This window comes from Candidatus Bathyarchaeia archaeon (genome assembly GCA_038883335.1).
Classification (GTDB): Archaea; Thermoproteota; Bathyarchaeia; order Hecatellales; family Hecatellaceae; genus JAVZMI01.
The window spans coordinates 113,291-169,906 of sequence record JAVZMI010000002.1; the positions used below are offsets into that span (position 1 = coordinate 113,291).

Annotated in this window: 60 protein-coding genes (1 of these 60 running past the window's edge); 27 read left to right on the forward strand and 33 right to left on the reverse strand. The window is 48.9% G+C overall.

Features of this window, described 5'->3' with window-relative positions; all coding sequences use genetic code 11:
* Nucleotides 1-306: the 3' end of a radical SAM protein gene (locus QXJ75_01770; GenBank protein ID MEM3736807.1), read on the forward strand. The gene continues 1,113 nt to the left of window position 1, outside the view; only the last 306 of its 1,419 coding nucleotides appear in the window; its start codon lies beyond the left edge, outside the window; its stop codon occupies nucleotides 304-306.
* A 123-nt stretch (nucleotides 307-429) separates the two neighbouring features.
* On the opposite strand, the gene QXJ75_01775 is transcribed toward QXJ75_01770, so the two are convergent.
* From QXJ75_01775 to QXJ75_01805, 7 genes are all read right to left on the reverse strand, one after another.
* Nucleotides 430-1,203, reverse strand: a complete 774-nt coding sequence (locus QXJ75_01775) for a DUF2110 family protein (protein ID MEM3736808.1) — start codon at nucleotides 1,201-1,203, stop codon at nucleotides 430-432.
* Nucleotides 1,200-1,736, reverse strand: a complete 537-nt coding sequence (locus tag QXJ75_01780) for an HDIG domain-containing protein (GenBank protein ID MEM3736809.1) — start codon at nucleotides 1,734-1,736, stop codon at nucleotides 1,200-1,202. The genes QXJ75_01775 and QXJ75_01780 overlap by 4 nt, the downstream gene beginning before the upstream one ends.
* Nucleotides 1,723-2,226: a transcription factor gene (locus tag QXJ75_01785; protein MEM3736810.1), complete on the reverse strand. Its 504-nt coding sequence runs from the start codon at nucleotides 2,224-2,226 to the stop codon at nucleotides 1,723-1,725. Before QXJ75_01785 ends, QXJ75_01780 begins: the two co-directional genes overlap by 14 nt.
* 9 nt (nucleotides 2,227-2,235) lie before the next feature.
* The gene (locus tag QXJ75_01790; GenBank protein MEM3736811.1) at nucleotides 2,236-2,793 is read right to left on the reverse strand and encodes a tRNA (cytidine(56)-2'-O)-methyltransferase; all 558 of its coding nucleotides are present in this window, start codon (nucleotides 2,791-2,793) and stop codon (nucleotides 2,236-2,238) included.
* Entirely contained in the window at nucleotides 2,774-4,033 is a 1,260-nt protein-coding gene (gene hflX, locus QXJ75_01795; GenBank protein ID MEM3736812.1) for a GTPase HflX, read from the reverse strand. The genes QXJ75_01790 and hflX overlap by 20 nt, the downstream gene beginning before the upstream one ends.
* A gap of 16 nt (nucleotides 4,034-4,049) precedes the next feature.
* Nucleotides 4,050-4,556: a multiprotein bridging factor aMBF1 gene (locus QXJ75_01800; GenBank protein ID MEM3736813.1), complete on the reverse strand. Its 507-nt coding sequence runs from the start codon at nucleotides 4,554-4,556 to the stop codon at nucleotides 4,050-4,052.
* A 151-nt stretch (nucleotides 4,557-4,707) separates the two neighbouring features.
* The gene (locus tag QXJ75_01805; protein MEM3736814.1) at nucleotides 4,708-5,253 is read right to left on the reverse strand and encodes a PUA domain-containing protein; all 546 of its coding nucleotides are present in this window, start codon (nucleotides 5,251-5,253) and stop codon (nucleotides 4,708-4,710) included.
* A gap of 125 nt (nucleotides 5,254-5,378) precedes the next feature.
* On the opposite strand from QXJ75_01805, the gene QXJ75_01810 reads away from it, so the two are divergent.
* Nucleotides 5,379-5,750 carry a nascent polypeptide-associated complex protein gene (locus QXJ75_01810; protein MEM3736815.1) on the forward strand — a complete coding sequence of 124 codons (372 nt, stop codon included), beginning with the start codon at nucleotides 5,379-5,381 and terminating at the stop codon, nucleotides 5,748-5,750.
* Here the strand turns inward: QXJ75_01810 and QXJ75_01815 are convergent.
* The gene (locus tag QXJ75_01815; protein MEM3736816.1) at nucleotides 5,727-6,401 is read right to left on the reverse strand and encodes a V-type ATP synthase subunit D; all 675 of its coding nucleotides are present in this window, start codon (nucleotides 6,399-6,401) and stop codon (nucleotides 5,727-5,729) included. The two genes, QXJ75_01810 and QXJ75_01815, sit on opposite strands and share 24 nt — an antisense overlap.
* A 34-nt stretch (nucleotides 6,402-6,435) precedes the next feature.
* A complete protein-coding gene (locus tag QXJ75_01820) occupies nucleotides 6,436-6,894 on the reverse strand; it encodes an SWIM zinc finger family protein (GenBank protein MEM3736817.1) in 459 nt (152 codons plus the stop codon).
* A 59-nt stretch (nucleotides 6,895-6,953) separates the two neighbouring features.
* Here QXJ75_01820 and QXJ75_01825 point away from each other — a divergent pair, with 59 nt between their 5' ends.
* The 4 genes from QXJ75_01825 (at nucleotide 6,954) to sepF (ending at nucleotide 10,358) form a co-directional block, all read left to right on the forward strand.
* A complete protein-coding gene (locus QXJ75_01825; protein ID MEM3736818.1) occupies nucleotides 6,954-7,787 on the forward strand; it encodes a metallophosphoesterase in 834 nt (277 codons plus the stop codon).
* A 215-nt stretch (nucleotides 7,788-8,002) separates the two neighbouring features.
* Nucleotides 8,003-8,851 (forward strand): AAA family ATPase, encoded by an 849-nt coding sequence (locus QXJ75_01830; protein ID MEM3736819.1) that lies wholly within the window; start codon nucleotides 8,003-8,005, stop codon nucleotides 8,849-8,851.
* 90 nt (nucleotides 8,852-8,941) lie between these two features.
* Nucleotides 8,942-9,844, forward strand: a complete 903-nt coding sequence (gene fhcD, locus QXJ75_01835; GenBank protein MEM3736820.1) for a formylmethanofuran--tetrahydromethanopterin N-formyltransferase — start codon at nucleotides 8,942-8,944, stop codon at nucleotides 9,842-9,844.
* 151 nt (nucleotides 9,845-9,995) lie between these two features.
* Nucleotides 9,996-10,358, forward strand: a complete 363-nt coding sequence (gene sepF, locus QXJ75_01840; GenBank protein ID MEM3736821.1) for a cell division protein SepF — start codon at nucleotides 9,996-9,998, stop codon at nucleotides 10,356-10,358.
* Between the two features lie 28 nt (nucleotides 10,359-10,386).
* On the opposite strand, the gene QXJ75_01845 is transcribed toward sepF, so the two are convergent.
* Nucleotides 10,387-12,300, reverse strand: coding sequence for a beta-CASP ribonuclease aCPSF1 (locus tag QXJ75_01845; GenBank protein MEM3736822.1), 1,914 nt, complete (start codon nucleotides 12,298-12,300; stop codon nucleotides 10,387-10,389).
* Nucleotides 12,301-12,328: 28 nt separating this feature from the next.
* Entirely contained in the window at nucleotides 12,329-12,973 is a 645-nt protein-coding gene (psmB, locus tag QXJ75_01850; GenBank protein ID MEM3736823.1) for an archaeal proteasome endopeptidase complex subunit beta, read from the reverse strand.
* Between the two features lie 86 nt (nucleotides 12,974-13,059).
* On the opposite strand from psmB, the gene QXJ75_01855 reads away from it, so the two are divergent.
* Nucleotides 13,060-13,542, forward strand: a complete 483-nt coding sequence (locus tag QXJ75_01855; protein MEM3736824.1) for a UPF0179 family protein — start codon at nucleotides 13,060-13,062, stop codon at nucleotides 13,540-13,542.
* Here QXJ75_01855 and QXJ75_01860 read toward each other — a convergent pair.
* Nucleotides 13,484-14,227, reverse strand: coding sequence for an FKBP-type peptidyl-prolyl cis-trans isomerase (locus QXJ75_01860; protein MEM3736825.1), 744 nt, complete (start codon nucleotides 14,225-14,227; stop codon nucleotides 13,484-13,486). The two genes, QXJ75_01855 and QXJ75_01860, sit on opposite strands and share 59 nt — an antisense overlap.
* A gap of 456 nt (nucleotides 14,228-14,683) precedes the next feature.
* Between QXJ75_01860 and QXJ75_01865 the strand changes: the two genes are divergently transcribed.
* A complete protein-coding gene (locus tag QXJ75_01865; GenBank protein MEM3736826.1) occupies nucleotides 14,684-15,109 on the forward strand; it encodes a CBS domain-containing protein in 426 nt (141 codons plus the stop codon).
* Here QXJ75_01865 and QXJ75_01870 read toward each other — a convergent pair.
* Entirely contained in the window at nucleotides 15,078-15,770 is a 693-nt protein-coding gene (locus QXJ75_01870) for a metallophosphoesterase (GenBank protein MEM3736827.1), read from the reverse strand. The two genes, QXJ75_01865 and QXJ75_01870, sit on opposite strands and share 32 nt — an antisense overlap.
* A gap of 111 nt (nucleotides 15,771-15,881) precedes the next feature.
* On the opposite strand from QXJ75_01870, the gene QXJ75_01875 reads away from it, so the two are divergent.
* From QXJ75_01875 to coaBC, 6 genes are read left to right on the forward strand one after another with little or no spacing between them, the layout of a single operon-like run.
* A complete protein-coding gene (locus tag QXJ75_01875) occupies nucleotides 15,882-16,784 on the forward strand; it encodes a hypothetical protein (protein ID MEM3736828.1) in 903 nt (300 codons plus the stop codon).
* Nucleotide 16,785: 1 nt separating this feature from the next.
* Nucleotides 16,786-17,568: a phosphopantothenate/pantothenate synthetase gene (locus QXJ75_01880; GenBank protein MEM3736829.1), complete on the forward strand. Its 783-nt coding sequence runs from the start codon at nucleotides 16,786-16,788 to the stop codon at nucleotides 17,566-17,568.
* Nucleotides 17,569-17,603: 35 nt separating this feature from the next.
* On the forward strand, nucleotides 17,604-18,764 hold the full coding sequence (gene mfnA / locus QXJ75_01885; protein MEM3736830.1) for a tyrosine decarboxylase MfnA: 1,161 nt from the start codon (nucleotides 17,604-17,606) through the stop codon (nucleotides 18,762-18,764).
* Nucleotides 18,754-20,055 (forward strand): 3-hexulose-6-phosphate synthase, encoded by a 1,302-nt coding sequence (hxlA, locus tag QXJ75_01890; GenBank protein ID MEM3736831.1) that lies wholly within the window; start codon nucleotides 18,754-18,756, stop codon nucleotides 20,053-20,055. The genes mfnA and hxlA overlap by 11 nt, the downstream gene beginning before the upstream one ends.
* 6 nt (nucleotides 20,056-20,061) lie before the next feature.
* Nucleotides 20,062-21,000: a 2-dehydropantoate 2-reductase gene (locus QXJ75_01895; GenBank protein MEM3736832.1), complete on the forward strand. Its 939-nt coding sequence runs from the start codon at nucleotides 20,062-20,064 to the stop codon at nucleotides 20,998-21,000.
* A gap of 4 nt (nucleotides 21,001-21,004) precedes the next feature.
* Nucleotides 21,005-22,249 (forward strand): bifunctional phosphopantothenoylcysteine decarboxylase/phosphopantothenate--cysteine ligase CoaBC, encoded by a 1,245-nt coding sequence (coaBC, locus tag QXJ75_01900; protein MEM3736833.1) that lies wholly within the window; start codon nucleotides 21,005-21,007, stop codon nucleotides 22,247-22,249.
* On the opposite strand, the gene QXJ75_01905 is transcribed toward coaBC, so the two are convergent.
* Nucleotides 22,223-23,389 carry an alanine--glyoxylate aminotransferase family protein gene (locus QXJ75_01905; GenBank protein MEM3736834.1) on the reverse strand — a complete coding sequence of 389 codons (1,167 nt, stop codon included), beginning with the start codon at nucleotides 23,387-23,389 and terminating at the stop codon, nucleotides 22,223-22,225. The two genes, coaBC and QXJ75_01905, sit on opposite strands and share 27 nt — an antisense overlap.
* Before the next feature lie 63 nt (nucleotides 23,390-23,452).
* Here QXJ75_01905 and QXJ75_01910 point away from each other — a divergent pair, with 63 nt between their 5' ends.
* On the forward strand, nucleotides 23,453-24,256 hold the full coding sequence (locus QXJ75_01910) for an SAM-dependent chlorinase/fluorinase (protein MEM3736835.1): 804 nt from the start codon (nucleotides 23,453-23,455) through the stop codon (nucleotides 24,254-24,256).
* Here QXJ75_01910 and QXJ75_01915 read toward each other — a convergent pair.
* Nucleotides 24,253-24,786 carry a nicotinamide-nucleotide adenylyltransferase gene (locus QXJ75_01915; protein MEM3736836.1) on the reverse strand — a complete coding sequence of 178 codons (534 nt, stop codon included), beginning with the start codon at nucleotides 24,784-24,786 and terminating at the stop codon, nucleotides 24,253-24,255. The genes QXJ75_01910 and QXJ75_01915 overlap by 4 nt on opposite strands.
* A gap of 309 nt (nucleotides 24,787-25,095) precedes the next feature.
* Nucleotides 25,096-25,557 carry a YbhB/YbcL family Raf kinase inhibitor-like protein gene (locus QXJ75_01920; protein ID MEM3736837.1) on the reverse strand — a complete coding sequence of 154 codons (462 nt, stop codon included), beginning with the start codon at nucleotides 25,555-25,557 and terminating at the stop codon, nucleotides 25,096-25,098.
* A 440-nt stretch (nucleotides 25,558-25,997) separates the two neighbouring features.
* Here QXJ75_01920 and QXJ75_01925 point away from each other — a divergent pair, with 440 nt between their 5' ends.
* The 9 genes from QXJ75_01925 (at nucleotide 25,998) to QXJ75_01965 (ending at nucleotide 34,012) form a co-directional block, all read left to right on the forward strand.
* Nucleotides 25,998-26,969, forward strand: coding sequence for a GHMP kinase (locus QXJ75_01925; GenBank protein MEM3736838.1), 972 nt, complete (start codon nucleotides 25,998-26,000; stop codon nucleotides 26,967-26,969).
* Nucleotides 26,970-26,982: 13 nt separating this feature from the next.
* Complete coding sequence (locus tag QXJ75_01930; protein ID MEM3736839.1) at nucleotides 26,983-28,152, forward strand: DUF1464 family protein; 1,170 nt, start codon at nucleotides 26,983-26,985, stop codon at nucleotides 28,150-28,152.
* Between the two features lie 210 nt (nucleotides 28,153-28,362).
* Nucleotides 28,363-29,697, forward strand: coding sequence for a signal recognition particle protein Srp54 (locus tag QXJ75_01935; protein MEM3736840.1), 1,335 nt, complete (start codon nucleotides 28,363-28,365; stop codon nucleotides 29,695-29,697).
* A gap of 188 nt (nucleotides 29,698-29,885) precedes the next feature.
* Nucleotides 29,886-31,217 carry a tRNA pseudouridine(54/55) synthase Pus10 gene (locus QXJ75_01940; protein MEM3736841.1) on the forward strand — a complete coding sequence of 444 codons (1,332 nt, stop codon included), beginning with the start codon at nucleotides 29,886-29,888 and terminating at the stop codon, nucleotides 31,215-31,217.
* Nucleotides 31,214-31,498: a 50S ribosomal protein L21e gene (locus QXJ75_01945; protein MEM3736842.1), complete on the forward strand. Its 285-nt coding sequence runs from the start codon at nucleotides 31,214-31,216 to the stop codon at nucleotides 31,496-31,498. The genes QXJ75_01940 and QXJ75_01945 overlap by 4 nt, the downstream gene beginning before the upstream one ends.
* Before the next feature lie 29 nt (nucleotides 31,499-31,527).
* Nucleotides 31,528-31,845: a hypothetical protein gene (locus QXJ75_01950; protein MEM3736843.1), complete on the forward strand. Its 318-nt coding sequence runs from the start codon at nucleotides 31,528-31,530 to the stop codon at nucleotides 31,843-31,845.
* Nucleotides 31,846-31,956: 111 nt separating this feature from the next.
* The gene (locus QXJ75_01955; GenBank protein ID MEM3736844.1) at nucleotides 31,957-32,514 is read left to right on the forward strand and encodes a DUF655 domain-containing protein; all 558 of its coding nucleotides are present in this window, start codon (nucleotides 31,957-31,959) and stop codon (nucleotides 32,512-32,514) included.
* 42 nt (nucleotides 32,515-32,556) lie between these two features.
* Entirely contained in the window at nucleotides 32,557-33,387 is an 831-nt protein-coding gene (gene rsmA / locus QXJ75_01960; protein ID MEM3736845.1) for a 16S rRNA (adenine(1518)-N(6)/adenine(1519)-N(6))-dimethyltransferase RsmA, read from the forward strand.
* The gene (locus QXJ75_01965; GenBank protein MEM3736846.1) at nucleotides 33,359-34,012 is read left to right on the forward strand and encodes a class I SAM-dependent methyltransferase; all 654 of its coding nucleotides are present in this window, start codon (nucleotides 33,359-33,361) and stop codon (nucleotides 34,010-34,012) included. Before rsmA ends, QXJ75_01965 begins: the two co-directional genes overlap by 29 nt.
* Here QXJ75_01965 and QXJ75_01970 read toward each other — a convergent pair.
* The 3 genes from QXJ75_01970 to QXJ75_01980 all read right to left on the reverse strand — a co-directional run bounded on the left by QXJ75_01970 (nucleotide 33,968) and on the right by QXJ75_01980 (nucleotide 37,084).
* Nucleotides 33,968-34,564 (reverse strand): PAC2 family protein, encoded by a 597-nt coding sequence (locus QXJ75_01970; protein ID MEM3736847.1) that lies wholly within the window; start codon nucleotides 34,562-34,564, stop codon nucleotides 33,968-33,970. The two genes, QXJ75_01965 and QXJ75_01970, sit on opposite strands and share 45 nt — an antisense overlap.
* 110 nt (nucleotides 34,565-34,674) lie before the next feature.
* The gene (locus QXJ75_01975) at nucleotides 34,675-35,460 is read right to left on the reverse strand and encodes a proteasome assembly chaperone family protein (GenBank protein ID MEM3736848.1); all 786 of its coding nucleotides are present in this window, start codon (nucleotides 35,458-35,460) and stop codon (nucleotides 34,675-34,677) included.
* Between the two features lie 142 nt (nucleotides 35,461-35,602).
* Nucleotides 35,603-37,084, reverse strand: coding sequence for an RtcB family protein (locus QXJ75_01980; GenBank protein MEM3736849.1), 1,482 nt, complete (start codon nucleotides 37,082-37,084; stop codon nucleotides 35,603-35,605).
* A 178-nt stretch (nucleotides 37,085-37,262) separates the two neighbouring features.
* On the opposite strand from QXJ75_01980, the gene QXJ75_01985 reads away from it, so the two are divergent.
* Nucleotides 37,263-37,715, forward strand: a complete 453-nt coding sequence (locus QXJ75_01985) for an NUDIX hydrolase (protein ID MEM3736850.1) — start codon at nucleotides 37,263-37,265, stop codon at nucleotides 37,713-37,715.
* Nucleotides 37,716-37,802: 87 nt separating this feature from the next.
* Here QXJ75_01985 and QXJ75_01990 read toward each other — a convergent pair whose 3' ends face one another.
* Genes QXJ75_01990 through QXJ75_02000 form a run of 3 tightly spaced genes read right to left on the reverse strand, consistent with a single transcriptional unit; the run spans nucleotide 37,803 to nucleotide 39,508 of the window.
* Nucleotides 37,803-38,225: a DUF131 domain-containing protein gene (locus QXJ75_01990; GenBank protein ID MEM3736851.1), complete on the reverse strand. Its 423-nt coding sequence runs from the start codon at nucleotides 38,223-38,225 to the stop codon at nucleotides 37,803-37,805.
* A gap of 11 nt (nucleotides 38,226-38,236) precedes the next feature.
* Nucleotides 38,237-38,515: a DUF131 domain-containing protein gene (locus QXJ75_01995; GenBank protein ID MEM3736852.1), complete on the reverse strand. Its 279-nt coding sequence runs from the start codon at nucleotides 38,513-38,515 to the stop codon at nucleotides 38,237-38,239.
* Between the two features lie 51 nt (nucleotides 38,516-38,566).
* Complete coding sequence (locus tag QXJ75_02000) at nucleotides 38,567-39,508, reverse strand: FAD-dependent oxidoreductase (protein ID MEM3736853.1); 942 nt, start codon at nucleotides 39,506-39,508, stop codon at nucleotides 38,567-38,569.
* A gap of 223 nt (nucleotides 39,509-39,731) precedes the next feature.
* Here QXJ75_02000 and QXJ75_02005 point away from each other — a divergent pair, with 223 nt between their 5' ends.
* Nucleotides 39,732-40,715, forward strand: a complete 984-nt coding sequence (locus tag QXJ75_02005; protein MEM3736854.1) for an ornithine cyclodeaminase family protein — start codon at nucleotides 39,732-39,734, stop codon at nucleotides 40,713-40,715.
* Here the strand turns inward: QXJ75_02005 and QXJ75_02010 are convergent.
* From QXJ75_02010 to QXJ75_02050, 9 genes are all read right to left on the reverse strand, one after another.
* Nucleotides 40,695-41,264: a YkgJ family cysteine cluster protein gene (locus QXJ75_02010; GenBank protein ID MEM3736855.1), complete on the reverse strand. Its 570-nt coding sequence runs from the start codon at nucleotides 41,262-41,264 to the stop codon at nucleotides 40,695-40,697. The two genes, QXJ75_02005 and QXJ75_02010, sit on opposite strands and share 21 nt — an antisense overlap.
* 121 nt (nucleotides 41,265-41,385) lie before the next feature.
* Nucleotides 41,386-41,544 carry a hypothetical protein gene (locus QXJ75_02015; protein ID MEM3736856.1) on the reverse strand — a complete coding sequence of 53 codons (159 nt, stop codon included), beginning with the start codon at nucleotides 41,542-41,544 and terminating at the stop codon, nucleotides 41,386-41,388.
* A gap of 44 nt (nucleotides 41,545-41,588) precedes the next feature.
* Nucleotides 41,589-42,851, reverse strand: coding sequence for a hypothetical protein (locus tag QXJ75_02020; GenBank protein ID MEM3736857.1), 1,263 nt, complete (start codon nucleotides 42,849-42,851; stop codon nucleotides 41,589-41,591).
* Between the two features lie 184 nt (nucleotides 42,852-43,035).
* Complete coding sequence (locus QXJ75_02025; protein ID MEM3736858.1) at nucleotides 43,036-43,905, reverse strand: MG2 domain-containing protein; 870 nt, start codon at nucleotides 43,903-43,905, stop codon at nucleotides 43,036-43,038.
* A 51-nt stretch (nucleotides 43,906-43,956) separates the two neighbouring features.
* A complete protein-coding gene (locus QXJ75_02030) occupies nucleotides 43,957-47,475 on the reverse strand; it encodes a hypothetical protein (GenBank protein ID MEM3736859.1) in 3,519 nt (1,172 codons plus the stop codon).
* Nucleotides 47,476-47,640: 165 nt separating this feature from the next.
* Nucleotides 47,641-48,732, reverse strand: a complete 1,092-nt coding sequence (locus QXJ75_02035) for a hypothetical protein (protein MEM3736860.1) — start codon at nucleotides 48,730-48,732, stop codon at nucleotides 47,641-47,643.
* 414 nt (nucleotides 48,733-49,146) lie between these two features.
* Nucleotides 49,147-50,493, reverse strand: coding sequence for a phosphomannomutase/phosphoglucomutase (locus tag QXJ75_02040; GenBank protein ID MEM3736861.1), 1,347 nt, complete (start codon nucleotides 50,491-50,493; stop codon nucleotides 49,147-49,149).
* Between the two features lie 195 nt (nucleotides 50,494-50,688).
* Nucleotides 50,689-51,687: a DUF362 domain-containing protein gene (locus QXJ75_02045; protein ID MEM3736862.1), complete on the reverse strand. Its 999-nt coding sequence runs from the start codon at nucleotides 51,685-51,687 to the stop codon at nucleotides 50,689-50,691.
* A 64-nt stretch (nucleotides 51,688-51,751) separates the two neighbouring features.
* Nucleotides 51,752-52,435: a fumarylacetoacetate hydrolase family protein gene (locus QXJ75_02050; protein MEM3736863.1), complete on the reverse strand. Its 684-nt coding sequence runs from the start codon at nucleotides 52,433-52,435 to the stop codon at nucleotides 51,752-51,754.
* A 132-nt stretch (nucleotides 52,436-52,567) separates the two neighbouring features.
* Between QXJ75_02050 and QXJ75_02055 the strand changes: the two genes are divergently transcribed.
* On the forward strand, nucleotides 52,568-53,767 hold the full coding sequence (locus QXJ75_02055) for a flavodoxin domain-containing protein (GenBank protein ID MEM3736864.1): 1,200 nt from the start codon (nucleotides 52,568-52,570) through the stop codon (nucleotides 53,765-53,767).
* A gap of 178 nt (nucleotides 53,768-53,945) precedes the next feature.
* Here the strand turns inward: QXJ75_02055 and QXJ75_02060 are convergent, their stop codons facing one another.
* Together QXJ75_02060 and QXJ75_02065 are read right to left on the reverse strand one after the other, a co-directional pair.
* Nucleotides 53,946-54,752 carry an SDR family oxidoreductase gene (locus tag QXJ75_02060; protein MEM3736865.1) on the reverse strand — a complete coding sequence of 269 codons (807 nt, stop codon included), beginning with the start codon at nucleotides 54,750-54,752 and terminating at the stop codon, nucleotides 53,946-53,948.
* Between the two features lie 164 nt (nucleotides 54,753-54,916).
* Nucleotides 54,917-56,071, reverse strand: a complete 1,155-nt coding sequence (locus QXJ75_02065) for a site-2 protease family protein (GenBank protein MEM3736866.1) — start codon at nucleotides 56,069-56,071, stop codon at nucleotides 54,917-54,919.
* Nucleotides 56,072-56,616 lie beyond the last annotated feature (545 nt).

Sequence of the window (56,616 nt, forward strand, 5' to 3'; positions counted from 1 at the left end):
TCCGTCGCAACACCCTATCCTGGTACTGAGCTGTATGAGATGGCTAAAGAGCAAGGTTTGTTACTCACGGAGAATTGGTCACGATACACAGTCATAAAGCCTGTCTTAGCTACGCGGGAGTTTACCGAGGAGGAGCTAACAAAACTCCTAAAGAAGGCATACCTCAGGTTCTACCTGAGACCTAAGGTTCTCTGGCGTTACATTAAAGGCGGCCAGTTCAAGGAGATGATAGTTCAAGGGCTTGGGACCTACTTCAAGCGAAGTCTGAGACTGCCGAGAGTTATGGGGAAGAGCTCACTTAAGTGACGCTTGCCTCCACGATTTTTAAATCTAGGCTTTATTGACAAATGCTGCTTCATACTAGAGCCCAGCAAAGGGCGTGGACAAACTGTGATAAGGGCAGGGAAGCTATGGCGCCTTGTCTCCTACCTAAAGCTTCCGGTTCACTATGTGTTCAACTATATTCTTTGGGCTGAATAAATATGTGGAAGCTAGTGGAAGAGCTTTCTTTAGGCTGGTTTCTATTGAACTTGCAGGGTAGCCGAGTTTGCAGGGGATTGCGTGAGATAAGAAACCAAGTCGCTCGATTTTAACGATCTTTCGAAGACTTCCAGCCTTTGCCAGCGCATTCTTTATCTGTCTTCTAGTCACACCAACGACTACAACTCTCTCAAGTAAATCCGAAATCCACCCCATCAACGTTAAGAGCTGAAGACTGGTAAACTCGACATAAACCCGCCGTTTACACTCATCAACTGTTACAACCCTAACCTCGACAGGAACCCCTTCGTTTAGACAGAATAGATCTGCTAGAGCAGGCAACGGGAGATCTCTACCATCTAGCAAGTATGCCTTCAGGTGTTCCTTCGTTATAGACCCCTCATACACCGAGGAGCCAAGGTCTAACAATAGCTCTGCCTCGCCAGAGTTGATCTCTTTCACGGTTGCCTTTAAAATATAATTGGTTGGGGGAGGCATCTTGAGCGCCTCGGTCAACACGAGGTTCCGGCTTAGTAGCGAAGTGAGGACCTCTGCGTCTTCGCCGCCAACTTCAATTGAAAGATGCCCACTCTCATCTAAACCCATTAGAGCGAAGTTTACATTTAGACCTAAGGAGAGCGATCTCAGGAGTTGGGATAGGGCATACTCGACCTCATTCAGGTTTGTCTGTGGAATCTTCTCAATCAGCGTGAGGGTGGTCAAAGATCTACATCCACTAAACTAAATTCTGTAAAGAGAGCCTTGAGACGACTAACGGCTGGATGGTCGTATCCTAAGCTTCTGGCGAAGTCTTCTAATGCTTCGTCACAGTTAACTATACGGTCGCCCTTAATCCGTTTATCAGCGTATGCGACTATCTTTTCCTCTAGGGTTTCAGGGATAAAGTCACGGTTAGGCAGCCCCAAAGCTGAAGCCTCCTCGGCTGAGATGCCAGCCCCCACATGCCTCTCGATTATGTTTACCACCTCTTTAGGTAGCCCAAGGGCGCAGGCTATCGTGCCACCACAATAACCGTGATCTGCACCGTGAGTCCTAGAGCGCCCAATATCGTGTAGGATGGCACCTACTTCTATAAGATGGGGGTTTATGTTGAGCCCTTGCCTCCTCAAACCTTCAGCTATCTTTAGAGCGAAGTCTGCGACCTTCTTTGCATGTTCTATAATCTCTGTGGAGCAGCCAGCTTCCTTTAGAATATTTAATGCTTCACACCTTGAGGGGAGACTACTCGCTTTCAATTTCCTCCTTAAGCATGTTAATGGTCTTAGTTAATGTCTCTAGGATCTTCGTGTTATCGAAGTGTTCGAGGTTTCTCCCACACTTAGGACACCTGAAGATCGATTCCATAGCTTCTTCGAAGGTAAGCCTCTGGCAGTCATTACTTTTACAGTAATAAAAGTCGTGTGATTTCTCATACTCAAGTCTTGCGTTCAGTTTATCTAGGATTCTTCGCTTTTGCGTCTTAACGACGGTATCCAACCGCTCGGGTTGGGGTTTCCAATAAAAAATTATCCAACCAGTCTTCTCATCTTGAATGCTCTCGGTGAAGGTTAGAGAGAAGTTACTGAGCTTGAAGAGGATCCTCCTTATATCGTTAAGTTTAACTCCGGTGGCCCTAGCTAACTCGTCCTCGGTGGCTTTACCTTTAGCCATAAGCTCCTTCATAATCTTCACAGCATCCTCACCGAACCTCGACACCACCCTATAGAGCAAGGACTCGTCCACCATCTACGGCACCTAGACCATCGCCCGATTAGCGTAAATCACGTTTTTACCATCCAGCGATGAAACTACTCTTAACCTCGCCCCATCAAACCTGAATGATAACTCGCGCCCCTCGAAAAGCCTGTCGAGGAATACCGCCAAAGCGGCAACCTCCGAGTGAGGTTGGTTCGTTACGCTCACATTGTAGTCGGCGAGACTATAAAGTTCGCCAGGAACCTTTGAGGCGCCCACCACGACCAACTTATCCCGGTTAGATGCTCTGATTTTACCAATAACCTCTTCGACGTTAAGGCCATACATGGTCAGGTGGATAACCTCTCCTCCATTTGCCTTCCAGTCGTGAATAACTTTTCTCCATGGAGCCCCTGTTACGACGTTGAAATCTCCACCCCAGTTTTTGACAACCTTATGTACGGTGGTCTCTACTCTTCTATCGAGAGTGTCAGCTATAATAACCCCATCCGCTCCTAGGGCACGAGCTGCTAGTGCAACATGGGAGGTAACCCTCAAATCCCTAGATGGACGATGACCAAGGCGCAAGACCGTGACATTATACTTGCTGAGTTTCAAGTACTTGACCACCTGCATTCTCTATATGGTTCTTTATCTTGTCTATTACTAAGCCAGCGGATTCCACAGTAATCGTTACAGACTTCTCACCGTAAAGTTGACTCACAACCGAGGAAAGTGTGTGGATTTTTGAGATCAACGACAGAGACGACGAATTTAAAGGTAGCCTGAAGGACGCCTTCACGAAGCCTTTCAACTTCTCAAAGATCATCCGCTTTAATTTCTCGAGGTTAATAGAGTACAAGGCGCTGATAGGCACCGGGTTCGGCGCAAGTCCTTTTAACTCTTCCAGAGTTTTATCTAATGTAGTTGAGTCGACTAGGTCGACCTTATTAAAGGCTGTAATTATGGGGGTTGTGCACACACCTATCTCCCTCAAAGTCTTCAAGCAACAACGCAGCTTCCTCTCTATTTCGGAGATGTTCTCGCTAACGTCAACAACTAGAACTATCAAGTCTGAGAAGACCGTCTCATCTAAGGTAGATTTGAAGGCCTCTATCAAGGTTATGGGTATCCTGTCTATGAAGCCAACAGTGTCAGTTAAGAGAGCCTTCTTTCCGTGAAAGTCGATGGTTGAGGTCTTTGGGGATAATGTTGTGAAGGGTCCTCTATCAACCTTCGCGGGTACCGAGGTTAAGGCTTTGAATAGCGTACTCTTCCCTGCGACGGTATAGCCCGCCAGAGATATGGTCTGCAAGCCTAGGTCAGACCTTAAAGTCCGCTTCACCTGCTTCATCCTCCTCAGCCTCAGAAGCTGAGCCTCGATGCTGGCAACACGCCGTTTTATCGCTTCAAAATATACGTCTACTTCATACCTGCCCAGACCGTGGAAACCGGGCTGCTCGCCTTTTTTAGCCAACCGCACCTTCTCTTTAGCCTGAGTTAACTCGTAACGCAATCTAGCAAGTTCGATCTGGAGCTTAGCTTCCCTCGTAGATGCATTGCGGCTGAACACTTCGAGGATAAGTTGGAATTTGTCGATCACTTCCACACCAGTCGCCTTTGCAATATTGTAGGCTTGGACAGGCTTCAGCTCATTCTCAAATATTACTCGCTGGGCATTAGTCTCTCTAACAAGCCTAGCTAGTTCCTCCAATTTGCCTTTGCCAATTTGATATCGCGAATCTGGAGCCCTAACTTGCTCGAGAGTCTCCACCACACAGTAACCTGCAGACTCAGCTAAGCTTTGAAGCTCCCCAAGCAAGCTTACATTCCCAAGCCTACGCTCGACCAGAATCACCGGCAACCTGAACATTTCACTTCTCCTGTTTCTTGAATGTAACCACATCGCCTATAGTTAAATCGTAACGCAGAGGAGGGGACGTCTGTGTAACTGGAAAGTCCTCCTTCACCAAGAGGGAGACACCTAACACATGCTCCAACTTTTTAGCTATTAACAGGCTAGGGGTGAGCTTTGATGTCTCTATTTTCCCGATAAGGGAGGCTTTCTCATTGATCATCTTACCCAACTCTTCCTGAGACCAGCCATGCTCCTCACGGGCTTTCCTCACCCTTAAACCGTAGTCATCCACGACAGCATAAACATCTGGTCGGATGTCTGAGAGACCCCTGCTCTGCCTGATTGGCGGAGGAGCCCGAGTTGCTACGCTATTTTTCCTAGATAGACTAGAGCTTACCCCGCCCGTTTTAATGTCTAATGTCCCAAGCTTTGCGCACTCTACACAGGCTAGAAGCCTAGCGCCCTCGATGGACACGGGAAGGAGCTTGTTAGGAGAGACTTTACCGCAAATCTCACATCGCATATCGAGTGACCTTTGAGATCTATTAAAGATATAGTATAAACTCGGTATTATTTTTATGGTTGGCGATAATCTAAGGGTGACGCAGTGCGTAAGCTGAACTTTGGATAAGAAGTCGTAGGCCATGGTTAACGGCAGTAGCCGGCTCCAATGATTACGCTTCACAATTGGAGTGTGAACCGTGGCGGACCTTGACCGCTACACCCAACCTGAAGAGAGACATCTCACAACCCGCCAACACAGCTCTCCCAACTGCTAAGACTTCATCTCTACTGTTCGTCACCACAACCTCATCCCGGGGTCTTATATTAGGATCTGCCACCTTTACATGCTTTGCGAAGACACTCCTCCCAGCCCTTATGAACTCTTCGATATCGCCAGCTACGACGACTCTTAACCGTGGAGACTTGAAGGTTTTGAGGAGACGCTTCGCCCCCTCCACAGTCAACCCGAAGAGACCGTCTGTGGGCCTCAACGTTGCGAGAAGTTTACCTTTCAGATACACATGTCTGACTTTTCCTGTGGTGGGTGAGAGTTTGATTCTGACACTCTTGGGGAAGAGAGATACACCTGCCCCTCTACCAAACTGGTAGTCTGCGATGCTCCTTATCTTTAGGAGACTCTCATCTTTTTGAGATGGTTTTAATAGTGAACCCGTAATGTACCACCTAAAGCTGCTAGGTTTAATTTTTTGGAACAATAGTTTATATCCCTATCGTGCATGTCAAGAAGGTTGATGCGGCATTTAACTCTGTCTTAGCTAACCCGGATGGCTTAGATTAATAGCTACGTTATGTCATTTTTTTTATTGGAGTGCTTATAGCCATGAAGCGGCTGAGTTCGAGGGAAGCTAAGAGGATGATGAGCCGTATAGGCATAGATGCAAAAGAGCTCCCAGAGGTGAGAGAAGTCATCTTTAAGACTGATACGAAGGAGATGGTGGTTCGAAACCCAACGGTTACAGTCATAGACTTTCAAGGCCAGAAGATGTTCCAAGTTATTGGAGAAGGTCTAATAGAACGTATCACTGCTCCTACACAGGTAACCGTTGAAACCAAGCCGAAGACACCCGACGAGGACATTCAACTCGTCGCTACACAAGCAAATGTGAGCCTAAACGAGGCTAAAGAGGCTTTGGAGAAGACGGGAGGGGATCTGGCGCAGGCGATATTGCTACTGACTTCCAAGAGGAGGTGAAGCTGCCTCTTCGGCGGCTTCATGAATCATCTTTATCCTCTTAAGTCTGAAGAAGTCCTCCCTCGCCATCTCCTCCAGATGGAACTGAATGAACCGTATATTATTTTCAAATCTAGGGATGATAACGTTCTCCAGAGCGTTAACTCTCCTCTTCGTCATCGTAACAGCCTCAGCCAACCGTTTTACAGCCGTCTCAATCTCAGCCAGCTCCACGATCGTTTCAAGAACCTTCTCGAAGGTCTTAATTGCATCATCGACGGTAGCTGTTGTCTCTGGGAAATTATACCACCAACCTTTCTCAGAAACCCTCTCAGCGGAAAGTTCTAGTAGCGGGATAGTAACGCCAATTATGTTTCGGTACCTCTCATTAACGTTAAAACGATCAGGGGCCGTGTAAGATATTTCTTCGAGTTTTCTTGGCCCGAGTATTATCTGCGCCACCATGAAATTCCTGTAAGCGGACTCAAGTGCCTTGTTCAATCTTTCACGGAGTGGGCCGACATCCCGTACATACTTGAGGAAGTGCATTAACAATGCATCCCTCTTCTCAACGAGGAGGTCATGCCCCCTCTTTGCTAGTTTAACTCTTCTCCTCAAAGTCAATAGCTCAGCACGTGTAGCCTTCACGGTCGAGACCCGCTCACTGGACAAAATAGAACCACCCCTGCTGGAGTATAATTTTATACTATATGCCTTTTAACTGTTGCTTCTGTATGGCGAAGTCTTCCTTTTTTATAAACCGCCATTCTCCAACTAGAACATCGTAGATGTCGTCTGAGTCGACTATGATTTCAAAACGGTCTAGAAGTTCAGCCAACTTTTGGGCGAGAATGTGGTAGCATATTGGAGTGGTACCCTCGATTACATGGAAGTAGAAGTCGTCACAACTGCAATAATTTGCTGCAGGAATTACTTGGTAGTCTCGCTCTTTCCCGACCACTACCCATACAAGTCTCCCACTAGGCTCGAACACATATTTCTTTACAGCCAACTCATCTACTGCCTTTAGGGCGTTAACGAGACGCTTACCGAAGATTGCGGATAATTTAGCTTTCTGGCCATCTGAGAGACCCTTTAAATTATCTATTCCCTCGCAGATTTTATTTAGCGCATCAATCTCTTTATCCAAAATCTGTTCCGCCATGAGGGTAGGTTTGATTAGTTTATTTATGGGGCAGAGGTAAAATTCTTTCGGTGCGATGTTTGATACGGCCTTATTTCCCTTGGCCTGCAGCTCTTATCAAAAATCGAGAGAAGACCATTGTAGTATCAGACCTTCACTTAGGTTTTGAGGCTGAGCTTGTGAGGATGGGAATAAATCTGCCATCCCAAACTTATAAGATAGAAGCCAACCTTACCAAGCTTATAGAGGAGACTAGGCCCGACCGCCTCATAATATTAGGTGATCTGAAGCATGGCATACCGGTCGTCTCCTTGTTAGAGCGGCTAGATCTGCCAAGATTTATCGAAAAAATCAGTGAGAAGGTACCCGTGGAGCTGATACTCGGCAACCACGATGGGGGAATCTCACGTTTAGCCAAGAAGGACCTCACCATCAGGTCTAGTAGAGGGTTATTAATGGAAGGTAACGATAAGATAGGCCTGTTCCATGGCCATACATGGCCGGCTCAAAAGCTCTTCGAAGCTAGATACTGGATTGTAGGTCATATACATCCGGCAATCCAGTTCAGAGGTCTCTTTGGGTTCAAGACTATAAAGCCTATCTGGCTCAAGGTGAGGTTAGATTCTGAAAAGATAGTTAAGGGCTTTCTCAAAAATAGGAACATAGAGGTAGAGCATGGAGATGCCGCGGAGACTCTATATAAAAAGTTCGGAGTCAAAGTTGGATGTACCAATATGATCATTATGCCAGCGTTTAATGAAATGCTGGGTGGACTCGCATTAAACGCCATAACTCACGATGAACTTTTAGGCCCAATACTTAGAAATGCAGCTGCAGAGCTAGAGACCTCAGAGGTCATACTGACAGACGGAACCTTTCTAGGGGAGTTGAAGGATCTAAAGAGGTTTTCATGATTTACGATGAATACACAAACGGCCAGATTTTCGCTCACAAAATTCGAAAATTCAAAACCACAACCAAAACTTAGTGAAGGAAAGCTTTTAGATGTTTGAATACTACATTAGAGAGACCAATATCAGACAAAGTTCCACTTTCACATAGGCAGGAGAGTTGAAAACCTTATTTCACACGCAGAGCCTTTCGAGTAGCCAGTAACCTAAAGGATGTGGTGAGAGTGCCTCTAATAATCGGCGTCTTTGGGAAGGGTGGTGTAGGTAAAACCACTTTCACCGCGCTACTCCTTAAGGCACTTATCGAACGCCGAAAGGAATTGGAGACGAAACTTGGGAAGACACCGACGATTTTAGCTGTAGACGCGGATCCGAATACTTGTCTGCCAGCCGCCTTGGGGGTGAAAAAATTCACTACCCTTGACCATCTTACCGAGGAGTTTAAAGGGAAGTCTATTGACCCCGAACTCTTCCAAAGCAGGTTCCAGAACCTCATGTTGGAGAATGAGCAGGAAGACTATGATCTGTTGGTTATGGGCAGGGGGGAGAGCGGCGGCTGCTACTGCTATATTAATTATCTACTAAAGCACGCTGTAGAAAAATATGTATTGAAAGGAGACTACGCCTACGACTTTATTCTAATGGACTGTGAAGCAGGACTTGAGCAAATATCAAGGAAGACCGCCTCTTGGGTCGACAATCTCGTCATACTCACCGACCCCTCAGAAACAAGCTTAAAAACGCTTGAGCGAATAAAGAAGACATTGTCGGAGCTCTCACTGAAAGAGGGCATCCCGGTAGGGAGGGTCTTTATTTTAGGCAACCTTGCAAGAGAGTTCCCAAAGGGCTCATACCCATTCATAGAGGAAAAGATCAGATCTCACACGAAAAGCATAGGCGCCGAGTATTTAGGAACTCTACCCTACGAAGCGAAAATTCAAGAGCTCAACTTAGCTGGGAGGCCGGTGGTGGAACTCCCTCGCGAAGTAGAATTTTACCGGAAGATAGAAGAGGTCTTAGAGAAACTAATAGCAGCGGCCACAAAAAAGGATAGACCAAACTCCTAAACTGAGAGCCCTACCATGATAGCCCTATGGAAAGTTTTAAGTTAATTTATAGAGAATACCACCCATCCTAACTGGGATTAAGGAGGGTAGATCAAGGTGGAGGTAGAAATCGAGGACACCTTCGCGGAAGCATTCCCTATGTGGGCCAGTAGAATGTTAATAACAGCCACCAATGAGAAGTGGGCTCTAAAATCAGCCCAAGCCGCCACGGGCTTCGCTGTGTCGGTAATTATGTCACCAGCCGAAGCTGGAATAGAGAAAACAACCCAGCCAAATGAGACTCCTGATGGAAGACCAGGAGTCATAATTCAGGTTTACCATAACAGTGGTCACGCGTTGAAAGATCAGCTCCTGCGGAGAACTGGACAATGCATAATGACAGCACCCACAACAGCTGCCTTCGACGCGATGGGCGAAAGAGCAACAAAACGGCTGAAGATAGGATCCAGTCTCCGATACTTCGGCGACGGTTTCCAGAAAAAAGACACCCTCGGCGGGAGACGTATATGGCGCATTCCAGTAATGGAGGGCGAGTTCATTGTAGAAGATAAATTTGGCGTGAAGCTAGGGGTTGCTGGGGGGAACTTTTTGGTCATGGCCGAAAGTGCAGAGGCAGGTTTGACAGCTGCGGAAAGCGCTGTTGAAGCAGTCATAGGCAAAGTTGAAGGTGTCATCATGTCTTTTCCCGGTGGAGTCTGTCGGTCTGGCTCGAAGGTTGGCTCCTTAAAGTATAAGCTGCCTGCCTCAACAAACCACCCCTTCTGCCCCACTTTGCGGGGCGTAGTCCCTGAGAGCCGAATACCAGAAAACGTGAAATGTGTCTATGAGCTGATTTATAATGGTATAAATCTCGCCTCTGTGAAGATGGCGATGAAATTGGGTATTGAGGCTGCGGCTAAGACCCCAGGTGTCGTAAAGGTCTCTGCGGCGAATTTTGGAGGTAAGCTAGGCCCATATAAGATACACCTTAAGAGATTGGGGTTGTCCATTTAATAGGTAGGAAAATTTGTTGCAGCCGTTTTGGTCTATTTTAGGATTCTGAGCCTACGTGATGAATGCTGATTACATTAAATCATCATAGCTGGCAAATGCAGTAATCTTTAAGTTCGATAACCTTTAATACTCTAAAGATGAGGTCTAAAAGATGACTTCTGAAACCGAGTCTGCTGCTGAGGCAACAACGAAAGCTGCGGAGAAGCCAAAGACTACCACTTACGTTAAGGCTCTCCCCCTCTCCGACTATGTGGATATTTCAAAGATCAAGAATGAACTTGACGCTGGAAACATATTAATAGTCAAGATAACCCCGATGGCGGAGAAGAGCATTGAAGACGTGAAAAGCGCCATCGACGAGTTGAAGTCTTACGTGGAGACTATTGGGGGAGACATAGCAAGACTTGGGGAAGAACGAATAGTGGTGACACCCTCGCCCATAAGGATCTGGCGGAAGAAAGCTATAGAGACCATCACAACGCAGACAGCTAAGCCTGCTGAAACGGATTATTAAAAGGGGCAGTGCTACTTTTTTTACGTAATCAACATAGCCGTATAGTCTCCAAATTTGAGGGGGCGACCGCATTCACTTTAAATAGTCCCCTAATCGCGGATGCAAGGCTTAGACACTTGCTCTTCTCCCCGTGGCATACGATAACTCGCTGAGGTTTGGGTGTCATCTTCTTTAGATATGCGATGAGTTGATTCCTGTCTGAGTGGCCTGAGAAGCCTTCTATGAACTCAACATGCATTTTGACATTCAACGCCTCCACTTTGCCGTTAGCATTAACCAAAGAGATCTCTCTAGCACCCGATTGAATTCGGCGACCCAAAGTTCCTTCGAATTGATAACTCACCAGCACAAGAGTATTCTTCTCATCAGAGGCCAGGTGTTTGAGATACTCGAGAGCTGGCCCCCCTTCCAGCATTCCTGAAGTAGCTAAGATGATACACGGCGAACCTTCTACAATCTCTTGGCGGGCCTCAGGGTTCTTAATTGGAACGAAATAATCAGATTGGAAGGGGTTGAGATCTTCGTATAGGATCTTACTCTGCAGCTCCTTTGACAGATACTCTGGGTAGGCGGTGTGGATGGCTGTGACCTCATTTATCATCCCCTCTATAAAAATTGGAACTTCTTTAATCAAACCTTTACGCATATGCTCATCTAAAACCAACATTATCTCTTGAGCCCGCCCCACGGCGAGAACTGGAATAAGAACCTTACCTCCTCGGCTAAGTGTCTCATTGACGACACTTGCAAGCTTCTGCTCAACATTCGCTCTACTAGGCATAACATCCTGCGGCAACCCATACGTGCTCTCCATAACTAAAGTCTCAACTCTAGGGAATGCGACGGTGCTGGCCTCTAGGAGCGTAGTCTGCATAAACTTAAAGTCCCCTGTATAGACAATGTTATGAACACCTTCACCTACGTGCAAATGCAAGATAGACGAGCCGAGAGTGTGCCCTGCGTTATGTAGTGTCAATCTAACATCAGGCGCCACATCGGTTACGACGCCGTAATTAACTGGGATAGCGTGAAGGACAACTTCGCGGACATTCTTATGGTCGTATGGGAGTGGCGCCCCCTCCTTACTGAGCACATCAAGGTAGTCAAGTTGGAGCAGAGTCATGAGACTCAAAGTGGGTTCTGAGCAGTAAACTGGCCCATCGTACTCATATTTATAGAGTAACGGCAGTAGCCCGCAATGGTCTAGGTGGGAGTGTGAGATAATTACAGCGTCTAAATCCTCTAGGTTGAACTCGTTGGCATCCAACCTTGGGAAACACTCCGCAGGATCCGAGGTAGCTGGATTTATGCCTGCATCGATGAGGATGTTGCTTTCCTTCGTCCTGAGCAGAATAGAAGACCTTCCCACTTGCTGGAATCCACCTAAGGGTGTCAGGAGAACTTCTTTATCACGGTATAATGTCGGCCGGAAGATCCTCTCCCCAACGGAGCGGAGGATGCGTTCTCTGTCTTTTACCTCCGAGTAGAGATAGTGCCGAATGTTCGCTATAATCTTTGACGGAATAGGGGGGCTTCGCAGAACATGAGGACGCCACCTTGTCGTTCTGATAATCTCTTGGAGCATAGACCCATTCTTGCAAATTACTAGGCCTGGCTTCTTTGCCTCTATCACCACCTCCCCCAAAGGGTGGTCGAAGATCAAATTAGTTATCTCAGCTTCAGGCGGGACAATGCTCCTAATAGTTGCTTCGGCTTCACTCTCAGGAGCCCTGACGGAGGGATCTGAGCGTATGGTTATCCTTTTCCGTAGCAGGTTGGCGATCTCAGCTACGATATAGTTCTTATCTACTAGAACATCTGGCCGCTTAGTGTAGATAGCTAATCGTGGACCTTCAAACTCTATCCTAGTTACCTCTGCCTCGGGTGGTACGTGCTGTAATATGGTTTGCTGTATCTTAGCTTGTGTACCTTCGCTGTTCAAGATGTTCACTGTCGATTTTTTGGGCGCCTTAAATAACTAAAAGCTGAAGCTTTTCACCCTCACTAAGCTCACGGTAACCTTCAGTAGTTACAACAGCTACGTCAAAACTGTCACCACTGGCCGCATCACGCTTCATAGCCGCGGTGACCGCCCTTACCACAAGCTGGATAGCCTCATTTAAACTCATATTTTCTCTATAACCATCCTCCAAAATCCCAAAGGCTACCGGGGAACCAGAACCAGTAGCGAAGAATTTTTTCTCCTCCGTGATACTTCCAAATGGGTCAAGTGTAAATATATGCGCTCCCTCAACATCTATTCCAGCTAATATAGCTTGCAATGACAGAGGTAACCACCTATTGGCGAACAGAATATTAGCGGCCAGCTGTGTGGTTGCTCGAACGGATATAGGTCTTCTGTTACTAACCCTGAAGAGTGCAGCGTTTGCTTTTAGTATGTCCACCACGTTTTGGGCATCAGCGACTGTGCCTGCTATTGTTATGGCAATGTGGTTGTCTATTGGGTAAACTTTCTTGCCACGCCTATGGGCGACAAATGTTCCCATCGTAACTCTTGTATCCGTAGCTAAGATGACACCATCTTTGCAGATGACACCCACGGTGGTCGTTCCCTTTAATACCAGTTCAGTGCCAAGTTTATATGGCTCCATCATAATTTGATTACTCCTAAAGTCGTGGAAGACTCCTCAAGCGGATAAACAGAGTATCGATAAAAAAGCTGTCTAACTTAAAAAGGTTTTTGGGATATTTAGAGAGGAAAGAGTTGAACAAGAGTAAGGTGTTGACTTTTATCTGGGAAGAACAATGTAGAGAGGACTTTAAGTTCACTTACGAAGGAGTAGCAGCGGAGTGTAGAGGTTGCAGATTTGCACCTGTTTGCCACGGCAACCTCGCCGTACATAGAACCTACCGAGTTTCGAAATTGAAGGACAAGATAGTGGAGTGTAAGGCTTTCGGCAAACATGTGAGGCTCGTTGAAGTCGAAGAGGCCGTATTAGAGGTGGCAGTTCGGCCCGAATCCGCCATCAATGGCGCGGTTATTAGGTTCCAGCCACCCATCTGTTCAGAGGTCTCGTGTAAATATTACGAAAAATGTGTTCCAGCAGCCCTACGGGAGGGAGACGCAATAAAGATAGTGAGTGTAGGTACAGGTTTCAACTGCCCTACATATGAACGTCGGCTGATTGAGGTTTCGGTTCTTCCTTACCAGACTCAGCCTTAACACTCTTCCGCTCATACCGTTCTACGAATTGCACCACATCTATTTCTGGGAAGAATTTTTGGATGTCAAACGCTATTCCTCGCAACGCCAAGTTCAACCCCTCCAAGGAGAGAGCCTCCTCAGCCACCACGATTTCCACCTGCCTATCTCTGATATCCACACCGAACTTCTCGGGGGGAACCGATGGAAGCCGGCGGTGAATTAAACCTCTAATCTTCTCAAGAGGAGTTTTAAGTAAGCCTTTAACCTCAACCTCATAGACCAGTGTCCGCCCAGCCAGAGGCAAGTTGAAATCGACCAGAACTCGCCCTGCCCCCACACTCCGAACTACGGCTGTTCTTCCCTCGAGCTCGATCTCCATACCAGGGCGAAGGGGCGTTTTTGTGTCGAATTTCTTCAGAGGGATCGACTTGATTTTGGAGGGATCCCTAAATCCAAAGGCTTTTTCTGGGGGTATCTCGACGGTCTCCTTCTTCCCAACCTCAAGTCCGATGAGTTTCTCGTCGAGGCTCTTCAAAACCCAGTTCTCTCCGAGGACTACGAGGATAGGTTCATAGTTGGCATTTTCACGGAATATGTTGGCCTGCCTAGCCACATCAGCCGAGGAGGTGTCGAAAATCTCTCCACTCTCTTTGACCTTAGCTGTATACTCAAGTAGAATGAAGTCCCCTTTTACTGTCGGCACCGCAACAATCCCCTTTTTTTACGATACCTACCTGCTAAAATTAAACCTTTAACTTTTTCCTCTATGCCACTATACGCGTAATTAATATTACGCAAAATTTGAGCGCGTAGTTAAGGTTTTATTTGGTTAAACAGATAGAGCCTAAGCAATTAGTTTACCCTTAAGTTGCGCAGTATGGCTTTTTAGGAGAACCTGTGGGCTACTAGTTTTTCAGCCGTAAGACGATTAAAAGGTAACCATTGACAGCGGTGCTCACAGCCAGCCTCACAGTAGGAGAGACAAAAGAGAGTGAAATGGTTATTCAGACTGTGCTAATTTGTTACTTAACAGTGGCGGCACTCAGCGTTGACTCACTGCCAGAAGCCCTTATAAGATTTGACGACAGCCCAATGACGCTCGTAAATGCTATATGTGTTGTGTGTTCTATATTGTGTATCTAGTTTTGAAGGTGATTAGATGGTTAAAGTTAAGGCGATAATGACAAAGGAGTTAGTCACCGTGAAGCCCGAGGCCACTGTGGCGGAGGCTTCCAAGGTTTTCGCAAAAAACAAAGTTGGATCCATACTGGTCTGTGAGAAAGATGAGCCTTGTGGAATAATCACGGAAAGGGATCTTGTGTACAATGTGCTGGCGCGCGAGTTAGACCCGAAGAAAGTTTTAGTTAAGGATATAATGTCGAAGCCGCTGGTGGCTATTGACGAAAATTCTGAGATTAGCGAAGCCGCAGAGCTGATGAATGCGAAGAACATAAGGAGAATTGCCATTGTCGATAAGAAAGGCAAACTCGCTGGGATAGTCACCACCAGTGATATAAGAAGATTCGTCGGTGAAGGATCTAGGTTCGACCTGCTCAAAGCTCTGCACGAGCGGTACCGCGGTTAAAGCCGCCAAGATTCACCTCAACCTCCCCATCCAAGGTGATAAAGGCAAAATTGCCGTATTTGGCAGACCCAGGGTTCACAAGGATGCTCCCGCCAAGTTTATCGACGCCGCACGCATCATGGATGTGACCACAGATAGCAAGTATAGGTTTCCTCTTTTCTATGAATGACCTTACAGCATGACTGCCCACATGGCTGGACATTGTATACGACAAGCGGTCCAATTTAGTTCTGAATGGGGGGGTGTGAGACAACAGAATAAGCTTACCCGTATTTTCGGCGGAGTCCATGGCCTCCTCTAGGATTTTTAAGATTTCTTTCTCTTCAAACTCTGAGGGTGTACCTAGGGGTGTTGGGTTTGAACCCCCCACGCCTATGAAGGAGTAGCCCCCAAAACTGTATATCCGCCCGTGGAGATCAAAGCATCCTTCAACGCTCATCTCAAAGACTTCAGGCAGATCACAGTTCCCTGGAACGTAGATAACTGGCAGATTGCACTTTCTTAACGCTAAAAGAATCTCTCTCGCCTTCTCCCATCCACCAAAGTTAGTGATATCGCCCGAGATAGTTATCAAATCGGCCTTAAGTTTTTGAGCCTCAGCTGCAGCGACCTCAGCTGACTTAACAGCTTCGTGAATATCCGCTAAGGCGAGGATCTTCATACCCACCACTTACCATAAATTAGTAAATAAACTTGTTAGGTTTAAATCACTCTTCACGCTTCTTTAAAGATTTTAAGAGAGCTAGATTTCTCATTATAAGAGGCTAGTAAGGTGAGCACAGCTTTCGCCCCTGCCCATATCACTGGCATATTCCAAGCACACCGCCACCCAGACCCCCTAAAATATGGCTCGCGGGGAGCTGGAGTCTGTCTCAAGCGGGGAGTCTACACCACTGTTAAGGCGGCGAGGGCTTTAAAGTGGAGGGTCAGAATCAGAATCAACGGGAGGATGACCCATGCAGAGGTCTCAAGAGCGGTCGTCGAAGCCTTTAAAGGGCTTACATCTGAACCTTACGAGTTATCAGTAGATCACCATGTCGAGGTACCAATCGGGGCTGGTTACGGTTCGAGTGGCGCTGGGGCTCTCAGTTTGGCTCTAGCTTTGAATGACGCTTTAAAGCTAAATTTATCCTACAGTGAAGCGGCTCAGATTGCTCATGTAGCGGAGATAGAATGTGGTACAGGTCTCGGAACCGTTCTAGCCGAGACTGCAGGAGGTGTTGAGATTAGGGTCAAGCCCGGAGCCCCCGGAATTGGGGAGGTGAAACAGATACCCACAAAGTCGGATGAAAAAGTGATCTCTGTCTACCTTGGCCAATTACCCACCCGCCCCATCCTCAAGGATGAAAAAGTCCAAGGGCGTCTGAGCGAAGTGAGCGGTCCACTGATGGAGAGGTTGATAAACGACCCTACTCTAGCGAATTTCCTAGCCCTATCAAGAGAGTTCTCGGACAGGTTAAGCCTCTATACGCCGCGCCTAGCGAATGTTATGAACGAGCTAAGTTGTCGCTATTCTGGGGTTTTCTCCATGAATATGTTCGGCGAAGCCCTATTCACGTTGGTGGGGACGGAAAAATACCATGAGTGCCTCAGCACTCTCGAACAGGTTCAAATCAACCCAGCGAAAGTGATAATCTCAGATATTGAATATCGTGGAGCGAGGCTAATTGGCTGAGATGAAGATACCGGACTCGCATCCAAGGGCTGAATCGCTCAGGATTAGGGAGAAGCTGATTAAAGCCCATATGGAGGGTTTAGTTGCGACAGCAGGCTTAATAGCCCACGGCAGAGGTGAGGCGTTCGATTATCTGTTAGGAGAGCAAACTCTACCCTTCGCGAAAAGAGCAGAGAGGGTAGCTGTTGCATTACTATTGAAAGCTGAGAAAAAGGTGATCTCAGTAAATGGAAACTCGGCAGCTTTATGTGCTGGCGATCTAGTTGAACTGAGCCGGTTGACTGGCGCGCAACTTGAGGTGAACCTCTTCTATAGAAGTGAAGAACGGGAGTTAGCGATAGCGAATGAACTCAAACGGTGGGGTGCCTCTGAGGTTCTAGGCGTGGAAGCCGCTGCCTCAACTAGCATACCTGGATTAATGGGCGGCAGGGGGAAAGTTGATGCGCGTGGAATTGCGGAAGCGGAGGTTGTGCTAGTTCCTCTAGAGGATGGAGATAGAACCGCTTTTCTCAGAAAGGCTGGCAAAGTCGTCATCGCAATTGACCTCAACCCTTTTTCAAGAACATCCCAGACGGCATCTGTAACTATAATTGACAACATCGTCAGAGCCCTCCCGAATATGTTGAATGAGGCACAGCTCTTGAAGCAGTCGCCAGAGAAACTAGACTCCATAGTGCTGGAGTACGACAACTCAGAAACCTTAAGTGAGGCTATAAATTTCATAAACTCGAGGCTACAACATATAGCGAACATTACACGCCGAAACCATGCTAGAGGCGCCTGAATTTCAGGCCACATTTACTGGAAGGGTCGCGAGATTTGGGGGAAAGTGAAATTAGAGTTTTGAGAGAACTCTCACGACGCTTACGTAGTGAACCCTCCTACAGGAGGGGGCGAATACTCAGCTCTATGTGTACTCTCCCCCATCCGCTGGCTTTGAAGACGTATATGCAGTTTATTGATAGAAACATTGGAGATCCAGGCCTGTTTCCGGAAACATCTGAGATTGAGAAGGATGTCATCAGAACGTTGGGGGGGTGGCTGGCAAACCCAGATGCTTGTGGCTATATAGTGTCGGGTGGGTCTGAGGCGAACCTAACGGCTCTATGGGTTGCGAGAAACGCCGCGAAGAAGACAAACCCCGAGGTGATTCTTCCAAAGACAGCCCACTTCTCCTTCGAGAAAGCTGCAGATCTATTAAGAATCAAACCAGTCTATGTGGATACAGACGAGAATTTCGTGGTTAAAGTTGATGAGGTAGAGAGAGCAATCAGCGAGAACACTGTTGCTATAGTAGGGATCGCGGGCACTACGGCTCTAGGCACCATCGACCCGCTCCCTGAGCTCTCAGAGATTGCAACTCGACACGGCGTTAGCTTGCATGTCGACGCAGCCTTCGGAGGATTTGTAATACCCTTCCTCAAGGAGATGGGCTACACTCTGCCTGACTTCGACTTCAGGCTGCCTGGGGTTTGCTCTATTACGGTAGACCCGCACAAAATGGGAATGGCGCCGATCCCTGCGGGTGGAATTCTCTTTAGAGGGGAGGAATTGTTGAAGGACTTTGGGGTAAAGACACAATATATTATGGGAGGTGGAGCCCGCAGCCGCACCTTAGGGGGGACTAGGCCTGGCGCATCAGTGTGCGCCGTCTGGGCTCTTCTCAAGTATCTAGGCTGGAGCGGCTACCGGAGAGTGGTACGCCGTTGTATGAGGTTGACTCAGAAGATATCTGAGGAGGTTATGAGAATAGAAGGCTTAGGGCTGGTTCTGCCGCCAACCATGAATATCGTCGGCATAAGATCCAAGAGCCCAGATGTAGGTATGCTTGTCAGGGAGCTTAGAGAGATGGGGTGGGCAGTCTCGTCTATGCAGGACTTCATGAGGATCGTCGTCATGCCGCACCTAACTGAGAGAGTTGTCGACATGTTCATCGACGCTCTACGGAGTATTGTAGGGAGATTTGCACATGAAGTTTGAGAGACCGGTCCTTCAGCTTGCACTCGACTTCATCAGTTTTGATAGGGCATTGAAGGTGGCCGAAGAAGCCGTGAGAGGCGGCGTGGATTGGATTGAGGCTGGAACACCTCTTATAAAGAGCGAAGGCATCGAAGCCGTTAGAAGATTGAAGAAAAGTTTCAAAGAGCACACTATTTTGGCAGATATGAAAACTGTTGACACCGGCGCCATAGAAGTGGAGATGGCGGCGAGAGCGGGCGCCGATGTAGTTATCCTTCTTGGTACAGCTGACGAGATCACCGTCCGAGAGGCAGTTGAAGCTGGCAGGCGGTTGGGATCGAAGATCATGGTCGACCTCCTAGGCGTCGAGAACGCTACGAAGAGGGCATTACAGTTAGAAAACTTGGGGGTTGATTACATATGTGCGCACACAGGCATAGACCAGCAAATGCGGGGGGTGGACCCTCTGAAGGTTCTGAGAGAGGTTGTGGAAGCGGTGCACGTACCAGTCGCGGTAGCGGGAGGTATAAACAGTGAAACGGCCGCCTCAGCCGTTGAGATGGGCGCCAGCATAGTGATAGTGGGTGGAGCTATAACCAAGGCTGCAAATGCTGAGAGAGCGGCTGCCGCAATAAAGAGGGCCATGGTGAGCCGCAAGCCCCTCCCGACAAAACACTATAAAAAGTACGGGGAGAGTGATCTGGTGCGAGTCTTTAGAGAGGTATCAACCCCGAATATCTCTGATGCCCTTCAGAGGAAAGGCGAGATGAGGGGAATAAAACCTATAGTGGAGGGAGTTAAGGCTGTTGGCAAGGCTGTTACTGTAAGAACTTACCCAGGCGACTGGGCGAAACCGATAGAGGCGATAGACATAGCCGACCCTCAAAGTGTGATAGTAATCGACGCGGGTGGGGGGATGGAGGCGGTATGGGGGGAGTTGGCCACTCTAAGTTGCATAAAGAGGGGGCTGTCTGGTGTAGTGATAGACGGCGGAATAAGGGATGTCGACGCTATAAGGGAGCTCAAATTTCCAGCCTTTGCACGGCATATAAACCCGACTGCCGGCGAGCCGAGAGGGCTCGGGGAGATAAACGTAGAAGTAACCTGCGGCGGAATAAAGGTTCGGCCGGGTGACTGGATCATCGGTGACGAGAACGGTATAGTTGTTGTATCGGCTGAGGCTGCAGTGGAAGTAGCCAACCGTGCTGAAGATGTCTTCGAGAAGGAGATCAGGATAAGGGAGGAAATAAAGCGCGGGTGCACCCTCTCAGGAATCCTCCAATTGAAGAGGTGGGAGAAGGATTTAGGGTGACTCTCTTTGAGGATAGCTGTCATAGGTGCTGGAGCTATTGGAAGCCTCTTTGGCGGTTTGCTTGCAAAAAATGGGAACGATGTAACATTGATAGGCCGAAAGGATCATGTGGAGGCGATTAGGCGGCTAGGTTTGAGGATTGAAGGCATTCAGCATTGCACAGTCAGAGACCTCTGGGCGGTAAGCGATATCGATGAGGTTGAGAGAAGGAAATATGATCTCTTGCTTCTCACCGTGAAAGCCTACTCTACGGTTCAAGCTCTCTCAGTTGCTAGAGGGTTGATAAAAGGTGGGACACCCCTGTTATGTCTCCAGAATGGGTTAGGTGTAGAAGAGCTAGCCATGAAGTTGGTCCAGCGGGAAGACTTGATGAGGGGTGTGACTGGGTGTGCAGCTATCCTTGATAGGCCAGGTGTGATCATACATACAGGGATGGGGGAGACGGTTATTGGGGAACTAAGTGGAAAGATCACGCCCAGAGCTCAAATAGTTGCGGAAGCTTTCAACAGTTCAGGGCTAACCACAAAAGTGACACATAACATCTCCGACGCAGTTTGGATGAAGACCTTAGTCAATGCAGGCATAAACCCCTTCGCCGCACTCACGGGAATGAAGAACGGGGAACTCATCAAAGTCGATGGACTGAGGGGGTTGATGGTTGAGACAGTGGAGGAAGGCCGTAAGGTGGCTGAGAGGTTAGGAGTCGAGCTGAGTGGCGACCCAGTTTTGCAGATGTTAACCGTGGCCGAGTTGACCTCAGAGAACATCAACTCCATGTTGATAGACGTGGAGCGAGGTCGACCTACTGAGATAGATTTCATAAATGGGGCTATATCACATGTAGGTGGGCAGGTCGGGGTGCCAACCCCCCTAAACAGAATTTTAACTCAGCTTGTTAAGGCTAAAGCATCAAAAGTTTCAGAGCGTATAGTTGAGCGGAGGTGAGTCCTTGAGCGATATTATTGGGACCTCCAGCGGCGAGTTGGAAGGGAAGAAGTTAATCCTCTGCATCACGGGGAGCATCGCGGCGGTTGAGACTGTGAAGATTGCAAGAGAGCTAATTAGGCGTGGCGCAGAGGTCCACGTTGTTATGTCCAAAGCGGCCCAAAAGATAGTCCACCCCAACGCATTAGAATGGGCGACTGGGAGACCTGTGATAACGGAGATAACAGGGAAGACCGAATATGTTGAGCTTTTGGGAGGACCTAAAGGTAAGGCCGACCTTCTCCTTATCGCGCCAGCAACCATAAACACAATAAGCAAGATTGCTCATGGCATATGCGACACACCTGTCATAGTCTTCGCTTTAGCAGCCCTTGGATCGAGGATACCTGTCTTAGTCTGCCCGGCGATGCATGAAACCCTCTACGACCACCAGATAATGAGGGATAACATTGATAGGCTCAAGACTCTTGGCTTCGAATTCGTAGAGCCTAGGTTGGAGGAGGGAAAAGCCAAGTTAGCGTCAACCGATACCATAGTAGAGCGTGTTCTCAGGAGGTTGGGGCATCATGATATGGCTGGTTTAAAGGTGCTGATCACGGCAGGCCCCACACACGAACACATAGACCCTATCCGAATAATTACAAATAGGAGCTCCGGGAAGATGGGCGCTGCGATTGCCCAAGAGGCTTTAAGGCGTGGAGCGGAAGTCACATTGGTGTATGGCCCAGGAGCCGCTACACCTCCAGCTGGAGCTAAGGTGCTATGGGTTGAGGCGACCGAGGAAATGCGTGAGGCGGTGGTCTCAGAACTCAAGTCAGCCAGCTACGACTTTGTGGTAGCCGTAGCTGCCGCCGCTGACTACACACCTGCGGCTCCCTACAACTATAAGCTGCCCAGCTCAGAAGTTTCAGATCTGACCTTAAGGTTGAAGGCGACACCGAAGATTATTGACGAAGTCAAGAAGATATGCCCGGATGTGATCCTCATCCTCTTTAGGGCTGTGTATAATCTACCAGAAGAGAACATGATCAGAGATGCATATGATCGGTTGATTAGAAGCAACGCCGACATAATTGTAGTCAACGATGTGAGCAAGAAAGGGGTTGAGTTCGGGTCGGATACAAGCGAAGTTATAGTGGTTGACAACAGCGGGAATTTCGAGAAAATACCACTCTCCCTCAAAAGTGAAATTGCTAAGAAGATCCTTAATCGAGCCCTAAACCTAAAGAAAAGTCGGGAGGGGAGGTAAGTTATGCTTCACCTCAGAGAGTATATTATCCAGACTAGTTTGACTCTGATAGCCTAAATCTTTTAGAGCCATTAATACAGCTCTCACCGTGGTTAGCACTTGAGGGGTTGAGACTGCTCCCATGCTCCCAATCCTGAAGGTCTTACCTTTAAGTTTACCGGCGCCGCCGCCTACGATTACCCCGTATTTGCCCCGCATAACCTCTCTTAGCTTAGCATCCTCGACACCTTCAGGTGTATATACGGCGATGGTTGTGTGAGACCTGAGACCCTTCTCAGCCACAAACTTCAGCCCCGCCCTCTCGAAGCTCCTATAAAAGGCCTCAGCACATGCCTTATGCCGCTCGATCCTCCTCTCCAAGGTTTCCTCTTTCAACCATATTAAAGCCTCATCGAGAGCGTAGAATAGGGAGACCGCTGGGGTGAAGGGCGTCTCCATTTTACCCTTAAACTCACGGTGGGAGATTAGGTCAAAGTAGAATGGGCGTTGGTTATTTTTAGCAGCCGCCTCATAGGCTCGTTCGCTTACAGATACCATTGAAATCCCCGGGGGGCAGGCGAGGCACTTCTGGCTGCCCGCTATACACATGTCAATATTCCACTCATCAATTGGTAGGTAGTCTCCACCAAGGATGGAGATGCCGTCCACAATTAGGAACAAATCACGTTTCCTGGCAATTTTCCCTATCGCGGGGAGATCTCTTAATGTGACACCGGTGGATGTTTCATTGTAAACTAGGGCTATAGCCTTCACATCTTTCCCAGATTCTAGTGCTGCCTCAATTTTTTGAGTAGTGGGGGCGCTGCCCCATTCAGACTCGAGCGTGACTGGGTCTCCACCGTAACGCACTATAGCTTCTCTCATCCTCTCGCCGAAAAGACCACTGACGATAGTCAAGACTTTGTCCCCCCTCGATATCAGGTTCCCTACAGCAAACTCTACCCCACCAGTTCCCGAGCAAGTCAGAGGGTAGACATCATTCTTGGTTTGGAAGGCGTATTTCAGATTCTCCAATATTCGCTGGTAGAGGTTTCGGAAAGCTGGCCCACGGTGGTTCATCATGGGCCTACTCATAGCTGCCATTATTCTTGCTGGGATACCTGTAGGCCCCGGCACCATTAGAAGCGGGCTATCGATCATTAACTCAACTCCGCATCTATATTGGCTCTATACTTATAACATGGTTGAAAAAGGTTTCTCTGGGTGGGTAGCTTGATTGTCACCTTACTCTCCGACTTTGGATTAAGAGACTCGTATGTAGCAGAAGTTAAGGCAGCTATACTTGAAGTATGCAGGAATGTAATTCTAGTCGACATAACCCATGAGGTCGAGAGACACAACGTTCGAATGGGCGCCTACTTCTTAGCCAGAAGTGCAAAGATATTCCCCGAGGGCACAGTTCACCTCGCAGTCGTAGATCCAGGAGTGGGTAGTGGAAGGCGGCCAATCGTCATTGAAGGGGAGAGAGCTTACTTTGTAGGACCTGATAATGGATTGTTGGCTCTGGCTGCAAGAGAGCAGGTGGTGAGACACGTATACAAGATTGAGAACACTGCTTTCCTCCGTAGGCAGATTTCGGATACTTTCCATGGAAGGGATGTATTCGCGCCGGTGGCTGGGCATCTAGCGGCTGGGATAAAACCGTCTGCCTTTGGGCCTGAGATATTCGACTACCAGGTACCCAAGTTCTCTGAAGCTGAAGTTCACGGATGCCACATAATAGGCGAAATAATACATATAGACAATTTCGGCAACATCGTGACTAACATTACGCCTAGGCATCTAAGCGAGGGAGGGGTGAGGTTGAATTCCGAGGTGAAGGTCACCGTTTCAGACGGGGGCTCCGAGAAGATGCGGCTCCGGGAGACTTACTCAAACGTGGCTCCGGGATGTTTCCTTGCTGTTGTTGGTAGTGGAGGTTTCTTGGAGGTCTCCATAAATCAGGGGGATGCCGCTAGGCAGTTGAGGGCAGCCGCCTCTAAGAGGGTTGAGGTGGCCTTGATCTAATGGTCAAGCTTATCAGAGTAGGTCAACTCTCTCACCCGCTCAACTCCGCCTATCTTCTTTATGAAAGCAGCTACTGAGCTGGGCACAAGATCTTCCCAGTTCTCACCATTCAGTATCTTCTCCCTGACTAAGGTGGCGTTGAACTTATCTCGCTGAAGAAACGGTATCCTCTCGACGATAAAACCGGACTCCTTGAGAAGACGTGAAGTCAAGGGATCGTTGGAGAAGACTACGTCAAACTGCGGGGTCAAAGACTTCAGGTGAGCTACCCACACGCTGTGAGTGCCCGTGTCAGGAATGTGAATTATAATGTATCTACCGCGATCTATACCAGCCTCATCCAACGCCAGCCTGAGCATGGCAAACCTCTCTCCGGTTGTGAAGGGGTTCATCGGCTCATGGCTATACTGAGCACTACCGATGCCGATGATCAACTCCTCAACCTTCCCCAGCGCGTAGAGGATAGCATGTATATGTCCTTTGTGAGGCGGTTGAAATCTACCTATATAGAACCCTACCCTACCAGTCATACCAGAAATATTTCTCTGGATTCCCTTTTAGCCATTGCCCTATGTGCAAAGGGTGAAGTAGGTTAGATCTCTTACCAGCCTATGAGGGGGCGGTAAGTTCTCTAACATATACTGCAACAGCCCTCCTATTCTCCGAGGTGTTCATTACGTCACCATCAGAACTTGGCCTAATTTAACGGCCCAATTCTTCGCACACCTCTAGAAGATTTAAGATTGCTGCAGATAAACGGATGCTCTCTCCACGCAACCTATGAAACTTAGCTGCTGAAAACTTGCAGAGGCGTGAGGCTGTGAAGACCTGGCGCAACCTTAATGTCTGCTGTATAACCCTATAAGCTCAGCTTTCGCGAGGATGTGCCCCCTCATGGCTCTTTGTAAATCCTGTTTTGTAGCGCCTGGTGGGAGATTTAATTGCGTGTCTAAGGCGTAAAGGTGAAACTGATACCTATGCGTGCCTGAGGGCGGGCATGGGCCTCCGTAACCGTTTCTGCCGAAGTCGTTTTTTCCCTGTATTGCGCCATTAGGAAGCTTACCTGTCTTAGGCACGTTCTCCTGCAAGCCACTCTCGGAGCTAGGTATGTTAAAAATCACCCAGTGAGTGAATGTTCCCCCAGGTGCATCTGGGTCGTCTACAATTAAGGCGTAGGTCTTCGTTCCTTGAGGTGCACCACTCCAACATAGTGGAGGGGAGACATCTTTGCCGTCGCAAGTGTATTGAGAAGGTATAGACTCGTTATTCTTAAATGCTCTACTGGTTATAACCATGGTCATTTAACTTACACCCCAGTGGTTACTGACACTCTCGACATAAAAATCTTACATTCTATCCCGCGGATGCGGTAAAAAGATGAAACTCTATGCGTTCAAGATTCCAAATAGAACTATGAGCACCATGGGTTTCAACACCTGAAAGGATTAACTGAAACTTGACCGGTTAAGTTGTATGAAAATTAACATATAACGGTTGCAGATTCGAGTGCGTAATAGATTTTTTGCTGGATCGCTCAACTGAGGGGATTATTTACGGAATTTAAAGAGCTTTGAGGGGCTGAGGGGATGTGTGTCGTACTTGAATTTCATACGATGATCAGCGAGAGCTCAACCATCGGCGGAAGGATAGAAGGCTATTTAGCAATGTTCTCAGAAGATGCGGGCGGAAACTAAATAGATTAACGTCGCTTCAACTATTAAAACACCTCGAGGTATGTGCAATGCACTCTGAGATAGTTGTAAGAGCCCCAGCGCATCTACATGTAGGGAACATAGATTTAACCGGCAACCTTGAGAGACTTTATGGCACAATAGGGTTCACAATAGATACCCCCCACACATTAGTCAGGGCGAGCATATCTGAGGAGTTTGAAATTGAGGGCGAAGATGCCGCGAACGCAACACGCTACGCGGAGGCTTTCTTCGCTAAGTTCGGGGTTACAGGGGGGGCGATGATCAAGGTGGAACGGGCGATACCTAAACATGTCGGTATGGGTTCGCAGACAGCTCTCGCCCTCTCAATAGCTACCGCCCTATCACGGCTTTATTGTGTGGAGGCCGATGTTGAGAGCCTTGCCTTATTTTTGGGCAGAGGTTCCATAACTGGGCTTGGTGTGCACTCTTTCAAAGTTGGCGGATTCATAGTTGACGGCGGGTTCAAACTTGGAGAGAGAGGGAAGAAAGTGCCACCTCTAGTATTCCACCACAAGATCCCAGAGGAGTTATACTTCGTGGTCTGCATTCCAGCGGCGCCAATACCTGAAGTCTTAAGGATAAAGGCTGCGGAAGAGAGCATATTAGAACAACTCAAACCTATGCCTCAAGAACTCTCCTCTGAGCTGGCTAGAATAACTCTGATACAGATGCTACCAGCATTGGTAGAAAACGACGTTAAAACATTCGGGAAGGCTATAACGTCCCTTAACGGGGGGCTTGGGCGTTATTGGAGCGACCACCAACACGGCATCTACTGCCACCCGTTAGTAGATGAGGGCGTGAAGCTGATGTTGGAGGAGGGGGCACTCGGAGCATGCCAGAGTTGTTGGGGGCCGACATTTTACGGTCTCGTAGAGGGCGAAGATGAGGCTGGAAGGCTTGCAGATAGGCTAAGGCGACATCTAGCTACAAGAGGTGGTGGGGAAGTATTCTATGCACACCCAAATAATAGCGGCGCCTCAGTAGTCTGCAGATGAGGGGGTGAAAAGGATGGCCAAAGCTTTGGGTATAGACCCGGGCACTAAGAGTATGGATCTCTTCGGCTTCGACGATTCAACCGACGAGATCTTCCTAGACGAGGCTGTGCCGAGGGACGAGGTCACGACGAGACCAAGGGTGGTGCTCGATATTGTAAGAGAAGCGGTTAGGAGGTACGGTAGCATCGACGCGATTGTAGGTCCTAGTGGATATGGACTGCCACTTAAGATGGCACGGGAGGCCAGCGAGTCTGACATAATGTTGGCTACGTTTGTGAGCCAGAGCGATGCTCGGCGAAGGCTTAAGATCATTGGGCTTAGGGAGTTGATGTTATTAATGAGGAGGGCGGAAGATCTGAACGTATGGTTCACTCCGGGCATAATACATTTGCCGACCGTTCCAGACCACCGCAAGATCAACAGGATTGACATGGGAACCGCGGACAAACTCTTCAGTGTAGTTTTAGCCGTGAAGGATCAGGCAGAGCGCCGCAACATCGACTATGAAGAGACATCGTTTATACTCGTTGAGGTGGGCTTCGCGTATACAGCTGCAGTCGCAGTGGATAAGGGCAGGGTCATTGACGGCGTCGGGGGGACTGTTGGTGGGGCGGGCTACTTGGGGATGGGTGGTATGGACGCTGAACTTGCATATGCACTTGCGAATGCTGCCAGCAACTTCTCTAAATTACTCTTGTTCTCAGGTGGCGTAGCTCATGTTGGGCATATAGACCCCTATGCCATTTCTCCCGAGGAGTTTGTGAAGTTGGCGAAGAGAAACGAGAAAGTGAGCGCAGCCTATGAAGCCATGCTTGAAGCCATCTTGAAGGATGTAGCAGTGCTCTTGGCCACGCTCAGAAACCCCGGCGAGATAATTCTGAGCGGAAGATTTGTACGTGTGCCAGATTTTTTGGCAGATTTAAAGGACAGGTTAAAAGGTTTTCTCGGGAAGTTAGTGGGCGAGGTTAGTGTGGAGATCTTGGGTAGGAGGGCTAAGAATGTTAAGGAAGGAGCTGAAGGTGCCGCAGTATTGGCAAATGGGATAGCCGGCGGTAGGTACTCTAGACTTGTCGATGTTATGAGGCTGAGAGAAAGCAGGGGCACGATCTTCGACCACATATATCTGGAAAAGACACTAGTTCAGAGGTTGAAGGAAATATACAGTCAAACACCTCAACCTTAAAACTGTATCAAAACCGGCTCTTCGGCATGCCACCACGAGGGGCGATGAACTTTCAGATTCCCAGCCAGATTTTTTCACGCGCCTGCAGGGATAGCTGCCTCTTTCAGAGCCCGCCACTTTTTTACTGGCCCTAAAGAAGGGCATAGTGAAAGGGATAGCTAATAAGTTACTTTTGTTGATCAATTCACAGATTGGTTGGGTGCATTCTGGGTGACGCTGGAGAAGGTGGGTTCAACCCTAAATGAGTCGCTGAGAAGAATTCTGAGACTTCCCCTCGTAGATGAGGCTGCAGTGAAGGAGCTGGTAAAAGACCTCCAGAGGGCGCTCCTCCAGGCTGATGTAAACGTTCAAATGGTTCTAGACCTCTCAAAAGAGGTTGAGAACCGTGCTCTCCACGAGAAGCTCCCTCCAGGAGTCTCACGTAGAGAGCATGTGGTGAAGGTCTTATACGAGGAGCTGACCAAGCTCCTCGGTGAAAAGCCGTCTAGACTCGCAGTCCAAGCGGGCAGAGTAAGCACCTTGATGCTCGTTGGTATCCAAGGTTCAGGAAAGACTACAGGTGCCGTCAAAATTGCACGGTTCCTTAAGAAGAGAGGAGTCAAGGCGGCGGTAGTATGCGCTGATACATATAGACCTGGCGCTCTCGCACAACTCAAACAGCTGGCCGATACCGCCGGGATACCTGTCTATGGGGAGGAGAGTGGCATGGAGCCTGTGAAAATCGCAAAGAACGGCGTCGACGCCTTTAGGAGAGCTGGTTACGAAGCCATAATCGTTGACACTGCTGGAAGACATAGGGATGATGCCAGCCTTATCGAGGAGATGAAAGAGATGGCGGCTGTTGTAAAGCCAGACCAGATAATCTTAGTCATAGATGGAACCATAGGTCAGCAGGCGGCAGTTCAAGCACGTGGATTCCATGAAGCCACAGAAATAGGCGCAATCTATGTGACGAAACTTGATGGAGCAGCAAAGGGTGGAGGCGCCTTATCGGCTGTAGCAGCTACGGGTGCGCCTATCCTCTTCATAGGTACAGGCGAGAAAGTTGAAGATATTGAACTCTTTGACCCGCCTAGATTTGTCGGCCGGCTATTGGGGATGGGCGACATTCAAGGGCTTGTAGAGAAGTTTAAGGAGGCTGAAGTTAAAATTGCTGAGGATAAGGCTAAGGCCATCTTGAGCGGTAAGTTCACTCTTACAGATATGTATGAGCAAATCGAGAACTTGCGGAAATTGGGGCCTTTGGGCAAAGTGCTCAGAATGATGCCTGGGGGGGCAGGTCAGATTCCAGATTCGATGGTCAACTTGACCGAGGAGAAGATTGATAGTTTTAGAGTGATCATTCAGTCCATGACTAAAGCCGAGAGGGAAAACCCAAAGATAGTTAATCCTTCAAGAGTGCGAAGGATAAGTCGGGGCTCGGGGAGAAGTGAGAGGGAAGTTAAGGAGCTGATACAACAATACGAGATGTCGAAAAAGATGTTGAAGACTTTGATGCGGCAAAGGAAACCATTCAAGATGTTTGAGAAGATGTTGCGTGGGTAGAGGTAGAAGATCTATTGGAGATCAGAAATCCACTTGTAGCAGCTTTCACACACTGAGGTGGAAGAGCGAATACGGGTATATGCTAAATATGAGGGGCAGGATATGCTGGCGCCCATTTGAAAGTTTCCCAAGTCTGGAGAGCCGACGAGGTTCCAAGCGGGCAATGAAGACTAGGTGAGATGGTTTAAGTGGAAGAGATATTGAAGATGGCTGAAAAACTTGTAGAGGCTCACGCCCTGTGTGACAACTGTCTTGGAAGACAGTTCGCCAGCCTTGCCAGTGGCGCCAGTAATGCTGAGAGAGGTAGATCGTTGAAGAATACTTTGGTGATGGCGGCTTACGCGATGATTATAGAGGGCAAGAGAAAGGGAAGAGACCTCCTGAAGAAACTAGCCTCTAACGGCTTCTCAGATTTTGCGAAGGCAACCTTGGAGAAGTTATCTATCCAACCCGACGCAGAGCCACGGGAGTGTGAAGTCTGCAAAGGGAAACTTGAGGAAATAGACGCTTTGGCCACCGAAGCCATAAGTAAGGCTGAAGGCTACGAGTTCCATAGTTTTCTCGTAGGCGCGAAGATACCTTCGCATGTAACGGAAGCTGAGGACTCGTTACGAGCTAAACACGGTGTGAATTGGGGGGAGGCGATTAGGAGTGAGTTTACAAGAGAGATCGGGAAGATAATTTCACACAAAACCATGAAGAAGGTAAATTATACAAATCCCGACGTAAACTTCACAGTTGACCCGTATAAGGGGGAGGTTACTCTCCAAGTTAACCCCTTATTCATCGCAGGTCGCTACAAGAAGCTCAAGGCTGGAATTCCCCAGTCGAGGTGGCTTTGCAATAAGTGCAGAGGGAAAGGGTGCCCGTCATGTGGGGGGACTGGTAGGAGGTATGAAGACTCGGTACAGGAGATAATCGCGCAACCAATACTTATGAGGACTATGGGGGAAGATGCTATACTTCACGCAAGTGGTAGAGAGGATGTAGATGCGAAGGTTCTCGGCGAGGGAAGACCCTTCGTACTCGAAGTTAAGAGACCACGTATCCGTAGCCTCAAGTTGGAGGAGGTGAGGGATGCTATTGCTAAGAGTGGGAAGGTTGAAGTTGAAGATCTCCAAGTGGTTGGGAAGGATTATGTGAAGAAGTTGAAGATGGGAGAGTCTGCGGATAAGGTATACCAAGCCATCGTGGAGGTTGACGGTGAAATTACGGATGACGACTTGGAGAAAGTTTCGAAGGTTCTAACAGGTTGCTATATAAAACAAGCCACCCCGAGCAGAGTCCTCCATCGTAGAGTTGATAAAGTTCGGGAAAGATACATATATAAGGTTAATGTAAAGAAGATATCGGCTAAGAGTTTTGATTTAACGATACACTGCCAAGGGGGCCTATACGTGAAGGAGCTGGTGGAGGGCGACGAGGGTAGGACAACCCCCAGCGTAGCTACCCTAATAGGTAAGAAGGCCCGGTGTGTGGAGTTAAACGTGTTGGATGTTGGGAGGAGAGGGGCGAGTTGAAGAGGTCGAAAGGTTACCGCTCTAGGACGAGACAACTCTTCAGAAAGGGATGGAGTGCTTGCAGAATGAGTGTAAGCTCCCTACTCAGGGAATATAATATCGGAGATAGGGTCGTCATACAAATAGAGCCATCGAAAGTTAAAGGGCAACCCCACCGACGATACCATGGAAAGGTCGGTGTAATCAGTGAGAAGAGGGGCAGGGCTTATGTGCTCAGCGTGCAAGATGGAGGTAAGGTGAGACAGGTTATCTCTATGCCGGATCACCTTAAACCCCTATAAAGTTGAAGGGGTGTTAAGTTTTGCCTAAGATGATTATCGAGAGTAAACCTGTAACTATAGCTAAAGCGAAGAAGATGTTGGAAGGCCTTAACCGTGAGTTAAACCAGTTTCAGAGAAGAACCTTGGATTATGCAATACTATTTTCAAAGATCGATCCCGATGATGCTGAGAGGCTTGCGGAGCAGCTCACAGCGCAGTTAGGCGTAAGCCTTAGTGAGGCTGTCCAGATTGTGAATTCGATGCCTGAGACCTTGGAGGAGTTGAGAGTCTTCATTCCTCGCCATAAAGTGATAGAGACAGCCAAACTAAAAGATGCATTGGCACTTATAGATAAGTATAGGAAGTAGCGTGTCCACGCTACGACGAAGGCGATCTCCATTTTTCTAAGCGCGATAGCACGGAAGTAGGTAAGGATCCAACATAGTCTAAAATAGTCTCCTGAGGTGCAATTTGCACACATGGAAAGAGAGAAGAGACACTATGAAGAGTACGGCTATGTGTTGGACTTCCTCCCTAGGGGCAGAGCAGTTTCAGGGGGAAGATACATAGCGGAGCCTATCATCCAGATAATTGGAGAAGAGTTTTTTACACTACTTGAGGCTGCTGCACGGCCAAACATTGTGGTAAACCTACACGAAAGGATTTACATTGGCAAAGAGAAGAGGGATAAGGTCAGTCATATAATAGGGAGGATACCATTTGAAGAGTTGACCCCGACTGCAAAGGGTGAACTCCCCTATGTGGTGGAGGAGATTGTTAAAAAAGGCGAAGCTAGATTTGTAGAATTCTTTAACAAAGCCCAGTCTATAACCCCGCGGATGCATGCTTTCGAGTTGCTTCCCGGCATTGGGAAGAAGTATATGTGGCAGATTGTGAATGAGAGGGAAAAAAGGCCCTTCGAGAGCTTCAATGATATCCAGAATAGAACAGGCCTCCCAGACCCTATGAAAGTGGTTGCTAAAAGGATACTGGACGAGCTGATGGCTGATCAGAAGTATAAACTCTTTTGTAGGTGAACCATGAGAGGCGTTATTTACGGTTAGACTTCTGGTATTGCCATGGACTTGGAGCACCTTAAGAGGCTCCTAAGAGAGCAGAATATACGGCTCAGGAGAGACCTTAGCCAGAACTTCATGGTAGACGATCAGGCGCTTCGAAGGGTTGTGGAGTATGCGAACATAACGGGGAATGATGTGGTTCTTGAGATTGGCGGAGGCTTGGGGTTTTTGACGAAACTTCTGGCGACTAGAGCTAGGAGAGTGATTACGATTGAGAAGGACCCTAGGCTTGCCGCAGTTTTGAGGAAAATGTTTGAGGATGAAGAGAGAGTGGAAATATTGGAAGGTGACTTTCTAAAAATGGGCGTCCCAAAGTACAATAAGGTGGCGTCTAATCCCCCCTACGCTTCAATATCGAAGATAATCTTCAAGCTTCTAGGAGAGAGGTTCGATTGTGGGGTATTAACGCTCCAGAAAGAGTTCGCGGAGAGGATGGCTGCATGCCCTGGTCATAGAAACTATGGTAGGTTAACTGTGATGAGTTATGTGAAGGCGGAAGTCGAGCTGTTAGAGGCTCTTCCCCCCTCAGCATTTTATCCACCTCCTGAGGTGGCCTCGACCATAACCAGGATCCAGCCCAGAAGAGAGCTACCTTTCAAGGTGGCAGATTGGAAACTGTTCGAGGAGGTTGTCAGAACTTTATTTACCCAAAGGAATAGAACTGTTAAGAAAGCTTTAAAGATCCTATTAAGAAGTATGCATCTGCCAAAGCTGGAAGCCGCCAGTTTGCCCGCTCATTTACTGGATAGAAGAGTATTCACGTTAACTCCTGAAGAGTTTGGTGTTTTGGCGGATGCAATTTATGGAGCGGCTACGCATAGTAGAGTTTAGAGAACTCAAGTTCCTCGTTCCCGAGGATGTATACCTACCCTCCGATGACAGCTTACTTTTAGCTGAGAACTTCAAAGTAAGAGACGGCGAGGAAGTTTTAGAGATAGGTTGTGGATGCGGTATAAACGCACTACTGGCCGCTTTGAGGGCTGGAAGGGTCGTTGCGACCGATATCAACCCTTCCGCAGCGAAGGCCACACTATGGAATGCTCGGTTAAACGGTCTTAATGGTAAAGTGGAGGTACTCGTGGGAGATCTGTTTGGCCCCATAGGAGTTGGGGAAGTGTTTGATGTCATCCTATTTAACCCGCCTTACCTTCCATCTACACCCGAGGAAGGGTGCAGCATATTGGAGAAGTCTTGGCAGGGGGGCGAGAGTGGAAGAGAAGTTGTAGACCGTTTTTTAGAAGAAGTTGGAGATCATCTCAAAAAGGATGGGCGTATCTATTTGGTGCAGTCAACACTCTCCAGAATTGATGAGACTGTGAAGAGGTTAGAGGAGAAAGGCTACTGGGTTAGAATGTTAGGGGAAACTCGTTTTCCCTTTGAAACCATCGTCTGCATTGAAGCGAGACGGAGGCTAATTTTCGGTTGTATGGAGTTTAAGACCCAAGATCACCTCTAAACACCGCACAACCGCACGGGCCGCTGCTGGGTCAGGGTGTTCAGGATCTTCTATGTTTGGTTCACTTCTTCCAAAGAGGCAGATGCCCTCTATCCCTCTAAGTTTGGCGAACCCGAAAACTAAACCTGAGAAACCGTAGAAGGGGCCAATATATCCAACATCAATACCGTGACTTTTCATCTCCTCGATGAGATTTAGATCTGTCGCAGCACAACAGACATCCTTCCCCTTATACCCGTAACCAGCTAGTATGAAAATTCTCTTAACCTCGAACTCTTTGAATAGGTCCAGTGCCTTCTCAGCCACCTCAAACTGTCCTTGAAAGTTTGCGTGATAGCCCACAGTTATCAAGAGGTCTGGGTTGTTATGCGAGTAGAAACGGACAGCTGGGAGATCTAAACCTGATTTCACCAATTTTACGCCGCCTGAGCCTGGTAGGGAGGGGTGAGGAGCGTAAGAGGGTTTAGTATAGTAGATAACTGGGAAATAGGGTGAGTAGAGTTCGGCAAATAGTGAAGCCCTCAAGCCCTCGACGAGGTACTCTACAGCCAATTTACCGATCGACCTGAGACCTGGAGAGCCTACAATGGCTATTGGCTCCCTTAAAACTGGCCTTTTCAGATATTCTATGTATGTCTTGGCGATACTCTCACCGCCAGAGTTTAGATATATAACATACGGTCTTTGGGGGGGGCTATCCTGGTTGCTTCCTCGATGGCTTGGCGCTCCACCTCTTCTATCTTTTGTATGATCTCGGCGGTCGCTTTAGCTTGGCTCTCGAGGGGCGCCATGTCGATCTTCAACCCCAATATCTTGGTGAGAACCTCGAGGATGGCTTTGGCGGCTTTAGCGTCAACAAGGGATTGACCTGTTGGGGTGGTATAACCTACGGTCTCTCCGAGGAGGCATATACCCTCCATCCCCCTCAACTTGGCCAGCCCGAAGAGTAACCCGTTTGTGCCGCCGATGCTACCTTCCTCCATGGGCTTCGCCCCGTAAACCTTCATCTCATCGACTAGCTTGGGGTCTGTTGCCGCAATGTAGACCCTCGGCTTCTCAGCGGATCTCTCAGTTACATACGCAGCCAACGTGAAGACCCTCTTCACACCGAAACGTTCAGCCAAATTCAGGACTTCCTCTGCGATGGCATACTGCCCTTCCGGGGATGTTGCCTGAGTGTTCCCAGTGTAGATTACTGCCCCCCTCTCCAAGTTCCTATCTGACCAGCAGTATAGTTCGTTCTTCATTAGCTCCACTGTACCATCCTTCTTGATTAATACGTAGGGCGGGAAGAAGGGCGAGTAAATCTCCCCGAATAGTTCTGCCCTCAGCTCATTTATCAAGTAATCAGTCGAAAGCTTCGCTACATACGCAATTCCAGGTAACCCGCCTATGAGCACAGGATTACTTACACTTGGTTCCCTGTATAGCTTAACAACAGCCTTCACAGCTCACACCCGAACCGTACCATATCGAAGGATGATTCCACACCGCGAAAGACGACAGTAAATGTATTTGATGCTTCATAAGGGTTGAGATCTGCGTGCATATGAAAAATCCTCCCATACTTGTTGACAGTAAAAAAATGAGTCACCCCTTTGAAACGCCTATAGGTGTAAGTCTACATACTTTGCGGGCTATCCCCAGCTGGTGGCTCACATCGGCCACCTCATCCACATCCTTGTATGCGCCTGGCGCCTCCTCACTCACGAGAGCTATGTTGGTTACTCGAACTAGCACGCCAGCCTGCTCGAGCTCCCTTTTAACATTGCTCCCCCAGAACCTCTTTTTAGCGGCAGCTCTACTCATGAAGCGCCCTGCGCCATGGGCGGTGGAGCCGAAGCTGAGTTCCATAGCCTTCGCTGTCCCGATGAGGAGCCACGAGGCTGTGCCCATGCTCCCAGGTATGAGCACTGGTTGGCCTATCTCCCTATAGTCAGCGGGGATCTCTGAGTGTTTTGGAGGGAAGGCTCTAGTGGCACCTTTCCTGTGGACGTATACCCGGCGTTTACCACCGTCTATCTGGTGCTCTTCAACTTTCGCTATGTTGTGCGCAACATCGTAAATAAGCCTTAAGTCGAGATCCTCAGCTGAGCTACCCATGACTTTCTGAAAGACTTCGCGTGTCCAGTGGGTTATCAGCTGCCTGTTGACCCAGGCGAAGTTGGCAGCCGCACCCATAGCGGCCAGGTAGTCTTCTAACTCTCTGCTCTTAGCTGGGCTACAGGCAAGTTCCCTGTCAGGTAATTTTATGCCATATTTATGAACAGCCCCCTCCATAATTCGTAGATAGTCACTGCATACCTGGTGGCCGAAGCCCCTACTACCCGTATGGATTAAAACACAGACCTGCCCGATTTTCTTTATACCTAAAGCTTTCGCGGTTCCCTCGTCAAAGATCTTGTCCACCCTCTCAACCTCGAGGAAATGGTTTCCGCTGCCTAGACTCCCAAGCTGTGGGGCTCCTCGGCTCTTGGCTGTGGAAGAAACCTTTGACGGGTCGGCCCCACGCATAGACCCATTCTCTTCGCAATGCTCAGCATCTTCAGCCCAACCGTAACCTTCTCTAATGGCCCATTTAACACCTTCAGCGACCGCTTCGTCCAGCTGCTGAGGTGTAAGCCTTACCCTACCCCTACTGCCTAGACCGGAGGGTATATAATCGAACAACGCGTCGAGGAGCTTGTTGAGATGAGGGCGTAGCTCATCCTCGTCGAGGTTAGTCCTGAGGAGGCGTACTCCGCAGTTTATATCATACCCCACGCCGCCGGGGCTAACAACACCCTCCTCATAGTCTGTTGCGGCCACCCCACCGATAGGGAAGCCGTAACCTTCGTGGCCGTCAGGCAACGTTATTGACCATTTGTAGATGCCAGGTAGGAAGGCTACGTTGGCGCACTGTTCAAGCGTCATGTCCATCCTCATCTTCTCTAGGAGGGTCTCATTTGCATAGATCCTTCCAGGAACCCTCATGCCAGGCTTGTAGGATCGCGGTATCTCCCACACGTACTTGTCGATCTGTTTTAGGACAACCTTGCCAGAAGTCCCCCTCGGCTTTTCGCCTTCCTCCATACTACAGTCCTCCAGCTCAGTTTAATTGTTTGGGACTATATATATGTCAAGTTTTATTTATGGTTCGGCTGGGAGCACCTATCCTATGTGTACCAATCTACAATCCTATGTTATAAGGACGCGAACCCTATTTTTAGTAAGAGGTGTAGTGGCTTCTTGTATACCAGTGGGGTGATGTATGGTTAAGATAAAACGGCAGATTTCTTCTGGTGGGGTGATCTTCAAGAGACGGGGCAACTCTCATGAGGTAGCATTGACGGCTAGGAGGGGGGGCAAAGTTTGGTGTCTGCCTAAAGGTTTAGTTGAGGCCGATGAGACGCTTGAGGAGTCCGCGGTGAGGGAGACGAGGGAAGAGACAGGGCTTATGGGGAGACCCGTAGGTAAAATAGGAGAGATAAGCTACTGGTATTATTCTCGAGATGATGAGGCTCGAATCTTCAAGACTGTCCATTTTTATCTATTGGAATTTGTCAGCGGCTCCGAAGCTAACCACGATTTTGAGGTCGAAGAAGTTAGGTGGTTACCCTTAGAGGAGGCAATAACCGTATTGACTTATAAGAACGAGAGGGAGATTGTGATGAAAGCCGGTGAAATGCTTAACCAACTAGGCCGCGGTGAGAGGGTGAAGTAGTTTTTTGTGGCGTTATTAGGCGTATAGGGCTGGGGAAGGTTCAGTGCTTAATCCATGCTGTTTGAATGTAAGGTTGGGGTGCCCTACCTAAACTGCCCTCAGCCGCGGGGTCAGGAGGAGGAAGAAGAAGACAAAAGCAATTATAGTTAGGGCTACAGCGATTGGGAGTAGAACGAGGAAGTCTGGGCCTGTTCCGAACACTATAGGGATAGGACCGATCAGCAGAATCCCGCCACCTGCGATAGAGCTTGGGCTGCCCAGCGCTGAGATGAAGATGATAACCACACCGATGAAGGTTATGAGCGAACCAACCATGAAGATTAAGGGAAAACTATACGGGTTTAACAATTTTTTGAGACCTGACGTCTGCGGTTTAGTGGCACTCTTCGCGCAGATGCTACATACCCAGCCAGTGTAGTCGAAGCAGGCTTCACAGATCCTATTGCCACATCGCCGGCAGATATATAAGGCATCTTGCTTCCCGCAGAGTTCACAAAGATTCTCAGCCAACGTTTACCCTCCTAGAGTAGGGTTGGGATTACCATGATAACTGAGACTATGATCATTAAGATTATGGCTAGGTAGATTAGACCTTTCACTATCTTGGCGTCGGAGCCGAATAAGATTGGAATTGGGCCGATCAATATGACACCCCCCCCTCGAACCCTCCCCCCTCGCACAGCGGCGAACATGGCTGATAGAACTGAGAGCAAGACAACTATGAGACCGACAACTATTAGGATGGAACCCACATTTATGAGTATGTTGGTGGACAACAGTCTCTCCAGATCACTCTTCACACTCCATTTTTATAACCCTTACTAGCTACCCCTACTTGTTTGGGGTCGGTTTTAGGTATGGCTTGATTCATGGCGATACCAACCTTTATTCACGTATAGGTATGCATTCACCGCCGCTGTTATACCTTCGCCTACGGCGACACCTATCTGGTTTACGCTTCCGGTTACGCTTCCCGCCGCATAAACCCCTTGGATCTTTGTCTCTTGGTTCCCGTCTACGATTATGTAGCCCTCCGCGTTTGTGGGCACCCCAGCCTTCTTCGCTACCTCACTCCTCGGAAGCTCGCCTATGGCGATAAACACACCATCTACCTCTACTGCTCTATCTTCGCCAGTCTTCTTGTTGTAAACGCGTACAAGTGAGACCTGGTCGTTGCCTTCTATGCTTCTGACTTCACTATTCCAGATAGCCTCCACTCCGCACTCAACTACACGCTTCTCCAGTATGGCGTCAGCCCTCATTCCCTCTCTCCTGTGAACGAGGTATATCTTGCTTGCGAGATCTTTGAGGTATAGGACCTCGTGGGCGGCTACATTCCCGCCGCCTACCACCATAACCTTCTTGCCCCTGAAGAAGCGGCCGTCACATGTTGCACAGTAGCTAACCCCTCTACCCCTGAACTTATCCTCGCCAGGTACCCCTAGTTTCCGGTGGGTGCACCCGGTCGCTATGATTAACGCCTTCGCCGAGTATGCGCTTGCATCAGTCTTGGCTTTCTTTTCACTACCATCCAAAACCATTTCGAGTACGGTTTCAGGACTGTTTAATATCGCACCGTAAGCCTCAGCCTGCCTACGCATCTTATCCATAAGTTCAAAACCTGAGATCTGGGCGAAGCCAGGGTAGTTCTCCACCGTGAGGGCGTCAGCTGCCATCCCACCTAAAACTTCAGCCACAATCAGGGTTTTCAGTCCCATCCTCGCACCGTAGATTCCAGCCGCTAGACCAGCCGGCCCAGCTCCAATGATTAAGAGATCCCAAACCTCATGCATTTTCGATTTCACCTTAACAGATTTCTATAAGTGTATGGCAAAAATTGGATTGATTAATATTTGTGGATCATATATCTTAGGTTGAAACCTGAAACTCGGCCACCGATAGGTTCCCCTTCATGTTTATGGACTGCTGCTTAACTCTTATAAGCTATCAACTTGCGCCTTGAAGGTACTAGTTGGTTAAATGATATAAATGCGTATGCTGGCTTAGTGGTTGTCTATGGTTCTGCTTCTAGCGCGGTCGGCGATCGAGTCTCTGGTTAATATGAGGGAAGCTATCTGTGCTGTTGAGGAGGCTTTCAGAGAGTATGCGAGAGGCGAGGTTCAGATGCCCCCAAGGTCTATCATCACAATCCCCGAAAGGGGCGGCTGGATTGGGGGTATGTCAGCTTACCTCCGAGGGCTGAGTGCAGCGGCCTCAAAAGTCGTCGCCTCATACCCAAACAACGCCTTGAAGGGGCTCCCAACGATCTCGGCTTTGATCACCTACATTGACATTGACACTGGGATACCCCTGGCGGTCATGGATGCAGCCTACCTTACCGCCCTTAGAACCGGGGCTGCGTCAGGTGTAGCCACTAAGTATCTTGCTAGGGAAGATAGTGAAACAGTTGGGGTGATTGGGGCTGGCGTTCAAGCCAGATTTCAATTGGAGGCTGTAGCGGCGGTTAGGCGTATCAGCCGCGTATACGTTTACAGCCCTACCCATGAACATAGGATACGATTCGCAAAGGAGGTGGAGGAAAGACTCGGCGTACACGTTACATCCTTAGATGCAGCAGCTGAGGTTGTGTGTAAGGCAGATATCTTGGTGGTTGCAACCTCTGCCAAGGAGCCGGTGGTTAAGGGTAAGTGGCTTCGGGCTGGAACTCACATAAACGGTGTTGGCTCCCATTCTCCTAAAGTTAGGGAGTTGGACGGTGAGGTGGTGAGGAGGTCGAAGGTTGTTGTAGACTCCCGGGAGGCTGCTCTGAGGGAGGCTGGAGACCTTTTGATCCCCATGGCGGAGGGAGGATTCTCCGTGGGGGATATCTATGCGGAGCTGGGAGAGGTTGTGAGCGGCGCTAAACATGGTAGGGAGAGCCCTGAGGAGGTTACACTATTCAAGTCAGTTGGGCTGGCGATCCAGGATGTGGCGGTGGCAAAGATTGCGTATGATAAAGCGAGAAGGTTTGGGGTAGGCTCAGAGGTTAAGCTCGCATGATAACCGCCTAATAGGAGACTGGAGCTCGGGACGGAGTTGAGGGTGTGTGAAGCCTTGGGAGGGCATTGTGGAGTATATTTGAGCTCTTCTGCCACCTAGAAAGATCTCGATAAATTCAGGTATGACTTGGACTGCGAATTGCTGGGTTGGTTTCCCGAGCATAATTCCCCTGCAGAACGGGTCCAAGTAGACGTAGAACTTGTCACCTTTGAAGGAGTATAATGCCTCATCGGCGCATCCGTAGGTAGGCTTCCTCCCTATCTTGAAGGGCCAAAGCTTGCATGCATAGGGCTTCATCGCTTGGAGGGCACATAGGAAATTACCCATGGAGGGGTACAGGAATATGCAGCTACCGTCGGCTCTTTTCTTCAGGTATAAGCCGTCAAATCTGAACTCGGCGATCTGGGGGCCGTAGAGGTGGCAGAGCCTAGCCCATTCCCAGGCGGAGATGGGTACACGGAACGAATTGCAACAGATGTCCCCGCAGCCAACGCAACCCCAAGACCTAACTTTGCGCCAAGGGATCGCATTTAATTGCAAACCAGCCACTAAATTTTAAAATTGAATTGACACGTATTCTTAGGTTTTGCCCTCGGTGCGGGTGGTTTATGAGGTTTAAGCTATCTACTTTGCGCCGTTCAGACCCCATATTTCTCCGTAGAGTTCCTTCTCAAGGTTTACAGGTGTTCTGGCTACTTCCCTTGAGTTTCTGCTTAGGTTTAAATCCTTTCCAGCCAACTCTAGGGTCACGGTCTATCAACTCTATAATCTGCCTTAGTCTGCGGAAAGACTCCTGATACTCCTGCTGGCTTACCTCACGCCACTCCATGCCTTCTCTTTTGGAAGATTATAAAGGCTGGGTTTAAGTTTTTGTTACTTGAGAACAAGCTTCCTAGTTATTTGTACTACAGCCACTATCGCAGCCGCAGCTGCGGCAATGGATAACCCCGCCGCGATCAGGCTGGAGACCCTTACCCCTTCCAGCTGGCTCACATCGAATGTGACGCCTTGGAAGACCTTGAATGCTGTTCCGTACACACCATGCCAAGAGACATCAACCGCGACGGCATATGTCCCCACGGTTGGGATCGTGTAGAGAGCTTTGAAGAGTCCAGTCTTCACGGCGGTGAAGGTGAGGTCAACTACGGTACCATCCGGCTGTATGACTTTGCCTGAGATGTTGTTTACAGCTATAGGTCTTCCCTCGTAGGTTGTGTAGACCCAGATGGGCACTGTGGTGCCAGGGGTACCTTCGGGTAAGTCTATGTCAACGGCGACCGAGCCTGTTACTTGGAGGTAGTTTGTCGTGGTGGTGGCGAACCCTGTATTTCCAGCTAGATCTGTTGCTTCAGCCTTCAGGGAGTGGGTGCCTGTGGTTGGGAGTGGAATCTCAACACTCCAAGCATGACTCACAACTGCGACGCGTGTCTTAGGCTGTGCGTCTAGGGTGAGATCTATGAAGCTCACGGTCGCATCATCGACTACACCTGAGACTGTAACCTTAGGCTCGAATACTATTTCGGGGGTTGTGATGGAGATCACGGGTGGTGTTGTATCTACTGTGAATGTTTTGACTGCTCTGCCAACCTCTCCAGCCAAGTTTATACCTGAAGCATTTATTACAGCCACCCCTTCATATCCGCGTTGGACGGCGTAGCTTGCACTCCACTGGTTTGAGCTAGTTTTGACCATTGAGAGAGGCTTCGCCTCCGCGCCGGACTGTGTGACTGTGACGGTTGGTGCGTCTTGGAGGCTTTCGCTTGAGGTTACTTTTATGGTTACGAGTTCTGTGGTGTAGGCAGGTTTTGGCGGCGTCAATGTGATTGTTAGGAATGGCCCAACTGAGTAGAGTATGAAGGTTGTTTCCCTACTAACTCCGCCTTCGCTCGCGGTTACCTTGTACTCGCCCGTTAGGGATCCTGGGGGTAGTTTAAATGTTCGTTGGAAATTACCTTCCGTGTCAGCTTTGGCCGTTGTTAGGAAGACTATTGTGCCCTTTTGGTCTGTTATCTGGATGGCTACTGTTTTGTTTGGGGGGGCTGTGCCGCTTACAGTGATGGTTTCGTTATAGGTGTAGATCGACTTGTCGGTTTTCACCGTTGCGACTTGGGCTGAAGCCGTGGGCATAGTGGACACTAACGTCAGCCCCAATATTAATAGGAAGAGTATAATGGGTGTGGGATGTTGTGTGAGGCGGGAGTTTTCTCTCAATTGTCTTCACTCTAGCCGATGGGCTGAGGGGTATTAATATTTTGGCTTTTAGCCAACTACGGGGCAGGTAGCTCGCCGTGTTGGCTTGAGAAAAAAAGTGGGGGTTATTTTAGGCTTTCTTACCTGCCCTTGCGATTGCGGCTATCGCTATTATTATGGCTATTATGGCGAGGCCGATTGCCGCGTAGGCTATCATGTTTATAGTCTGCAGGGCTGCTACGCTGGCTTGGAGGTTGGATACATCTTCCTGTAATGCGTCTATGTCATCGGCTAGGGCGTCAGTTGTTGGCTTCCAAGCTGGGATTGTTCTGACGGTGAAAGTCTTGGTCGCTGTGCCAGTGTTGCCAGCTAGGTCTTCAGCCGTGGCGGTTATGGTTGCTGTTCCATCGTAGCCGGTCATGATCGAATATGTACCCGTGTAGGGTGCAGTGGTTGAGATTGTGACCGTGGCTGCTGAAGCTCCGGACTGTGTGACTGTGACGACTGGTGCTGCCTTTAGGTCTTCGTTGGCGGTGACCGTGATTGTGACGGACTCCTCACCGTATTCGGCTTTGTCGGGCGTTAATGTTATTGTGAGGGTGGGTGGTGTGGTGTCTTCTGCGAGGGCTGTCACCTCGAAGGTGGCTGTCTCGGTGGCGCCTCCCTGGCTGGCTGTGACTGTGTAGGTTCCAGCCGTCGCGTCGGATGGTAGTTTGAATGTGCGTGTGAAGGCGCCGGTGCTGTCGGCTTTCACGGTCGTCATTAATATGCTGGTTCCCGCAGGGTTTGTGACTTGGATGGCTACGTAGGCGTCTGGAGCTGCGACGCCTGATATGGTGACTGTTCCACCCTGCATGTAACTGGACTTGTCGGTTGAGACTGATGTAACTTGGGCGGTTGCCGCTGGGGCGGTTGCCGCTAGTGCCAGCAGTGAGAATAGGACTATGGCTAGTATGGTCGAATTCGACTTCGGGTTCATGTTGAGTGTTTTCATATTCATTTTTCAACTCTCCTTTCAGATAAAAAAGGGGGATTTATGGTTTTTGTGTTGTTACTCGACGGTGAAGGTCTGTGTCACTGGGTCGGCTACGGCTACTCCGCCTAGTGCTGGGAAGTTGTCGAAGACGCTTACTTCAAAGGTCCATGTGCCTGTTTGGGCGTCTGCTGGTAGGATGAAGCTTGGGCTGAAGGTGAACTCTTGCCCTGCGGCTAGGGTTGTCTGGACGTAGTCAGTTGGGTAGGCTGTGCCGTCTGGGGCCATCACTTGGATGGCTATTAGGAAGGTTTGGCTTGTGGAGGCTGCATTCTTGACTGTGGCTGATAGTAGGGCTGTCTCGCCGGCTGTGAAGGCTGTCTTCTCGACGCCGGTTGAGTCCTTGGTGGTGGTGCCTGTGGTCTCAGCTGGCATTTCTGGCGTTGGGGTTACTCCCACGGTGGCTGTTGCTTTGACGACTGTCCAGATGGCTGTCGGGTTTGTGCCTGAGTATCCTGGGATTGTGTAGTCTTTGTATTGGGCTGTTATGGTGTCGCCTGCTGTTACTTTCAGCTGGGTTCCTGACGTAGATGCTGTTGAGAACGTGATTGACCCTGTGAAGATTCCTGTATTCGGCCCTGTCTCAGTCATCGTTAGGCTTATGCCAGCTGGGTCTGTGTCTGAGTAGACTTTGAATGTTTGGACTGGGGTCTCGATCAGTTTGTAGTTCTGGTTGTCGTCTGGTTCGGTTAGGGTTATGGTTGCTGTATCAGTCAGTTCATAGTTTGCTTTGTCGAACGTGATTGTTGCCGTTGTAGCTCGTATGGCGGCTGTGGCTGTGTGGGAGACCTCTTTAGCTCCAGAGGCGTCTACTTCCTCCTTGTAGGTCACTGTGAGCCCGTCCCCGTCGGAGACTTGGACTGTTGTTCCGCCGGCGCTCTTGCTAAGGGTAAAGTCTGTCTCGAAGATGCCTGTGTTCACACCTGTCTCGATAGCGTTATTGTCGGGGCTGGTTGTTGTCGACATGGTTGAGGTCTTGATTGTTATCCGTGATTTGTCTATCGAGTCAGCTGCGCTGTCGTGTGTATTGCAGTCTGGGTCGTTGATCGTTACAAGGACTCTGCCGTAGATTGGATAGATTGTCTTGTCGAGTGATACTGAGCCTGTTGTGGCTGTTATCTTCGCTGTTGTCTCGACGTCTAGCTCTGAGCCTGTTGCATCTTTCTCATCGTTGTATCGGACGTAGACTGTGTCGCCTTTGGCAACTTTGATGTTGGGTGCTGAGCTTGCCGCTGTGGTCATGGTGAAGTTGCGTGTGAAGACACCTGTGTTCGGGCCTGTCTCAGTTAGCTGTATGGTGATGCCGGACATGTCTGTTGTGCTCCGTATATCCACATAGTTGGCTTGGTTCACGTTGCCTGAGCCGCCATCGGCGCTCACAGTCTCGACTGCCTCTGGGTCTCTGTTCATGTCGGGCTCTGTGAGGGTGATCTTCCCCTCAGCTCCGATCGGGTAGCTTGACTTGTCGAGTGTGATGGATCCTGTCCTAGAGGTTATTGAGGCGAAGGCTGTTATTGTGGTTGGGTTTCCAGACGAATCTTCTTGGTCATAGTAGCTTACTGTTATGGTGCTGGCTGGGGCGTAGGCTTGTGTGAATGTGTAGGTGCCTTTGAACTCGCCTGTGTTAGGCCCTGTCTCGTTCACGGGTATTGCTGTTTCGGAGAGGGTTGGGGTTCCACCAGTTATCTGTATTGTGACTCTTCTGCCTGACCCTGCAGATGGTATCGAGTCTGCTGCTGCAGGGTTAGTGTTCACGTCTGGGTCGGTGACATAGACAGTCACTACTGTGCCCGACTTGTAGCTGTAGCTTGATGCATCTGTCTTTATCGTGCCTGTGGTTGTGGAGTAGGTGGCGGTTGCGGTTATGTCTTGGGCTGCTCCGTTCGCGTTCGATGCATCCTTGTATAGGGCTGTGATCGTGTCACCTGTGCTCACCCGGAGAACTGGAGAGTCTGCTTGGGTTGTTGTCCCAGTTGCCTTGAAGGTAAAGGTCCCTGTGAAGACGCCAGTATTTGCGCCTGTCTCAACCATTAGGATGCCGCTGGCTGGGCTGGACGCTGACCCGCTCGATGTGCTGTATATGTAGACCTTACCAGGCTCAACCGAGGTGGGGTCGGTGTCTCTGCTGATGGTTTGAACCGTGGATGAGTCTGTGTTGAGGTCAGGGTCTGTTAGCGTCAAGGTTGCGGTGGAGGTTATGCTATAACTCGATCTGTCGAGGGCGAGTGTTCCTGTGCTGGTCTTGAACGTGGCTGTGGCTGTAACGTTCCTAGTAGTTCCAGTCACATCTTTGGCGTCCACGTAGAGTACGGTTACCTTCTTGTTCGAGCTCGCTTGGATTGTCGGGGTGTCAGCTTGGCTTGTCGTGGATCCAAACTTGAACTCTCCAGTGAATATGCCTGTGTTCTTCCCGCTCTCCTCCATCTTTATGCCTGAGCCGATGGAGTCATCTTCGCTGAAGACGTAGACTTTGCCCCCGTCGCTCTTAGAGGCTGGGGTAGTATCTCTGCTGATTATGTCCACGACTTTCTTGTCAAGGTTTAGGTCTGGCTCTACGAGTGTGACCTTAGCCTTGTCGCTTATGGTGTATTGAGCCTTGTCAAGACTTATGGAGGCTGTAGTTGTGGCTACGGAGGCTGAAGCTGTAACGTTCCCGGATGGGGCGGCATTAGTGTACTTTACAGATATGACGGTCCCGATGGTGGCTGAGGGTGAGACTGATCCTGAACCCTCAAATGTGGCTGTGTTCGAACCAGTTTCAGTGAAGGTTGTGATCGATATGTTAGTGAGGGTCAAGTTCAGTAGGTCTGAATCCCAAGCGGAAGTGTATGACTCTGCGGCAGTTGGGTCATAGTTTATATCTTGATCTGCAACCTGCGCGTAGAGGACCATGCTGGGCGCGTAGGTTGTTCTGTCAAGTGAAACGGTTCCAGCGCTGCCCCGTGTGTATTCGAGTTCGGCTGTAACGTCTATCGGGGAGCCTGCGCTGCCAGCGGAGTCATGGTAAGTGAACGTGATTATTTCACCTTCACTCGCAGTGATATAGACGAGTAGCTTGTTAGCAGACCATTTAACGCCAGTGCCAATCTCGGGCTCCTTACCCTCGGTAAACCCGTCAGAGCTATCAGAGTCCCAATTGGCAGAGGATTCAGCTGGGGGGGTTGGTTCTTGGGCTGCCGCGCTAGACGGAATTCCACTCGTGTTGTGGAAGGTCATAGCACCTGTCACATTTAATGTTACGAATGCAACCCATGATCCTCCCGAGATCTGATACAGCGGCAGTTGTGTTAGAGTCTGTTTATGTACTCCAGATTGAGAGTAGTTCAGTTGGATTGTTTTGTCGACTGTTACTCTCGGTGGGGCTGAGCTTCCAGTTGAAATGTCGGGGTCTGTGATTGTCACCTGTACAACCTTGTAGCCTCTTATTGTCGAGCTTGAGAGTGTTATCGTCCCTGTCGTGGAGGCGTGTGTGACGATGGGGAGCGCAGCCATTACGCTCAGTACCAGGAGGGCTATTGTCGCTATGCTTAGACTCATTCTTAGGCTTAAGGTTAGGTTTGGCTTTATGTTCATACTTCTCACTCACGCTCATCTAGTTGATGTTTCCAAAGCTCCACTATCGAGCCTTCACGTATATAAAACCTGTCTTAGAAACTGTAAACAAAAGTAAACAAAACACACCGAAACGACAGCCACCCAACACTAACCGGACGACCTACCATGCCCCCTCCTCCTCAGGAAGAAGAAGAGGGAGGAAGCAAAGGCGACTAAACCAAAGACTGCCAAAAGCCAAACCTCCACAGGCCAAGAAGCTTCGGGTACCTGAAGCCTCAAGAGAGCCCCATCGCCACCCTCACCCACTGGGCTGCCGAAGGAAGACAAGATCAAGCCCCCCCTACGGTCGAATGCTATCCCGTAAACTCGCCCCAGCTCTGAGAGCAGCAACTTAGGCGTATCGCTCCCAGGCTCGAGAACCTTTAAAGTTCCACCCTTCTCCGTGAAGTAGACCCTTCCTGCATCATCAACCGCCACATCGTAAGGGTTTCTCAGCCCCCCCGCGAGCGTCACAGGCTCCAACTGGCCCTTCGGGAGCATCTTCAAAGCCCCATCCTCAGCCCCCGCGCTCCCAAACTCGACAAAGTAAACGTTGCCCCTACTGTCCACCGCAATACCGTAGGGAACATTCAAACCTGAGAGCAAAACCTCAGGTCTATCTGCCCCATGGGGCAACTTTATGAGGGAACCGTTCACCGACCTCACGCTCACATATAGGGTTCCTTCACTATCTACAGCTAAGTCCCAGATGCCCGGCTCCTCCAAAACAACTTCAGCCCCCCGTAATCCCGAGACCGCCCTCCAGAGCACCCCCTCAGCAGACTCCACCACATAAACTTCACCCTCAACCCCAACCGCCACCCCAGCAGCCGACGTTAAAGGAGAGAGCAGCACAGTGACACTTCCATCCACACTATACCTCTTTAGCGCCCCCTCCAAGGCAAACTCGGCGAAGTACACATTCCCCTCCGAGTCCACAGCCACCCCCGTAGGGTGGCTCAACCCCTCTAGTATGGCCTCAACCTGAGGCTGAGAGTTGGCGATAGCCGGCATGACGTAAACCAGCGAACTGCCAACCAGAAGCATGACCCACAGGGGGACTGTGATGTTCCTAGTTAATCGAGTATTGGCCAACTCTACTCGACGCTCTCTGGAGCGCATGGATGCTAAAAGATTTTTGGTCGACATATCTGAAGAGGAGCCACTGTCAGCGTCGATGGTGACGATTTTACTGGTCACCCCCTCTTATAAGGAAGGTAACATCGTTCAGCGGAAGCCTTTCATTAGACTCGACAACTACGTAAATAAAAAACCACATCCATCCTGTTCACGTTATCTAAGCCTTGGATCTGAACATGGACAGTAGTTGTAGGGATGAGTATACTGAGTAGCGAGATAATGGTGGCTGTTAGGATTTAGACTGGTGAGCGCCTTTCTTTAACTTAATAGGTTAAACAGATTCGCCATCAAAATCCAGCCCGGCTAACCTAGTCTTGTGCTATTAAATAATATGGAGAAGATCGAGATGGTTTCTTATTAATAAAAATAATGCCTTATTTTTCAACTTTATTCGAAAATCGAACTCTAAAAAAACTTATTAAAGAAAAAGAATTAAAATATTAAAAATTTCTATGAAAAAGGCGTAAAAAATCTTCACCGCGGCCTTTCATCTAATATCTCTCTAACGAGCCGCTTAATGTATTCAAAATGCCACTTATCCACCGCCTCATAGGCCACAGAGATCTTTGGTTCGGTATGCGAAGGCCGTACAACCAACCAGCCGTCATCGAAGAAAACCTTAACTCCATCCATACAGTCGACACGGTAGCCCTCCCCCTGGAAGCGCCGCCTCAACTTCTCAACATAATTGAACTTCTCAGATTCACGGATGGGAACCCTCATGTCCTCCGCGAAGTATGAAGGGATGTCCACGCCATACTCCGACAGCTGAGTTCTGGTCGCAACTAGATACTCAATAAGCCTTAAACTCGCGAAGAGCGCGTCATCGGCCCCAAAGGTCTCCTCAAAATAGTAATGCCCTGAAAGCTCTCCCGCGAGTGCAGCGCCCTCCTCGAGGAGTTTCTGGGCTATGTAAGTGTGGCCAACTTTGGATGGTATGGGAATCCCTCCTCTCTTCCTTATCCTCTCCTCAATCGCCATTGAAGTGAGAATGTCATGCACCACTTTTGTGGCAGGCTTCTTGCCGAGTGTTATGTCTACCAACAGGGCAAAGACCTTTTTGGGCTCCATGATTGAGCCTTTTTCATCGACGACTGCGAGGCGGTCACCGTCAACATCGTAGGCGAAACCTATATCTGCCCCAACCTCGACAACCTTCCTCTGCAACTGTAGAAGACTCGCCCTATTCGCGGGGTCTGGGTCTCTATTTGGAAAGTTTCCATCGGGTTCGCAGTTCAACTCGTAAACTGATGCACCGAGCTCCCTCAACACTTTTGGGTATATTAGCCCAGCTGAGCCGTTGCCTGCATCTACCACAACTTTCAAGCCTTCAGCTCTAACCTTTATCCTTTCCAGCAGGAATTTTGCATAATCCTCGATTATATCTATGCTATTGAGCTTACCTTCCCCAACCGAGAAATAGCCTACATTGTAGATTTTCTGGATTTCACGTATACCTGACTCGTAGCTGATTGGAATCCCTCTTCCATCATTGAATTTGAAGCCATTATACTCTTTGGGATTATGGGACGCTGTTACCATAACCCCTCCGTCCTGTTTGAGATGAACTGTAGCGAAGATCACCATTGGTGTCGTGACTACGCCTATATCAGTCACTTCAGCACCTGTGGAGATCAGCCCCCGTATGAGGGCTTCCTTTAGGGCTGGGCTACTTAGTCGGGTATCCGTACCTACAACTATCTTGCCAGTGTTGTAAGTCCCGAAGGCCTTACCTATCTTTAAGGCGACTTCTTCGTTCACCTCCTCGGGGTAAGTTCCTCGAACATCATAAGCCCTGAAGATCATACATCGAGCTTCCATGTAACCCCCTTAACCGGTATCATTCACCATACTTTAATCACGTCGCCGGCGTTCATAAACACTATTCATTAACAACACCTATCGTGTTACAAAGTATGCAGGTTCACTGCTGAGCTTGGCTATAAAACCCAGCCAGCTAAAAAAAACTTTCAATAAAGTGGCATTTGTATGTGGAAAGATTCGCAATCAAGGGGATCATATTACTGTTTGTGGGGTAAGTCTACGGTAAAAGCCTTCGACCAGCGGGTAGAATGAATCCGGGATGAGCCGACTCGCAAGTTTCACGATGAGACTAGGTCTACGGACCTTTATGGCCACATTCTCCAAGGGTTCCCCAACTAAGCTGGGGTCCATGATCCCTAGACCCTCCCTATTGGCGAGCAATAAATGTTTGATCTCGAATGGATTTAGACCCATGACCCGCGTAAGAGTAGCGTCCACTGCCACAGGATCATAACCGCAAATAACTACCCCCAACCTCCACAACTTTCCCCGTGTAACTCCTTCCATACATACAGACCCATCAACGATGCAAAGAGAGGGCGGTAAGATCTTGTTTAGATCGACGATAACCTCATTAATATGGGGGTGATATGACGACTTCTTTGGGTTGGGCAGGCAGCCGAACTGGTTCTTTAATGCCCCTGTAATCTCGGTCAGTCCGTGAGTCTTGGCTTTGGCGACCGTGATTAAATAGTGAGGTTTGAGTAGGATCCTTGGGAGCGTCAAACTTTTGAAGTATAGCCCGCCGAGGTCTATGGTCTCAGTTGGCTCCTTTGAGAGGTTGACAAGCGATAGGTGGCCGCCTCCAAACTCCTCGACTAGTTGAGTATACCCCATCTTCTCAAAGGCCCTATCAGCATTTTTACCGCTACTATCAGATTCAATTATCTTAATTGAAGCATTACGATGATGGTTCAGAAGCAGAGCTATAAGGTTTCGGAGAAAGAGTGAGCTGACATTGGCGCCACCTTCAACATCTGTCTCTGCGCAGAGGTTCGGTTTTATGTAGATAGGCAGATTTCCTATATGCAAACCGCCCAGAAGCTTAAGGGCTTTTTCGATGGCAACACGCGTGTCGCCGGTTAATCTTACTATGGCGACTTTTCCCTTAGCCATTTCCAACCTGAACCACCTAGAATGTAGCTGGCTGAGGAGCACCGAAGGGCAGAGGTAACGTGGACCATATCTCAACTGTGTGCCTAAACCAAGCTTGAGCGCCCCTAAGCCGCACTGCCGACTCTGAGAGTGCCGGCGGCTAAACCCTCTTATGGGCGACGACCTTATTGGTTAAGGTACCTATGCCTTCTATCTCCGCCTCCATTACATCTCCCACCTGGAGACGGTAGGACAGACACCCTGGCGGTGTGCCAGTAGATATTATATCACCCCGCTCTAAGGCTACAAACTTGGAGGCAGCGGTCACAAGCTCGAAGATGGAGATGTTCATCTCGCTGGTTGATGCATCTTGTACGGTTTTACCGTTGATCCTCATCCTTAACCGCATGGCGGAAGGATCGGGCAACTCATCGAGTTTAACGACTCGTGGGCCACAGGGCCCAAAGGTTGGAAAGCTCTTAGCCATGCTAAATGGATAACCACTCCTCTCAAGGTCTCTTTGGGTCACATCGTTTAGTATAGTGTAGCCCTGGATGTATCTTTCAACCTCACCAATCCGGAGATTGTGAGCTTTATCTCCGATTACGACCGCTAACTCCACCTCACCAGTAACCCATCCCCATGGCTCAGGCGTCTTCAACCATTGAGAGAGGTTGGGGAGAATGACTGGAACTTTATCCCGCACGAGTGAGTTGGGCGATTTAAGGATGAACACCGGCGCCCCGCCGGCCTTTAGGTCTACACCGAACTCTCTCGCATGTTCGCCGTAGGTGAAGGCGGCGCAAACTACATGCCTTGGTTTATCTATAAATCCAAGCTCCATAGACCAGATACTACCACTCCCAAGGTAACATCAGAGAACTCCCCTAACCGAGATTTAAATGAATCGCGCCCACATCAGCCATAGTTATAGGGGACGCGAGTTAATTATCTATAACCTGAGAGGTTGTTAAAGTTGAAGGTTGAGGTTGCCAGCGAGATATACTGGGTTGGGGCTATTGACTGGAACGTCAGAAGTTTTCACGGATTCACATACTCCACCCACCGGGGGACGACCTATAACGCGTATCTGATATTGGACGAGAAGGTCGCATTGGTGGACACTGTACTAGCGCCTTTCGCTGGGAGTATGATGAATAGGATCCGCGAGATTATCAGCCCAGAGAAGATAGATTACATAATTGCTAACCACCTTGAGATGGATCACACGGGCGCGATCGCTGAGATCTTGAAGTATGCCCCTAAAGCTAAGATAGTCTGTACTGCGAAGTGTAGAGAGGGGTTATTGAAACACTACTCTGGAGACTGGAACTTCTTCACTGTGAAGACGGGCGACACAGTGAACTTGGGTCAGAGAGACTTGAAGTTCATCGAGGCGCCTATGCTCCACTGGCCAGATAGCATGTTCACCTATGTCGAGGCTGAGGCGCTACTACTACCCAACGACGCTTTCGGGCAACACCTAGCCACCTCTGAAAGGTTCGACGATGAGGTAAGCGGAGAGATGCTAATGGGCGAGGCTGCAAAATACTATGCTAACATCCTCTGGCCGATGAGCCTGCTTGTAGAGAAGAAGATTGAGGAGATAAGGCAGATGGGGTTGGAATTGAAGACAATAGCACCAAGCCACGGAATCATCTGGCGGAGTGCCCCTATGAAGATAGTCGACGCCTATCTAAAGTGGGCCAGAGGGGAGTCGGCGGATAGGGCTATGATTGTTTATGACACGATGTGGGGCAGCACCAAGATGATGGCTAAAGCGATGCTTGAAGGCATATCAAGTGAAGGTGTAGCCGCCACGCTATATCGACTTCCAATATCAGACTTGGGAGACATCGTTAAAGAGCTACTTGAAACTAGGGGAATCCTAGTCGGCTCCTCAACAATCAACGCCGGCATGATTCACACAGTAGCCTCATTCCTAGAAGAACTTAGAGGTCTAAAACCGAGAGGAAAGATTGGCGCTGCCTTTGGCTCATACGGCTGGGGTGGCGGCGCCACCGCTGCTATAGAGGAGAAACTCAAACAGAGCAAGATAGAAGTTGCCCTCCCAGCCTTGAAGGTAAAGTGGGTACCGGATGATGATGAACTTAAGAGATGCCGCGAGTTTGGAAGAGAGTTCGCTAGAAAGATAAAGAGCGCCAGTGCAAGCTAGGTCTAGGTATGGGCACAGAGGCCCTCGCCATCGAGGAAAGAGTTGGGAGACAGTTTAGTAATCAAGCCACTCAATCCCGCAAACTCCCACCTAATTGTGGTGGAGGGCCTTGAACGGAATTTATTCAACTACTTCGGAGCCTTAAAATAAAGATGCCATTAGGAAGATTAAGGGGGAATTAGAAGATGCTCCTTACGAAGCCGCCGTCCACGTGGATGTTAGCTCCGGTGATGTAACTAGCCCTCTGGGAGACTAGGAACACGACCAGGTCGGCTATCTCCTCAGGTTTAGCCATCCTGCCCAATGGTATGCGGCTTTCAAGTGCCTTGTAGACGGCTTCATAAGTCTCCCCTGTCAATTGAGACTCAGCTCTCAAGACCTCCTCAGCCCGCTCAGTCAAGGTGTAGCCTTGGCTAACCCCATTCACCAGTATTCCATATTTTGCTAATTCGAGTGATAGTGTCTTTGTCAGGCCCACTAGGGCTAATCTCAGAGCGTTAGATAAGGCGAAGTTCTCTAAGGGCTGTTTAACCGTGAAGGAAGTCAGATTTACTATTCGCCCCCACCTCCTCGCCTGCATGTAGGGTATCACTTCCCTCGAGAACCTCACAGCACTCATGAATATGAGGTCGAACGCCTTCTGCCATGCGTCATCATCGAAGCTGAGAAATGGCCCAACTGGAGGACCACCACAGTTATTTATGAGGATGTTCACTGTGCCAAAACGGTTTACCGCCGATTCTACAACCCTCTTAATGTCTTCTGCTTTGGTGATGTCTGCGGGGACAGCAAGCGCGTCGACTCCTCGCCCGGCATAGGTTTGAATCTCGTCTAGCGCCTTATTTAAACTCTTTTGATTTCTAGAGCAGAGAACGAGATCTACGCCCTCCATTGCGAGGCGAACTGCAATAGCCCTGCCTATGCCTTTACTTGAGGCTGCCACAATTGCCTTCATGCCTTGGATGCCAAGATCCATGCCAACCATCCTCCAATCTCTGCCGGATTTTTACTTATTTTTTATTTTGACCACTTAAGAATTTCTCCCTTACGGGATTTGAGGAGACCTGCTGATCTTTAAAACCAAGTTCCCCTCAGCAACCATATGCCCCGCCTCTTGCATCGCGACGAATATTAGGAGTTTATGACCGTTTACGTAAGGGGCTTTGAGATGAAGTTTGGCATAGGCTTCTCTGCTACCGCGGTTCTGAATTTGACAGCCTGCATGAGGTCACTCCTAGTCACGATCCCGACCACCTTTTCTTCCTCCAACACTGGGAGACGCCCGACCATAGCCCGCGACATCTTTATCATCGCCTCTATCGCCGGCTCACCGGGTTTTACGTAAACCAGCCTCTCAGCTGGAGTCATTATGGCGTTTACTGGCGTAACATTCCACTTCTCTCTGGGAAGCTTTTGAAGGTCGTGGAGTGTCACAATCCCTTTTATCTTGCCGTCCTTGACTGTAGGAAAGCCTTGGTGCTTATGTTTGGAGAAATATTCGCTGACGGCTTCAGCCACTGTCATGTCTGGGTCTATGGTGATCACTTGAGAGCTCATTATATCTTTTACATTCACATCTGCAAGGGCTTGGCTGACTACAGTCTGCCGGAGGCTTGCCTCAGCACCACTCTTTAGGAACAACCCGATAAACATAAGCCAGAGCCCACCCATCCACGCACCTATGAATATTAAGAAGAAGCCAGCAAATATCAGAGCGTAAGCAAAACCGACCCCAACATGGGTTGAGATCTTTGTAGCTTCGACTAGGTCGTTCTTCCGTCCCCATAAAAATGCACGAAGAATCCTGCCTCCATCGAGGGGGAAGGCGGGTATAAGATTGAAAACACCCAAGATAAGGTTCACAAAGGATCCATAAAACAGCGGCGCTGCGACCAATGCGCCTAACCTAAAAGTAATCGCGAAGAACCACGCAACACCAAATACCACCGCCAACACGAAGCTGGAAAGGGGACCCACAAGTGACAGCTTAAACTCCACCGAGGGGCTCTGAGGTTCTTCGGCGATCTGAGATACACCACCAAAGACGAATAGGGTTATACTCGGAACCTGGATTCCGTTGCGTAGAGCTATGTAGGAGTGAGCGAGTTCATGTAATAGTACGGAGGCGAAGAGAATAATTGCTGAGAGAGCCCCTAAAGCCCAGTAAATGATGACGGAAAGCCCGGGATATTGGACGGGCAAAGAGAGCGTTGCCAGCGACCAAGTGACGAGTAGGAATATGACGAACCAAGTGTAGTGCAGCTTAATCTCTATTCCTATTACCTTGCCTAAAGTTAGAGACAAAACACAACCTCCATGATGGTTAATATAGAAATATACGCATCAGCTATCTTTACCTTTCTCCAGCTTACCCGTTCTATTTTCGAGTACTGAAGTGGGAAAATGGTTTTCTGGGCGGGAAGGTAGTATATTTGCTTAGTATATTTGTGTGTTACAGCAAGTTGCGCATTTTTAATGTGGGAGATGAGACATTCTAATGGCACAGTAATTAACAGCATTATGTTGATTTTAAAACGAAATCGTCTAGGATCTTTTCTAATATAAGCATTAATATGTTAATTTATAGCAAACAAAAGAAAGTTCCAAGGAAATTAAGAAAATTCCATTCATATATATAATAATATGGAAAAATTTCAGTTTTCTATATATAGAAAACTAATTTTAACATGAAATTTGATACGAAATAATTAGTGAAATTTAATGAAAGATATTTAGGGTCTAAAAAGTATTCTTATATGGTTGAAAACCATGTCGTCTATGATACCTGATTTTTCTTCTAAAGAAAGGATAAAGAAAAAAGGCCAGCTCATCAAGCTTGATGACGGTTC

Bases quoted from the DNA above. Each gene is read 5' to 3' on its own strand.
- QXJ75_01785 (MEM3736810.1), bottom strand. From the start codon at position 2,226: ATGGTGGACGAGTCCTTGCTCTATAGGGTGGTGTCGAGGTTCGGTGAG.
- QXJ75_01800 (MEM3736813.1), bottom strand. From the start codon at position 4,556: ATGCGATGTGAGATTTGCGGTAAAGTCTCTCCTAACAAGCTCCTTCCC.
- QXJ75_01810 (MEM3736815.1), top strand. From the start codon at position 5,379: ATGAAGCGGCTGAGTTCGAGGGAAGCTAAGAGGATGATGAGCCGTATA.
- QXJ75_01820 (MEM3736817.1), bottom strand. From the start codon at position 6,894: ATGGCGGAACAGATTTTGGATAAAGAGATTGATGCGCTAAATAAAATC.
- sepF (MEM3736821.1), top strand. From the start codon at position 9,996: ATGACTTCTGAAACCGAGTCTGCTGCTGAGGCAACAACGAAAGCTGCG.
- psmB (MEM3736823.1), bottom strand. From the start codon at position 12,973: ATGATGGAGCCATATAAACTTGGCACTGAACTGGTATTAAAGGGAACG.
- QXJ75_01865 (MEM3736826.1), top strand. From the start codon at position 14,684: ATGGTTAAAGTTAAGGCGATAATGACAAAGGAGTTAGTCACCGTGAAG.
- QXJ75_01870 (MEM3736827.1), bottom strand. From the start codon at position 15,770: ATGAAGATCCTCGCCTTAGCGGATATTCACGAAGCTGTTAAGTCAGCT.
- QXJ75_01880 (MEM3736829.1), top strand. From the start codon at position 16,786: ATGAAGATACCGGACTCGCATCCAAGGGCTGAATCGCTCAGGATTAGG.
- hxlA (MEM3736831.1), top strand. From the start codon at position 18,754: ATGAAGTTTGAGAGACCGGTCCTTCAGCTTGCACTCGACTTCATCAGT.
- QXJ75_01905 (MEM3736834.1), bottom strand. From the start codon at position 23,389: ATGATCGATAGCCCGCTTCTAATGGTGCCGGGGCCTACAGGTATCCCA.
- QXJ75_01915 (MEM3736836.1), bottom strand. From the start codon at position 24,786: ATGACTGGTAGGGTAGGGTTCTATATAGGTAGATTTCAACCGCCTCAC.
- QXJ75_01920 (MEM3736837.1), bottom strand. From the start codon at position 25,557: ATGACCATGGTTATAACCAGTAGAGCATTTAAGAATAACGAGTCTATA.
- QXJ75_01925 (MEM3736838.1), top strand. From the start codon at position 25,998: ATGCACTCTGAGATAGTTGTAAGAGCCCCAGCGCATCTACATGTAGGG.
- QXJ75_01930 (MEM3736839.1), top strand. From the start codon at position 26,983: ATGGCCAAAGCTTTGGGTATAGACCCGGGCACTAAGAGTATGGATCTC.
- QXJ75_01950 (MEM3736843.1), top strand. From the start codon at position 31,528: ATGATTATCGAGAGTAAACCTGTAACTATAGCTAAAGCGAAGAAGATG.
- QXJ75_01955 (MEM3736844.1), top strand. From the start codon at position 31,957: ATGGAAAGAGAGAAGAGACACTATGAAGAGTACGGCTATGTGTTGGAC.
- rsmA (MEM3736845.1), top strand. From the start codon at position 32,557: ATGGACTTGGAGCACCTTAAGAGGCTCCTAAGAGAGCAGAATATACGG.
- QXJ75_01965 (MEM3736846.1), top strand. From the start codon at position 33,359: ATGGAGCGGCTACGCATAGTAGAGTTTAGAGAACTCAAGTTCCTCGTT.
- QXJ75_01980 (MEM3736849.1), bottom strand. From the start codon at position 37,084: ATGGAGGAAGGCGAAAAGCCGAGGGGGACTTCTGGCAAGGTTGTCCTA.
- QXJ75_01985 (MEM3736850.1), top strand. From the start codon at position 37,263: ATGGTTAAGATAAAACGGCAGATTTCTTCTGGTGGGGTGATCTTCAAG.
- QXJ75_02000 (MEM3736853.1), bottom strand. From the start codon at position 39,508: ATGCATGAGGTTTGGGATCTCTTAATCATTGGAGCTGGGCCGGCTGGT.
- QXJ75_02005 (MEM3736854.1), top strand. From the start codon at position 39,732: ATGGTTCTGCTTCTAGCGCGGTCGGCGATCGAGTCTCTGGTTAATATG.
- QXJ75_02015 (MEM3736856.1), bottom strand. From the start codon at position 41,544: ATGGAGTGGCGTGAGGTAAGCCAGCAGGAGTATCAGGAGTCTTTCCGC.
- QXJ75_02025 (MEM3736858.1), bottom strand. From the start codon at position 43,905: ATGAATATGAAAACACTCAACATGAACCCGAAGTCGAATTCGACCATA.
- QXJ75_02030 (MEM3736859.1), bottom strand. From the start codon at position 47,475: ATGAGTCTAAGCATAGCGACAATAGCCCTCCTGGTACTGAGCGTAATG.
- QXJ75_02040 (MEM3736861.1), bottom strand. From the start codon at position 50,493: ATGGAAGCTCGATGTATGATCTTCAGGGCTTATGATGTTCGAGGAACT.
- QXJ75_02050 (MEM3736863.1), bottom strand. From the start codon at position 52,435: ATGGAGCTTGGATTTATAGATAAACCAAGGCATGTAGTTTGCGCCGCC.
- QXJ75_02060 (MEM3736865.1), bottom strand. From the start codon at position 54,752: ATGGTTGGCATGGATCTTGGCATCCAAGGCATGAAGGCAATTGTGGCA.